The organism is Microbacterium excoecariae, assembly GCF_011326725.1.
Lineage (GTDB): Bacteria > Actinomycetota > Actinomycetes > Actinomycetales > Microbacteriaceae > Microbacterium > Microbacterium excoecariae.
Genome location: NZ_JAANCO010000001.1, coordinates 1414615 through 1465807, shown reverse-complemented (window position 1 = coordinate 1465807; position 51193 = coordinate 1414615). Strand labels below are relative to the sequence as shown.

General features: G+C 69.6%; 77 protein-coding genes and 1 pseudogene (2 of these 78 running past the window's edge). 10 read left to right on the top strand and 68 right to left on the bottom strand.

Features of this window, described 5'->3' with window-relative positions:
• The 3 genes in view from G8E01_RS06810 to hxlB are tightly spaced (at most 48 nt apart) and all read right to left on the bottom strand, a layout consistent with a single transcriptional unit that may run on beyond the window.
• Positions 1-329: the beginning of a tyrosine recombinase XerC gene (locus G8E01_RS06810; RefSeq protein WP_166317639.1), read on the bottom strand. It extends 574 nt beyond the left edge of the window; 329 of the gene's 903 nt are visible here — the first part of the coding sequence; the start codon lies at positions 327-329; its stop codon lies beyond the left edge, outside the window.
• Positions 330-377: 48 nt separating this feature from the next.
• Positions 378-1001, bottom strand: coding sequence for a 3-hexulose-6-phosphate synthase (gene hxlA, locus G8E01_RS06805; RefSeq protein ID WP_166317636.1), 624 nt, complete (start codon positions 999-1001; stop codon positions 378-380).
• A 41-nt stretch (positions 1002-1042) separates the two neighbouring features.
• Positions 1043-1621: a 6-phospho-3-hexuloisomerase gene (gene hxlB, locus G8E01_RS06800; protein ID WP_166317633.1), complete on the bottom strand. Its 579-nt coding sequence runs from the start codon at positions 1619-1621 to the stop codon at positions 1043-1045.
• A 102-nt stretch (positions 1622-1723) separates the two neighbouring features.
• On the opposite strand from hxlB, the gene G8E01_RS13035 reads away from it, so the two are divergent.
• Positions 1724-2521, top strand: a complete 798-nt coding sequence (locus G8E01_RS13035) for a LuxR C-terminal-related transcriptional regulator (RefSeq protein WP_166317630.1) — start codon at positions 1724-1726, stop codon at positions 2519-2521.
• A gap of 1 nt (position 2522) precedes the next feature.
• On the opposite strand, the gene dprA is transcribed toward G8E01_RS13035, so the two are convergent.
• The gene (gene dprA, locus G8E01_RS06790) at positions 2523-3656 is read right to left on the bottom strand and encodes a DNA-processing protein DprA (RefSeq protein WP_166317627.1); all 1134 of its coding nucleotides are present in this window, start codon (positions 3654-3656) and stop codon (positions 2523-2525) included.
• Positions 3653-4126: a magnesium chelatase subunit ChlI family protein gene (locus G8E01_RS06785; protein ID WP_338100808.1), complete on the bottom strand. Its 474-nt coding sequence runs from the start codon at positions 4124-4126 to the stop codon at positions 3653-3655. Before G8E01_RS06785 ends, dprA begins: the two co-directional genes overlap by 4 nt.
• 41 nt (positions 4127-4167) lie before the next feature.
• On the opposite strand from G8E01_RS06785, the gene G8E01_RS06780 reads away from it, so the two are divergent.
• From G8E01_RS06780 to G8E01_RS06770, 3 genes are all read left to right on the top strand, one after another.
• Positions 4168-5451, top strand: a complete 1284-nt coding sequence (locus tag G8E01_RS06780) for an HIRAN domain-containing protein (RefSeq protein ID WP_166317624.1) — start codon at positions 4168-4170, stop codon at positions 5449-5451.
• A 28-nt stretch (positions 5452-5479) separates the two neighbouring features.
• Positions 5480-5632, top strand: coding sequence for a hypothetical protein (locus G8E01_RS06775; RefSeq protein ID WP_166317621.1), 153 nt, complete (start codon positions 5480-5482; stop codon positions 5630-5632).
• Between the two features lie 240 nt (positions 5633-5872).
• Complete coding sequence (locus G8E01_RS06770; RefSeq protein WP_338100762.1) at positions 5873-6532, top strand: GntR family transcriptional regulator; 660 nt, start codon at positions 5873-5875, stop codon at positions 6530-6532.
• Between the two features lie 327 nt (positions 6533-6859).
• Here G8E01_RS06770 and G8E01_RS06765 read toward each other — a convergent pair whose 3' ends face one another.
• Together G8E01_RS06765 and G8E01_RS06760 are read right to left on the bottom strand one after the other, a co-directional pair.
• Positions 6860-7036 (bottom strand): helix-turn-helix transcriptional regulator, encoded by a 177-nt coding sequence (locus G8E01_RS06765; protein ID WP_166317613.1) that lies wholly within the window; start codon positions 7034-7036, stop codon positions 6860-6862.
• Positions 7033-7191, bottom strand: a complete 159-nt coding sequence (locus G8E01_RS06760) for a hypothetical protein (protein WP_166317608.1) — start codon at positions 7189-7191, stop codon at positions 7033-7035. The genes G8E01_RS06765 and G8E01_RS06760 overlap by 4 nt, the downstream gene beginning before the upstream one ends.
• A 305-nt stretch (positions 7192-7496) precedes the next feature.
• On the opposite strand from G8E01_RS06760, the gene G8E01_RS06755 reads away from it, so the two are divergent.
• Entirely contained in the window at positions 7497-7808 is a 312-nt protein-coding gene (locus G8E01_RS06755; RefSeq protein WP_166317603.1) for a hypothetical protein, read from the top strand.
• A gap of 95 nt (positions 7809-7903) precedes the next feature.
• On the opposite strand, the gene G8E01_RS06750 is transcribed toward G8E01_RS06755, so the two are convergent.
• The 41 genes from G8E01_RS06750 to G8E01_RS06550 all read right to left on the bottom strand — a co-directional run bounded on the left by G8E01_RS06750 (position 7904) and on the right by G8E01_RS06550 (position 38733).
• Positions 7904-8410 carry a hypothetical protein gene (locus tag G8E01_RS06750; RefSeq protein WP_166317600.1) on the bottom strand — a complete coding sequence of 169 codons (507 nt, stop codon included), beginning with the start codon at positions 8408-8410 and terminating at the stop codon, positions 7904-7906.
• A gap of 930 nt (positions 8411-9340) precedes the next feature.
• A complete protein-coding gene (locus G8E01_RS06745; RefSeq protein WP_166317597.1) occupies positions 9341-9745 on the bottom strand; it encodes a hypothetical protein in 405 nt (134 codons plus the stop codon).
• Between the two features lie 117 nt (positions 9746-9862).
• Positions 9863-10351, bottom strand: coding sequence for a hypothetical protein (locus G8E01_RS06740; RefSeq protein WP_166317594.1), 489 nt, complete (start codon positions 10349-10351; stop codon positions 9863-9865).
• Between the two features lie 117 nt (positions 10352-10468).
• On the bottom strand, positions 10469-10663 hold the full coding sequence (locus tag G8E01_RS06735) for a hypothetical protein (RefSeq protein ID WP_166317591.1): 195 nt from the start codon (positions 10661-10663) through the stop codon (positions 10469-10471).
• Positions 10664-10835: 172 nt separating this feature from the next.
• Entirely contained in the window at positions 10836-11270 is a 435-nt protein-coding gene (locus G8E01_RS06730; protein WP_166317588.1) for a holin, read from the bottom strand.
• Positions 11267-11986 carry a collagen-like domain-containing protein gene (locus G8E01_RS06725; protein WP_166317586.1) on the bottom strand — a complete coding sequence of 240 codons (720 nt, stop codon included), beginning with the start codon at positions 11984-11986 and terminating at the stop codon, positions 11267-11269. Before G8E01_RS06725 ends, G8E01_RS06730 begins: the two co-directional genes overlap by 4 nt.
• On the bottom strand, positions 11983-12279 hold the full coding sequence (locus G8E01_RS06720; RefSeq protein ID WP_166317583.1) for a hypothetical protein: 297 nt from the start codon (positions 12277-12279) through the stop codon (positions 11983-11985). Before G8E01_RS06720 ends, G8E01_RS06725 begins: the two co-directional genes overlap by 4 nt.
• A gap of 37 nt (positions 12280-12316) precedes the next feature.
• A complete protein-coding gene (locus G8E01_RS06715; RefSeq protein ID WP_166317580.1) occupies positions 12317-13162 on the bottom strand; it encodes a M23 family metallopeptidase in 846 nt (281 codons plus the stop codon).
• A 73-nt stretch (positions 13163-13235) separates the two neighbouring features.
• On the bottom strand, positions 13236-13406 hold the full coding sequence (locus tag G8E01_RS06710; protein WP_166317577.1) for a hypothetical protein: 171 nt from the start codon (positions 13404-13406) through the stop codon (positions 13236-13238).
• Positions 13403-15643 (bottom strand): hypothetical protein, encoded by a 2241-nt coding sequence (locus G8E01_RS06705; protein WP_166317574.1) that lies wholly within the window; start codon positions 15641-15643, stop codon positions 13403-13405. The genes G8E01_RS06710 and G8E01_RS06705 overlap by 4 nt, the downstream gene beginning before the upstream one ends.
• 3 nt (positions 15644-15646) lie before the next feature.
• Positions 15647-16690 (bottom strand): hypothetical protein, encoded by a 1044-nt coding sequence (locus tag G8E01_RS06700; protein WP_166317571.1) that lies wholly within the window; start codon positions 16688-16690, stop codon positions 15647-15649.
• A gap of 13 nt (positions 16691-16703) precedes the next feature.
• Positions 16704-17534 (bottom strand): hypothetical protein, encoded by an 831-nt coding sequence (locus tag G8E01_RS06695; RefSeq protein ID WP_166317568.1) that lies wholly within the window; start codon positions 17532-17534, stop codon positions 16704-16706.
• A 4-nt stretch (positions 17535-17538) separates the two neighbouring features.
• The gene (locus G8E01_RS06690) at positions 17539-18627 is read right to left on the bottom strand and encodes a hypothetical protein (RefSeq protein WP_166317565.1); all 1089 of its coding nucleotides are present in this window, start codon (positions 18625-18627) and stop codon (positions 17539-17541) included.
• Entirely contained in the window at positions 18624-19622 is a 999-nt protein-coding gene (locus G8E01_RS06685) for a hypothetical protein (RefSeq protein ID WP_166317562.1), read from the bottom strand. The genes G8E01_RS06690 and G8E01_RS06685 overlap by 4 nt, the downstream gene beginning before the upstream one ends.
• A 10-nt stretch (positions 19623-19632) precedes the next feature.
• Positions 19633-20496, bottom strand: a complete 864-nt coding sequence (locus G8E01_RS06680; RefSeq protein WP_166317559.1) for a hypothetical protein — start codon at positions 20494-20496, stop codon at positions 19633-19635.
• An 18-nt stretch (positions 20497-20514) separates the two neighbouring features.
• Positions 20515-20949, bottom strand: a complete 435-nt coding sequence (locus G8E01_RS06675; protein ID WP_166317556.1) for a hypothetical protein — start codon at positions 20947-20949, stop codon at positions 20515-20517.
• A complete protein-coding gene (locus G8E01_RS06670; RefSeq protein ID WP_166317553.1) occupies positions 20942-23776 on the bottom strand; it encodes a phage tail tape measure protein in 2835 nt (944 codons plus the stop codon). The genes G8E01_RS06675 and G8E01_RS06670 overlap by 8 nt, the downstream gene beginning before the upstream one ends.
• A gap of 3 nt (positions 23777-23779) precedes the next feature.
• On the bottom strand, positions 23780-24034 hold the full coding sequence (locus G8E01_RS06665; RefSeq protein WP_166317550.1) for a hypothetical protein: 255 nt from the start codon (positions 24032-24034) through the stop codon (positions 23780-23782).
• A 53-nt stretch (positions 24035-24087) separates the two neighbouring features.
• Positions 24088-24525: a DUF7426 family protein gene (locus G8E01_RS06660; RefSeq protein ID WP_166317547.1), complete on the bottom strand. Its 438-nt coding sequence runs from the start codon at positions 24523-24525 to the stop codon at positions 24088-24090.
• A 1-nt stretch (position 24526) separates the two neighbouring features.
• Positions 24527-25291 carry a phage tail tube protein gene (locus tag G8E01_RS06655; RefSeq protein WP_166317544.1) on the bottom strand — a complete coding sequence of 255 codons (765 nt, stop codon included), beginning with the start codon at positions 25289-25291 and terminating at the stop codon, positions 24527-24529.
• Positions 25288-25704, bottom strand: a complete 417-nt coding sequence (locus G8E01_RS06650) for a phage tail terminator protein (protein ID WP_166317541.1) — start codon at positions 25702-25704, stop codon at positions 25288-25290. The genes G8E01_RS06655 and G8E01_RS06650 overlap by 4 nt, the downstream gene beginning before the upstream one ends.
• A complete protein-coding gene (locus G8E01_RS06645) occupies positions 25697-26014 on the bottom strand; it encodes an HK97 gp10 family phage protein (protein WP_166317538.1) in 318 nt (105 codons plus the stop codon). Before G8E01_RS06645 ends, G8E01_RS06650 begins: the two co-directional genes overlap by 8 nt.
• Positions 26015-26023: 9 nt before the next feature.
• Positions 26024-26353, bottom strand: a complete 330-nt coding sequence (locus G8E01_RS06640) for a hypothetical protein (protein WP_166317535.1) — start codon at positions 26351-26353, stop codon at positions 26024-26026.
• Positions 26350-26721: a hypothetical protein gene (locus tag G8E01_RS06635; RefSeq protein ID WP_166317532.1), complete on the bottom strand. Its 372-nt coding sequence runs from the start codon at positions 26719-26721 to the stop codon at positions 26350-26352. The genes G8E01_RS06640 and G8E01_RS06635 overlap by 4 nt, the downstream gene beginning before the upstream one ends.
• A gap of 20 nt (positions 26722-26741) precedes the next feature.
• A complete protein-coding gene (locus G8E01_RS06630) occupies positions 26742-27176 on the bottom strand; it encodes a hypothetical protein (protein ID WP_166317529.1) in 435 nt (144 codons plus the stop codon).
• Positions 27177-27178: 2 nt separating this feature from the next.
• Positions 27179-28108 carry a phage major capsid protein gene (locus tag G8E01_RS06625; protein ID WP_166317526.1) on the bottom strand — a complete coding sequence of 310 codons (930 nt, stop codon included), beginning with the start codon at positions 28106-28108 and terminating at the stop codon, positions 27179-27181.
• 17 nt (positions 28109-28125) lie between these two features.
• Positions 28126-28497 carry a DUF2190 family protein gene (locus G8E01_RS06620; protein WP_166317523.1) on the bottom strand — a complete coding sequence of 124 codons (372 nt, stop codon included), beginning with the start codon at positions 28495-28497 and terminating at the stop codon, positions 28126-28128.
• A gap of 2 nt (positions 28498-28499) precedes the next feature.
• Entirely contained in the window at positions 28500-29777 is a 1278-nt protein-coding gene (locus tag G8E01_RS06615) for a head maturation protease, ClpP-related (protein ID WP_166317520.1), read from the bottom strand.
• Entirely contained in the window at positions 29774-31129 is a 1356-nt protein-coding gene (locus tag G8E01_RS06610) for a phage portal protein family protein (protein ID WP_166317517.1), read from the bottom strand. The genes G8E01_RS06615 and G8E01_RS06610 overlap by 4 nt, the downstream gene beginning before the upstream one ends.
• A 16-nt stretch (positions 31130-31145) precedes the next feature.
• On the bottom strand, positions 31146-33011 hold the full coding sequence (locus tag G8E01_RS06605) for a terminase (RefSeq protein ID WP_166317514.1): 1866 nt from the start codon (positions 33009-33011) through the stop codon (positions 31146-31148).
• A complete protein-coding gene (locus G8E01_RS06600; RefSeq protein ID WP_166317511.1) occupies positions 32941-33570 on the bottom strand; it encodes a P27 family phage terminase small subunit in 630 nt (209 codons plus the stop codon). Before G8E01_RS06600 ends, G8E01_RS06605 begins: the two co-directional genes overlap by 71 nt.
• Positions 33536-33964, bottom strand: a complete 429-nt coding sequence (locus G8E01_RS06595) for a hypothetical protein (RefSeq protein ID WP_166317508.1) — start codon at positions 33962-33964, stop codon at positions 33536-33538. The genes G8E01_RS06600 and G8E01_RS06595 overlap by 35 nt, the downstream gene beginning before the upstream one ends.
• A gap of 171 nt (positions 33965-34135) precedes the next feature.
• Positions 34136-34576: a hypothetical protein gene (locus tag G8E01_RS06590; RefSeq protein ID WP_166317505.1), complete on the bottom strand. Its 441-nt coding sequence runs from the start codon at positions 34574-34576 to the stop codon at positions 34136-34138.
• Positions 34577-35052: 476 nt separating this feature from the next.
• The gene (locus tag G8E01_RS06585; RefSeq protein WP_166317502.1) at positions 35053-35271 is read right to left on the bottom strand and encodes a hypothetical protein; all 219 of its coding nucleotides are present in this window, start codon (positions 35269-35271) and stop codon (positions 35053-35055) included.
• Positions 35268-35927 carry a hypothetical protein gene (locus G8E01_RS06580; protein WP_166317499.1) on the bottom strand — a complete coding sequence of 220 codons (660 nt, stop codon included), beginning with the start codon at positions 35925-35927 and terminating at the stop codon, positions 35268-35270. The genes G8E01_RS06585 and G8E01_RS06580 overlap by 4 nt, the downstream gene beginning before the upstream one ends.
• A complete protein-coding gene (locus G8E01_RS06575; protein ID WP_166317496.1) occupies positions 35920-36531 on the bottom strand; it encodes a hypothetical protein in 612 nt (203 codons plus the stop codon). Before G8E01_RS06575 ends, G8E01_RS06580 begins: the two co-directional genes overlap by 8 nt.
• Before the next feature lie 380 nt (positions 36532-36911).
• Positions 36912-37364, bottom strand: coding sequence for a hypothetical protein (locus G8E01_RS06570; protein WP_166317493.1), 453 nt, complete (start codon positions 37362-37364; stop codon positions 36912-36914).
• On the bottom strand, positions 37361-37507 hold the full coding sequence (locus G8E01_RS06565; protein ID WP_166317490.1) for a hypothetical protein: 147 nt from the start codon (positions 37505-37507) through the stop codon (positions 37361-37363). The genes G8E01_RS06570 and G8E01_RS06565 overlap by 4 nt, the downstream gene beginning before the upstream one ends.
• 8 nt (positions 37508-37515) lie before the next feature.
• Positions 37516-37980: a hypothetical protein gene (locus G8E01_RS06560; protein WP_166317487.1), complete on the bottom strand. Its 465-nt coding sequence runs from the start codon at positions 37978-37980 to the stop codon at positions 37516-37518.
• Entirely contained in the window at positions 37977-38279 is a 303-nt protein-coding gene (locus G8E01_RS06555) for a hypothetical protein (protein WP_166317484.1), read from the bottom strand. The genes G8E01_RS06560 and G8E01_RS06555 overlap by 4 nt, the downstream gene beginning before the upstream one ends.
• Positions 38272-38733 (bottom strand): hypothetical protein, encoded by a 462-nt coding sequence (locus G8E01_RS06550; RefSeq protein WP_166317481.1) that lies wholly within the window; start codon positions 38731-38733, stop codon positions 38272-38274. The genes G8E01_RS06555 and G8E01_RS06550 overlap by 8 nt, the downstream gene beginning before the upstream one ends.
• Before the next feature lie 54 nt (positions 38734-38787).
• Here G8E01_RS06550 and G8E01_RS06545 point away from each other — a divergent pair, with 54 nt between their 5' ends.
• Complete coding sequence (locus G8E01_RS06545; RefSeq protein WP_166317478.1) at positions 38788-39000, top strand: glycine zipper domain-containing protein; 213 nt, start codon at positions 38788-38790, stop codon at positions 38998-39000.
• 25 nt (positions 39001-39025) lie between these two features.
• Here the strand turns inward: G8E01_RS06545 and G8E01_RS06540 are convergent, their stop codons facing one another.
• From G8E01_RS06540 to G8E01_RS06485, 14 genes are read right to left on the bottom strand one after another with little or no spacing between them, the layout of a single operon-like run.
• Entirely contained in the window at positions 39026-39442 is a 417-nt protein-coding gene (locus G8E01_RS06540; protein ID WP_166317475.1) for a hypothetical protein, read from the bottom strand.
• Positions 39439-39567: a hypothetical protein gene (locus G8E01_RS12955; RefSeq protein WP_277343620.1), complete on the bottom strand. Its 129-nt coding sequence runs from the start codon at positions 39565-39567 to the stop codon at positions 39439-39441. Before G8E01_RS12955 ends, G8E01_RS06540 begins: the two co-directional genes overlap by 4 nt.
• Positions 39564-40232, bottom strand: coding sequence for a hypothetical protein (locus tag G8E01_RS06535; protein ID WP_166317472.1), 669 nt, complete (start codon positions 40230-40232; stop codon positions 39564-39566). The genes G8E01_RS12955 and G8E01_RS06535 overlap by 4 nt, the downstream gene beginning before the upstream one ends.
• Positions 40229-40465: a hypothetical protein gene (locus tag G8E01_RS06530; RefSeq protein ID WP_166317469.1), complete on the bottom strand. Its 237-nt coding sequence runs from the start codon at positions 40463-40465 to the stop codon at positions 40229-40231. The genes G8E01_RS06535 and G8E01_RS06530 overlap by 4 nt, the downstream gene beginning before the upstream one ends.
• A complete protein-coding gene (locus tag G8E01_RS06525; RefSeq protein WP_166317466.1) occupies positions 40462-40614 on the bottom strand; it encodes a hypothetical protein in 153 nt (50 codons plus the stop codon). Before G8E01_RS06525 ends, G8E01_RS06530 begins: the two co-directional genes overlap by 4 nt.
• Positions 40611-41081 (bottom strand): hypothetical protein, encoded by a 471-nt coding sequence (locus tag G8E01_RS06520; protein ID WP_166317463.1) that lies wholly within the window; start codon positions 41079-41081, stop codon positions 40611-40613. The genes G8E01_RS06525 and G8E01_RS06520 overlap by 4 nt, the downstream gene beginning before the upstream one ends.
• Positions 41082-41111: 30 nt before the next feature.
• Positions 41112-41462, bottom strand: a complete 351-nt coding sequence (locus G8E01_RS06515) for a DUF3263 domain-containing protein (RefSeq protein WP_166317460.1) — start codon at positions 41460-41462, stop codon at positions 41112-41114.
• Complete coding sequence (locus G8E01_RS06510; protein WP_166317457.1) at positions 41459-41914, bottom strand: RusA family crossover junction endodeoxyribonuclease; 456 nt, start codon at positions 41912-41914, stop codon at positions 41459-41461. Before G8E01_RS06510 ends, G8E01_RS06515 begins: the two co-directional genes overlap by 4 nt.
• Positions 41911-42357, bottom strand: coding sequence for a hypothetical protein (locus G8E01_RS06505; protein ID WP_166317454.1), 447 nt, complete (start codon positions 42355-42357; stop codon positions 41911-41913). Before G8E01_RS06505 ends, G8E01_RS06510 begins: the two co-directional genes overlap by 4 nt.
• Positions 42354-43058, bottom strand: coding sequence for a hypothetical protein (locus G8E01_RS06500; RefSeq protein ID WP_166317451.1), 705 nt, complete (start codon positions 43056-43058; stop codon positions 42354-42356). The genes G8E01_RS06505 and G8E01_RS06500 overlap by 4 nt, the downstream gene beginning before the upstream one ends.
• A gap of 15 nt (positions 43059-43073) precedes the next feature.
• A complete protein-coding gene (locus G8E01_RS06495) occupies positions 43074-43739 on the bottom strand; it encodes a phage antirepressor KilAC domain-containing protein (protein ID WP_166317448.1) in 666 nt (221 codons plus the stop codon).
• Positions 43740-43779: 40 nt separating this feature from the next.
• A complete protein-coding gene (locus tag G8E01_RS06490; protein WP_166317445.1) occupies positions 43780-43965 on the bottom strand; it encodes a hypothetical protein in 186 nt (61 codons plus the stop codon).
• Positions 43962-44090, bottom strand: coding sequence for a hypothetical protein (locus tag G8E01_RS12950; protein ID WP_277343619.1), 129 nt, complete (start codon positions 44088-44090; stop codon positions 43962-43964). The genes G8E01_RS06490 and G8E01_RS12950 overlap by 4 nt, the downstream gene beginning before the upstream one ends.
• Entirely contained in the window at positions 44087-44326 is a 240-nt protein-coding gene (locus G8E01_RS06485) for a helix-turn-helix domain-containing protein (protein ID WP_166317442.1), read from the bottom strand. Before G8E01_RS06485 ends, G8E01_RS12950 begins: the two co-directional genes overlap by 4 nt.
• A gap of 88 nt (positions 44327-44414) precedes the next feature.
• Between G8E01_RS06485 and G8E01_RS06480 the strand changes: the two genes are divergently transcribed.
• Genes G8E01_RS06480 through G8E01_RS06470 form a run of 3 tightly spaced genes read left to right on the top strand, consistent with a single transcriptional unit; the run spans position 44415 to position 46608 of the window.
• Complete coding sequence (locus G8E01_RS06480; protein ID WP_166317439.1) at positions 44415-44705, top strand: helix-turn-helix domain-containing protein; 291 nt, start codon at positions 44415-44417, stop codon at positions 44703-44705.
• A 2-nt stretch (positions 44706-44707) separates the two neighbouring features.
• Positions 44708-45160 (top strand): ImmA/IrrE family metallo-endopeptidase, encoded by a 453-nt coding sequence (locus tag G8E01_RS06475; protein ID WP_166317436.1) that lies wholly within the window; start codon positions 44708-44710, stop codon positions 45158-45160.
• The gene (locus tag G8E01_RS06470; protein WP_166317433.1) at positions 45157-46608 is read left to right on the top strand and encodes a recombinase family protein; all 1452 of its coding nucleotides are present in this window, start codon (positions 45157-45159) and stop codon (positions 46606-46608) included. The genes G8E01_RS06475 and G8E01_RS06470 overlap by 4 nt, the downstream gene beginning before the upstream one ends.
• 2 nt (positions 46609-46610) lie before the next feature.
• Here the strand turns inward: G8E01_RS06470 and G8E01_RS12720 are convergent.
• From G8E01_RS12720 to rplS, 6 genes and pseudogenes are all read right to left on the bottom strand, one after another.
• Positions 46611-47693: pseudogene (locus G8E01_RS12720) on the bottom strand (YifB family Mg chelatase-like AAA ATPase); the annotation flags it as partial.
• On the bottom strand, positions 47690-48052 hold the full coding sequence (locus tag G8E01_RS06460) for a YraN family protein (RefSeq protein ID WP_166317430.1): 363 nt from the start codon (positions 48050-48052) through the stop codon (positions 47690-47692). The pseudogene G8E01_RS12720 and the gene G8E01_RS06460, both read right to left, overlap by 4 nt.
• 112 nt (positions 48053-48164) lie before the next feature.
• Positions 48165-48491 (bottom strand): DUF2469 family protein, encoded by a 327-nt coding sequence (locus tag G8E01_RS06455; RefSeq protein ID WP_155048334.1) that lies wholly within the window; start codon positions 48489-48491, stop codon positions 48165-48167.
• A gap of 34 nt (positions 48492-48525) precedes the next feature.
• Positions 48526-49188: a ribonuclease HII gene (locus tag G8E01_RS06450; protein WP_166317427.1), complete on the bottom strand. Its 663-nt coding sequence runs from the start codon at positions 49186-49188 to the stop codon at positions 48526-48528.
• Positions 49185-49919, bottom strand: a complete 735-nt coding sequence (lepB, locus tag G8E01_RS06445) for a signal peptidase I (RefSeq protein ID WP_166317424.1) — start codon at positions 49917-49919, stop codon at positions 49185-49187. The genes G8E01_RS06450 and lepB overlap by 4 nt, the downstream gene beginning before the upstream one ends.
• Positions 49920-49997: 78 nt before the next feature.
• Complete coding sequence (rplS, locus tag G8E01_RS06440; RefSeq protein ID WP_166317421.1) at positions 49998-50345, bottom strand: 50S ribosomal protein L19; 348 nt, start codon at positions 50343-50345, stop codon at positions 49998-50000.
• Positions 50346-50593: 248 nt separating this feature from the next.
• On the opposite strand from rplS, the gene map reads away from it, so the two are divergent.
• Positions 50594-51193, top strand: the 5' portion of a protein-coding gene (gene map / locus G8E01_RS06435) for a type I methionyl aminopeptidase (RefSeq protein WP_166317418.1). The gene runs 177 nt beyond the window's last position; 600 of the gene's 777 nt are visible here — the first part of the coding sequence; the start codon lies at positions 50594-50596; its stop codon lies beyond the right edge, outside the window.

The window sequence follows — 51193 nt, the reverse complement described above, 5'->3', positions numbered from 1 at the left end:
GCGACGCGCGGGAGCGGGCGGCCCTTCTTGGGCGTGACGAGCCGAGCGGTGGGATCGACGGGGATCCTGCCTTCGTCGAGGAGCCACCGGAACAGGCCCCGGGCGCTCGAGGTGCGGCGGGCAAGCGTGGAGCGCGCATCGCCGCGCGTCGCCGCACGCCAGAGCCACTCGCGGAGGTCCTCGACGTCGACCTCCGCCACGGGAGTGTCGCCCACGGCCTCGCACAGGTCGCGCAGGTCCGCGCGGTACGCCCGGGCGGTCGCGGATGACAGCCGCCTGACGCCCGTGAGGTGCGAGACGAAGGCCTCGATCGCCGCGGAGAGGAGCATGCGCTTATTCTCCCCGCGGCGATCGCTCTCGCGTGCGGGGCGCGCGGATCAGGCCAGCGCGGCGCGGAGCTCCGCGGCGGCCGCGGCGACGTCCGGGGCGCCGTAAATCGCCCCGCCCGCCACCGCCGTGTGCGCTCCGGAGGCGGCGACGTCGGCGATCGAGGAGGCATTCACGCCTCCGGCTACCGAGAACGGCACGCCCGCGGCGCGGCCGGCGGCGAGCAGGTCCTCGAGCGCGTAACCATCCTGGGCCTGTTCGTCGAGGCCCGCGTGCATCTCGACCGAGGTCGCGCCGAGCGCGACGACCTCGGCCGCCCGCGCGGCCTTGTCGGCGACTCCGATGAGGTCCACCACGACGCCCTTGCCGTGCGAACGAGCGGCCTCGACGGCGCCCGCGATCGTCGAGTCGTCGGCCGAGCCGAGCACCGTCACGAGGTCGGCGCCGGCCTGGAAGGCGATGTCCGCCTCGAGGGCGCCCGCATCCATCGTCTTGAGGTCTGCGAAGATCACCTTGTCGGGGTGCGCCTCCCGCATCGCGGTGACGGCGCGGAGGCCCTCGCTCTTGATCAGGGGCGTGCCGAGCTCGAGGACGTCGACGTGCGGCGCGGCCGCGGCGGCGAGCTCGAGCGCCTGAGCGGTCGTCAGCGTGTCGATGGCGAACTGAATCTTCATGGGGGTCCTTTGTCGTATCGGAAGGGGGATCGGAGGGAGGGTTACTCGAGGTTTGCGTGGCGGGGCCACAGCTCGTCGGCGCTCTGCCCGCCCGCGCGCCAGAGCTCGTGAAACAGCGCGTCGCCCGCGAGGACCACCGCCTGCTCGAAGAGGCTCCCGGCGTATTGCGCGCTCGCGGCTTCCGACCGGTCCTGTTTCGCGGCGGCGGGAACGACGGCGACCACGTCGGCGAGGCGGCCGAGCGGGGAATCGGACGCGGTCGTCCAGACCGCCACGCGGGCGCCGGCCGCGCGCGCCGCCTCCGCCGCGCGGACGATGCCGCCCGTCGTGCCGGATCCGCTCGCGACGAGGAGCAGATCACCTCGGGCGATGGCGGGGGTCGTCGCGTCGCCGACGACGTGGACGCGCAGCCCGAGGTGCGCGAGCCGCATGGCGGTCATGCGCAGCGCGATGCCCGAGCGGCCCGCGCCGTGGACGAAGACGCGCTCCGCGGCCGCGACGGCGTCCGCGAGTTCGCCGAGCGGCGGCAGTCCGCGCAGCACGCGGTCCACCTCGCCCGCGATGAGCGCCCGCGCGTCGCGGGGGTCGGTTCCGGGCGCCGTCGGGGTCTGCGTGCTCATGTGGCCCATGCTCGCGCGGGCGCCGCCCGCGTGCGCCCGCCCGTTCGGCAGGGCGCCCTAACCGTTCGGGGAGGGCCCCGCCGTTCGGGTAGCGTGGGGCACGTGTTCCCTCCCCCGTCCGCCGGCGAGGCCGCGCGCGCCGCCCGCGACATCGCCGACCGTCACGCCCTGACGCTCGAGAGCCTGCTGGCTGTCCTGCGCTCGCGCACCGCCTCGGACCGCGGCGCGCGGCAGACGGCCATCGACATCGCCGCCGCCGCGCTTGTCGACCTCCGCGCCGCCTCCGACGAACGCGAGGCGGGGGTGCTCGAGCCCGTCGCGGGCGCGTTCGCGCGCCTGACGCGGGACCTCCGCCCGCTCATGACCTACGGCGACCTGGACGTGCAGTTCGTCGAGCCGCCGGAGAACGGGCGCGCCCTGCCCGGGGACGTGGCGCACGCGGCGCGGGCGATCGTCCGCAACGCGGTCCTCGCGACCGTCGATGCCTCGAGCGCGCGACGGATCCGGATCCAGTGGGACTGCGACGGCCGCAACCTCCTCATCGGCATCCGCGACGACGGCGCGGGAGATCGCGCCGCACACGACGACGGGCTCCGCCCCATCGCCGAACACGTCGCGGGCCTGGCCGGCGACATGACCGTGACGGCCACGCCCGGCTGGGGCACGGACGTGCGCATCACGATCCCGCTCGACCCGCCGCCCGCGATCGACGGCGACGCGCTGGGGGCCCTCACGCCCCGCGAGCGGGAGGTCGCCGCGCTCCTCGCGACGGGGGCGCGCAATGCTGACATCGCGCGCGAGGTCGGCATCAGCGAGCACACCGTGAAGTACCACGTGTCCCAGATCCTGCGGCGCACGGGCGCGCGCACCCGGGCCGAGGTCGTCGGCCTGCTGCGCTGACTCACGCCTCGAGCCATCCCTCGGCGGTGCGCCGCGCGGCTCCCTCGAGGGCGAGGAGCCCGAGCGCCGATTCGACTTCGTCCGGCGCCAACCCGCTCCGCGCCGCGATCTCGCCGACGCCCTGCGCCCGCCGCCGCGTGAGCGCGTCGGCCACGCGGACGACCTCGGGCGGCGGATCCGCCGCGGCGGGCGGGGCCGGATCGGCCTCGCCGAGGAGCTCGCGCACGTCGGCCGCGCGGGTGATGCAGATGGCCGCGTACTCCCTCAGCAGGCGATGACAGCCCGACGAGGTCGAGCTCGTCACGGGGCCGGGCACCGCTCCAAGGGGGCGCCCGAGCGCGGCCGCGTGCCCCGCCGTGTTGATGCTGCCGCTACGCGCGCCCGCCTCCACGATGACGGTCGCCGCCGCGTGCGCGGCGATGAGCCGGTTGCGCGCGAGGAACCGCCAGCGGGTGGGGGTCGTCCCCGGCGGGCATTCCGCGGCCACCGCGCCCGCTCGGGCGATCTGCTCCAGGAGCGCCGCGTGCCCCGCGGGGTAGACGCGATCCGCCCCGCCGGCGACGTACGCGATCGTCGGCCCCGCGCCCTGGAGCGCGGCGCGATGAGCGGCGCCGTCGATGCCGTACGCGGCCCCGGAGACGACCGTGACGCCCGACCGCGCGAGGTCGCCCGCGATCTCGGCGGTCACGTGCTCGCCGTACGCCGTGGCCGCGCGCGCCCCGACGAGCGCCGCCGATCGCGGCCGCGACAGGGCCGCGGGGTCGCCGCGCACCCAGAGACACGCCGGCGCGTGCGCGCCCAGATCCGCGAGTCCCTCCGGCCACGCCGGGTCGCCGGGGATCACGAGGGAGAGGCCGCGGCGCGCGCCGATCGCGACGGCCGCCTCCACGCGTGCCGAGTCCCACCGCGCCCGCCACCGCAGGATGCCCTCCCGCACGGCGCGCGGCGCGTCCGGGGCCGGATCGGCGACGCGCTCGAGCGCGCCCGCCGCGCCGTACGCCGCGCGCAGGGCGCCCGCGACGCCGTCGCCCGGTTCGGCGAGTACGGACCACACCACCCGCGCCAGGCGTTCGTCGTCGTCGCCCCACCAGGCACGCGCCGCGGCGCGCGCCCGCGCGCTCACGAGATCGCTCACGCCGCCACTCCCTTCTTGAGGAACAGCGCGCGCCCGACGTCGGCGACCTCGGGACGATCGCGGCCGGCGAGGTCGGCGAGCGTCCAGGACACCCGCGCGACGCGGTCGTATGCCCGGAGGGTCACCAGGCCCCTTTCGAGCGCGCCGTCGAGCGTCCGCCTTGCCTCACCGGCGAGCCGGTGCGGGCTCTCGCGTAGCCAGGTCCCCGGCACCTCCGCGTTCGTGCGCCAGGGGGTGTCGCGCCAGCGTTCGGCCGCCCGCTCGCGCGCCGCGCGCACCCGCCCGCGCGCCGCCGCGGTCGTCGTGCGGCCGCGCCCCGGCCCGCCGAGACGGGACACGCGCGCGAGGCGCAGGTCGATGTCGACGCGATCGAGGAGCGGGCCGGAGATCTTCGCGGCGTAGCGCCGGACCTCCGCGGGCGAGCAGGTGCACACGCCGCCCGCGACGCCGAACTCGCCGCACGGTGAGATCCCTTACTCATGGTCTCCGGGCTGTCGATATACTCCCGGCCATGAAGCGCTACCCCCTTGGAATGCCCGCGTGGGTCTACTGGGTCATCGTGACGCTGGCCGCGATTCTGATCGGCAGTATTCCTGCCGTCGGCCCATGGCTCGTGATCGCAGGTCTCATCGCCGCGTTTGTTTACTTTTACGCGAGCGTGAAGCCGGAGCCAAAGCGGTCTGGCGAGGAGCGGCGATCGCGATCCGAGCAGGTACCGCACAACGGCAACCAGGTGATCCCGCCCCGTCCCCCGGCACCCACACAGTCGGCGCCCGCGCCCTCGGCACGGGAGATCGTGACACCAGAGCGTGAGGAAGCATCTGCGGTTACGCCCGCGGCGCCTACCGCGCGCAGAGCGACTCGCGCAGGGCGCGGGCAGGTCAGCACATCGGCCACCAAGTACGCGCTCGTGGGATGGGATTCCTGGCCGTCTGTCGAAGTCGCAGGCGAATTCGCGCGGATCGACGCGCTGTGGCGCGCGATCGGTCAACGCCCCCGCATCGATGAAGAAATCGTGATCGACGCGATCGCAGCCGAGCTCCTCCCCGAACCGACCAACCCGCACGACAGCAACGCCGTCATGGTCATCATCAACGGCCAGCATGTCGGATACCTCGAGCGCGAACAGGCCGCCGAGTATCACGCGCCGCTCGCAGACCTCGTCGCGGCCGGCGTCTCACCCTCCACGCGCGCCCGGATCTGGACCACACAGCGCCGCGATTGGGACGGCTCCAAAGCCAAGGGCAGAGCGCGCATCACGCTCGCGCTCAACGCCCCCGGCATGCTCGCACCTACCAACAATCCGCCCGAAGCCCCGTACAGCCTGCTTCCGTGGGCAAGAGCGGTTCAGGTGAGCGGCGAGGAGAACCACCTCGACGTCATCGGAGAGCACCTCCAGAACGGGGAGAGCCTCGCCATCGGCACCATTGTCGAAGAACGCACTTCTCCCGCCCGCGCCGAGCCCAAGGCCTACATCGAAGTCCGCATCGACGGCGAGCGCGTCGGGCAGATGACGCCGAGCATGAGCGAAAACTTCCTCCCGGCCGTTCGACACCTCGCAGAACAGGGCCAGGTCGCCGCCGTATGGCTGAAGATCAAGGGGAGCATGATCGCGGCGCAGATAACGGTGCAGGCGCAGAAGGCCCACGAGCTCCCTGACAACTGGTTCGAGCGCCCCGCGACGATTCCGCCACTCCGCCCGCGACCTGCTCGGAGCGAGAACACGCCCGATGCCGCAGCGGACGTCGGGGAAATCCGTGCGCACGCGCGCAACGAGCCGATGTGGGACGAGTAAGCGCCGAGTTCCGTAGAAGGCCCGGGATATGCCCCGTCGTCTCGTCTGGTCTGAGGTCCGCGACCTCCTCGACATCGCCGCCTGCGGCAACGTCACCGAGCTGATCGAGGCGCTCGAGCAGTACCGCGCGGATCCGCCTCTCCCGGGCGAGGACGTCGACGAGGTGGACGAGCCCGAATAGTCCGCTCGACATGCGAAGCGCCCCGCTCCGTCACAGGTAGGAGCACTTCGCAAGCTGCCCCGGCCAGGTGCTGAGACGCATCTCCACGTCGCCCGGGGTCTCGTAGAGACCCTTGCTGGCGATCATCGAGGTGGTGGACCCGTCGAGACAATCATTCAGCCACCCGGCCGATTTGCGTTCTGTCGCTCTAGCCGTGAGACTCGCCGGACCACTGTTGACCGCGATCTCGTCTGAGCTCTCATGCGATCCCAAGCAGACGAGAGGGCGGTGGGCGCTATGGATCCCATCTATCTGCACAACGAGCGGCTCGCGGACGTCGCCTTCGCGCGCATCCTCGCAGCCATCACGTCGGGGGAGCTCGCCGTGGGTGACAAGATCCTCGACGGAGAACTCGCGGCGAAATGGGGGACATCGAAGACCCCCATCCGAGAAGCGGTGCAGCGTCTCGCACGTCTCGGGATCGTTCAGATCCGCTCCAGCCGCTCGCCACAGGTGAGAAGGGTCCCGGGGAAGGAAGTCTCCGACACGATCGAATATGCGACTCACTACGCCGCCATGACGCTGCGCATGGTCCTCCCGCAGATGAGCGCGACGAGACGCTCGGATCTCGCGGACTCCTTCACGGCCATCGCGTTCCGCCTCGACCGCGACGGCGACGTCTCGGCGGCACAACTCGCCGCCCTGCGACTCACCTTCCTGCTATCGCCGAACAGCATCGCGCGGATCTTCGCCACCAACATCGACATCGTCTCCGCCCACGCCCTCGCGGGCGTCACCATGGGTGGGCACGACCAGTCCAGCGTCGCGGAGATGCTCACCGCGCTGGCGACGGCCGTCACCGACAACGACAGCGCCGCCAGCGAAAGGCTCGTGCGACAGCACTTCTCCCCGGCGGCCTAGCACCACCGTCCGCGCATGCAGACGGACCGACCACGCCGTAGGCATCGAGACACGCATCGACGGCCACGTCCTGCGTGCCTGGGTATGGCGCGGAGCCGTCGACCCCTGGTGAACGTCGAAAGCCCCCGAGTACCGCTCGTGTAGAGCAGCACCCGGGGCGTCGTCATAGAGGTGGTGAGGCCGGTGAGTGGACCCACCCATCCGTCGCTGCCGGGCGCAGACGTCGACGAGGTGGACGACGGCGGGATCTGCGCGCCGTGACGACGCCGAGTCGCGAGGCGTCGCCGGCCACCCCGTCGGCGCGGCCGTGCGGGAGCGCGTCGCGGTTCAGCGCCACCGGCCGGAGCCGGGGCGCGATTCGTTCCAGGCGTCGATCGTGTCGGGCAACCATCCCCGCACGTCGCCGATCGTCGCGTCGGGCTCGGGGAGCTTGTACCGGCTGAGCGACGCCGGGGCGACACCGAGCCGCTCGGCGACCTGCTTCCGGGACAGGTAGGCCGTCATGCGCCGCCTGTCCGGTCGCGACCGAACACGACGGCGGCGAGGGCGAATACCCCGGCCGCGCCAGCGAACGTCCCGGCCAGCGCGCTCACGGGAAACGCGAGGACAGCGGCCACGAGCGCGAGGACCGCAGCGATCAAGGTGAGCAGTGTTCTCATGGTGATCTGGGATGATAGCCCTCGACGAGGGGATCGGAGCTACTGAGACTAGTTCCGATCCCCTCTCGCCTTACCGGTTCAGGTTCCCGATCAGGAGTGCGATCGCTGAGATCAGTGCGGCGACTGATGCGATGAGCTTCGTGATCCGGTCCCACCAGTTCGGCTTCTCGGGTTCTGTCATCCCTTCCTCCTCTCTGTTGTTGTAGCCCCAGTTTACATCGTGACGATGTATTATGCAACCGAGGGGCCACGCGATCACCTGCACACACGAGGGCACATCGAACAAATGTTCTAAACTCGCATGCATGGGCGGCAATCGGCGATACCCCGAGCACGGCGAGAAGCTCCGCGAGGAACGCGAGCTCCGCGACGCCGCCAAGGCCGGGCCGCTGCAGTCCCTCACCCCAGAGCAGCTCGCTCTCCACGCCCACCCGCTCACCGTCGCCCCCGAACGCCACCAGCCCATCACCCGCGCCTGGTTGAGGTTCGGCACGACCGACGTGCGCGTCACAGTGCGCGCGTGCAGGTGGACCGACCACGCCGTCGGCATCGAGACACGCATCCACAACCACGTCCTACGCGCCTGGGTATGGCGCGGAGCCGTCGACCCCTGGTGAACGACGCAAGCGCCCCTCCTACCGAAGCAAGAGGGGCGCTTTCGCTCTCGCTCACGGGTATTGGGTCTGCCCCCGTGAAGACGAGCTACTACTGACTAGTCAGATTCCGCATCTGCTCGAACGAAATTCAACGTCCAGGACTCGGCTATGTCGCCACCACCTGCATCAGCTGCGGCAAAGGCCTGGCCGCACGCAACCGAGCGCACAAGCCCGCGCTCCGTCCTGCTTGGCGAACCACGAAGCTTGAACCCTGCAGGCGGTTGAATCGTAGCGAGGGCCAGACCCTGAAACTTTGCAGGGCCTGCGGAACAACTTGTTGCCGCATTTGCCTTCAGCGAAATCACGTCCGTGTCTACCTTCGGCACGCCCACATAGCGAGCGTACGGCGAAATACGGTAAAGCTCCGCCGCAAGGCGCATCCGCGCTACCGGTACGTCGCACTTCGTTGTCACGACAACGTTGATCGTTCCGCTCACATGCGTCGAGCCATGAGGATATTGCGCTTGAACGTAACAATTGAAATCCACGCGCGCCGCAGAGATATCGGCTAGCCCAGTGGCTCGCCCTACCTCGTCAGGAGCGGGTATCACGTTGATCGTCACCGCATCACTCGAGAAAGTCTGAACCTGGTCGCGTGTTTGGTCAGATGCAGCGACCGCTGGCGCGACAGACGCGGCCACCAGCACCGTTGCCGCGAGAAGTCCAACATAAACCGCTCTGCGCGCGCGCGAAAATACACTCACATTTCCCCCCTCGAATATCTCATGTACGTATCCTGTCAGCATGCAAGCACACGCGGGAGGCCTCAGCAACGATGACTTTCGGACGGTCGCATCGACCTACAGAGTCGAGTTCTGGGAGCAGTCACACCCGGATTACGGATGGAACCTTGACGCCTGGATGCTAACCGGATGCGAGTCCGCTCGCGACGCGCTGTCGTGGGTCGAGGACCATGCGGGTGGGCGAGTTCACGCTGTCTATGCCGTCGTCACCGACCGTTCCGGGGCAACGGCCTACGTTCGTGTCGCTGGTGAAGATCCCAATGAGGGCCCAGCTGACGCCCAAGGCCGGATTGAGTTTACGAGGGTCACGGATTCCGACGCCTAGCCCAATGGATGCGCTCCTCGTGCTTAAGCAGGAGGAGCGCATTCGTTGACCTGAGAAGTTCGAGCCTCAAGCCCCCAACTGCGGGAGGATGACCTGAGCGATTGGGCGAAACGCAACCAGCGCAACACCGACAACGAGGGAAAGCACGGCTCCGACGAAATTGTGCACGGGCCAACTGGCCGGGTGCCCGTATCGGCACGGCTCGGGCGCACGATTCTTGGCTCGGCATGCACTCCCGCGGTGTGTCCTCGCGTTGCAAGTCGCTCGAGAAGCGCGCCCCTTCGTCACTGCGCGCAGCGCCGCGTAGAGCCCGATGAGGGCGAAGACCGCCGCGACCAGCAGGTCGAAGCTCTGTGTCATTGCCTCACTGTTCACGGCATCACTCTATGCATTCGGCAGGGAGACTCAGGCGCGCCGCTCGCGGCTCAACCGTCGTGCGGGTCATCGAAGCTCGCGATCACGGGCGCCGCGGTCTGCAGGAGCTGGACCTGTACCTGCCGCACGCAGTCAGCGACCCGCCGCATTCGCACGATGCGCTCCGCGTCGTCGAAGTCCCCGTCTTCGCCGAGGTCCATCAGAGCTTCGACAGCGAGCTCCGTCGCGACCTCGATCAACGCGTCGCGGTAGTCCTTGTCGCGATTCCGCAGCGTCGCGAAGTCGTCGCCACGTGACGCCTCGGCCGCCATCTGCGCCCGCGACAGCGTCGTGACGATCTCATCGTTCACAATCACGTCGAACACGGTTCGCGGCTGGAGCGCAACGCGCAGCCCGGAGCCGAGCTGCTTCACGACCTCATCCGCGGCGGCTTCCTTCACTCGCAAGCTGACCATGCCCGAATCATGCCAGACACGACGAAGGCCCCTCCTGCCAAAGCAGGAGGGGCGCCATGCCAGTGCACCGTCCTCCCGGAGGCTGAGGAGGGGAGGACGGTGCACGAATGCTTCGGGCTAGGAAGCGGTGAGGGTGGCCGACGGGCGGCCGGGGCGGGTGTTGCGAGTATCAAGCCACTTCACGACAGCGGCCTTCTCCCTGAGGGGGCCCTGCTCGGTCTCGATCACGGGGTCCGGGAATGAGGGGTTGGCGGCCCACTGGCGTGCACGCTGGCGCGACACGCCTCCCAACTTCGCGATCTCGGCATAGCCGACAACCTCAGGGTAGATCGGCTGAGCAAGCTCAGCGTCGAATGCGTCCTCGCTCTGCACGGCGATGCCGACGACGGTGGCTCCATCGATACGGCCCGACACGAGAGAGACGGCACGTTCGGCGGCAGCCGTGGGAGTCTCTGCGTCCACGAACAGAGCAAAGCTACCGCCCTGCATGTCGCGATCGATGGTCGCAGCAGCGGAGTGATCAGCAAGGCTCTCGGCAACTTCAGTAACGAAGTCAAGGTCGAGCGGCGCAGGAGCCCTATAGGCGACGCTGGTGTGCCAGGTCATGGTGTGGGTCCTTTCAATTATATGTGGTGAGCGCAAACTGTTGCATGAAGGCATGGACCCGAGCTACGGTGAGGGCAGATCACCTGCCAGAGTGTCTACCCTCACCGCTCCTTAGCCCTACTCCTTGAAGCCGGAGCGCTTGAGCTGAGCCATCATGTTCTTCCATGCTCGCCGGTCGGACGGCGTGAGATGGATGAGAACCATCGGCTTGCTCGGATCCGGGGGGACCGCGTAGAGACCTTTCTTGGTCCTGCGCTCCTCCCAGCTCTGCGCTGCGAGCTTCTGGAGAAGGATCTTCAGATCCTTGTCCATAAGCCTCCTTATTGAGTTAGCGGCGACAAGACTGGATGCCTTGTCGTTGACAAGTATACCACGCATCCCTTCCCGGCGGGAAGGAATGGCTACGACGAAATCGCCCCTCCCGGGGAGCCCGCCACCTGCAGGTGTCGGCAGCTCACCCAGGAGGGGCGAAGACGGTTCAGGATCAGGCGTCGCCCGCGTGATCGGTGCTGACCACCGCGAGCGGCGCTGTCGGGTCGTTCGGGAGCGTGGCGAGGATCAGCCGCAGGAACGACAGGAGCGACGAGAGCGCGGCCGCCTGCAGCACTGTGGGCCAGGCGACGTCGGTGATCAGGATGGGGCCGGCGAGCCCGGCGGCGAGGGACTGCGCGAAGGTCTTCACGACGCGCTCGACGGCCGCGAGCCACCACGCCAGGTCGACGCCAGCGACCTCGGGGAGGTCGGCGAGCGACGTCGCGAGCGACAGGACGGCCGCGAGCGCGGCGGCGAGGCCCATCGCGGTCCAGGGGACGTCGGCGACGACCGTGGCGCCCATGTACGGGAGGGCGACGGCGATCGCGGTGTAGAGGGCGCGGAGCGCGGCGGCGCGCCACCAGGCGGCGCTGGTCAGGTTCGTCATTCGGGGTCCTCCGTGATTGTTGTGATGCAGGTGCCTGCGGGTTCGGTGGTGCCGTCGGTGTAGGTGACCTGCCACGTGCCGGTGTCGTCGCAGGTGAGGGCGGTGATTCCGCGGCCGTCAGCGCCCTGGGGACCCGCGGGGCCGCGGTCGCCTTGAGCGCCGGCTGGTCCGGTCGCGCCGGTGGAGCCGGTCGCGCCCGTGGCTCCGGTGAGCCCGGTGGGGCCCGTCTCGCCAGGCTCGCCCTGGGCGCCCTGTAGGCCGGGGAGCCCCGGTGCGCCGGCCTCACCGTCGGCCCCTGGGGACCCGGTCTCGCCGTCGTCGCCGTCCTCCCCGTCGTCACCCGGGAACCCGCGAAAGCCACGCTCCCCCTGGGGGCCGGCGGGGCCAGCGGGGCCGGCCGGACCGCGTTCGCCCGTGACGCTCGGGGCCGCCGCTTGAGCGTTGCTCGTGTCGGTCGCGTCCGAGGGTGTGTCGGCGCCCGGGAGATGCCCGGTGGCGCGCACGTACTCGTCGTAGAGCTCGGAGTACGTCTCCGACAACGTCTGGTGCGCGATCCACGCGGCATCCGCGTCGGCGCGCCACCGGTCGCGGGACTGGGAGATGTCGGCGATCCACACGCCGGCGCCCGCGATGACGAGCAGCAGAGCGACGATCATGCCGATCACCGCTCGCCTGACGTCGCGACGTTTGGCGTCGAGAAGCTCGGTCGTGGTCATAGCAGTCCTTCCGGCCAGGGCGGCGGGGGTGGTTCGTGACGGTTATCGATCGCGTGGCGGAGGACGAGGATGTAGTCGTCCCGGATACGGATCTCGACGCGGAGAGCGTCGACCTTCGACTCGAGACGCTCGTGTCGGGACTCTTGCTCCTCGATGCGTTCTTGGAGCTGGTCGATGAGGCGGTGCTCGAGGTCGCCCTTCTTCGGGCGCAACGCGAGGAGCCCGGCGATCACGATGCCGATGATGGGGAACACCCAACCGCCGAGGAGGGTGAAGATGTCCGCGGCTGTCATTCAGGCCCTCCCCGGCGGTGTGCTCACGAAGCGCTGGTCAGCGCTTCTGGGCGAGGTAGGCGAGGCGCTGCGTCTTCTGCGCCGTCGACCACGTCCCCCCACGGACGAACTTCCCCTGACCGTTCAGGTCGTCGAGGATCCCGCCGCCGCGGGAGATCACGTGCGAGGGGATGCCGTGGATGCCCAGAATCGCGGTGAGGGTCTTCTGCGACACGGGCCGCTCGGTCGTCTTGAACGCGTCCTCGTAGAGCTTCACGCTGGTCTTCGACGTGATCTGCTTGATGTACTCCTGGCCGATCGCGTAATGCCGGCCCTCGTGGATGCCGTTGGTGATGCGCACGAGCTTCATGTCGTCCTCCTCCTCTTCGCCGCTGTCTGCGGCCGTGTCTGGCGAGTCATCGGGTGATGCCCCGCCCACGCCCGCAGGCGCCTCCGTGGTGTCCTCGCCGACGCGCTCCTCGAGGAACGCGCGCGGGTCGATCTGGCCCGTGTTCGCCGCATGCCACGCGCCCAGCGTGATCTCCAAGTGCAGGTGCACGGCCATCACCCCGGCGGCGTGCGGGGTGTGTCCCTCGACACCGATCGGGTCGCCGGGCTCGACCGTCTGCCCGACCGTGACGGTGGTGGAGGCGAGGTGCAGGGACCGGGAGAAGAACCCGTCGTGCTGGATCCACACCATCTGCCCGCCGCCGTACCAACCCGACCGGGTGCCGGAGTGCACGACCGTGCCCGCCGCGATCGCCCGGACAATCCCGAGGCCGTAGAAGTCCTGCCCCCGGTGGTAAGACGACGCGAACGACAGGTCCGCGTCACGCGGCCCGAACTGCCCCTGCCAGGAGAAGTTCGGCGGCGTCGTGCGCCCATTCGGCCACAGAACCGTCATGACGATCCCTCCCTATGAGAAACGCCCCACCGGTCGGCAGGGCGCGGAATTAATGAGCAGGTGACGGGGCCGGTCATTCGAACGGCACGATCGTGAGGAGCACGTTGCAGCCCCCGCCGCAGACGACGAGGTCTGACGGTGGCACCTCGATCGGCACGCCCTGGTTCTCGCACCCTGGCGTCGTGCAGGTGACAGTCCCTGCCGGATAGGCCGGGACGTGGTCGTCGATGAGGTCGGCCATCATCCGCTCGCATTCGTTTCGGTGAACTGCATCGCCGACCAGTAGACGTAATGCCCGCTGATCGTCGCTGTCGGGTGGTCGTTCCAGATGCGCAGCGTGCACCCGGTGGCCGTCCGGTCCGCGACGGCGACCTGCAGGCGCTGCTGGCTAACCGACGGGGTCACCACGGGCGCGACCGTGAATCGCCCGGTCGGGAACGTCACCGTCATGTCGGTGTTCGACCCCGGGGCAAGCGGCGGCAGCCCCAGGCCGCCGGAGGTCATTGCCCACGGCAGGCGCGATGCCTGTTCGTTGGTGCGCCGCCAGTCGCCGACGTCGCTCGGGGTGATGCCCTCTGTTTGCGTGTCGTAGGCGTCGAACCAGCGCACCTCGCCCGTGGACAGCTCGAGGCGTTCCCCCGACTCGGCGGTCGCGAACGTGCCGGCGAGGAAGTTGTCCTCGCCGTCGAGGCGCCCGGTCTGCGCGCCGAGCGAATCGAACAGTTCCAGGCCGTCCTCCGACGCGAGTCGGAACCCGCGCTCTGGCGACGCCTGGGCCAGGAGCGCCGAGGTGATGCGCCATTCGAGGCCGCCGTAGTCCCAGTAGCGCAGGGTCCGGTCGCCCTTGTTCCACGTGTACTCCGACGACGACGTGCCGGGGGCACGGTTCGGAGGGTACGACGTGCCGATCGGGGGTTCGTAGTTCGTGTCGAGCGCGCCGTCGATGAGCTGCCGGGCGAACGCCCCGGACTGGGTAGTGCGCTCGATCCCGCCGCCGCCTGCGACGTAGGTTGCCTTCACCCGCAACTGCACGTTCGCGGTGAAGTCCGCCGTGATCGAGCCGCGGACGCTCGTCGCTTTCGACAGTTCATCGGTGGTGAGCTGCCGGGACCAGCGGACGGTGCCCGCGGTGTCTACGAGCTCGAGCCATGCGGACAGATACGGCGCCCGCCGCTCGGTGACGCTCGTGAACGCCAACTGGTACTGCCACACGTCACCGGCGGTGATCGGTGTGACGGCACTGTTGGTGAGGTACGTCGTCCGGGCGACCGTGGAGGCGTTATTCGGCAGGTCATGCGCGAGGAACGTCGGATCGGACTTCCCACCGCCATGGGTGGGATACCAGCCCGTGTCGGTGAAGTTGAACGGATTCGTGACCGTGCGGTTTGCGGGCAGCCAGGCGTCGTTCTTGAACACGAGCGACCCCGTGCGGCGGGTGATCGGTTTCACCGCGGTGCGGGTGCGGACGCTGCCGCGGTTCCGGCGCGTCTGCGCCTCGCCCATGATCGAGGTGTACTGCCAGGACTGGTCCCAGGTGAGCACGTCGTCTTGGTAGTGCCCCTCGTCATCGCCGAGGAAGCCGGATGCCACCCACGCGGTGTCCGCGGTCGAGGACAGTCGCGGGTCGGTGAGGACGTTCGATCCGGTACCGAGGTTCGCAGACGACGCGATCAGCGGGCCCTCGATGTACGCGCCGTAGATTTCCTTGCCGTTGAGGGCGTCCACGTCGAGCAGGCGTGCGGTCACCGTCCCGTCGAACAGGGCGCTCTCACCGATGAACGCATCCGCGATAGCCGTCTGGGCGACGACGACGTCGGTGAACAGCTTCTGCACCGTGGCTTCGTCGAGGACAGCCTCGGAAGCGGTGAGCTGCGCGGCATCGATGGCGAGGAACTGAGCCGACGCCGCGGCGATCTCTTGCGCCACGATATCCGACAAAGTGGCGTTACCGGCGGTGAGTTTGCCCACATCGAGGTTTGCGATCGCCTCCGACGCGATCGCCGACCCGACCCAGGTCGACCCCGTCCCAGAGGCGGTCTGCGTCCACTGGGCGATGACCGGCCCCGATAGGTCCGTCGTGCTCGTCCCGACCTGCTGGTGCTGGAACCAGGTGGAGTTCTTCGGAGCGGACCCGGACGGGGAGGTCACCGAGTGGATGACCTTCGCGAGCCCGTTCGCGGCGGTGATCGCCGTCGAGGCACGGTTGTACGCCTGCTTCGCTGCCTCGTAGGAGGACGACACCTGCACGGGCCCGTACTCGAACGCCGCCTCCCCGTACGCGGTGAGCATCACCGTGTAGAGCGTGGTCGTCGACCCGGCAGAGTACGCGGGCTCGGTGATCGTCCACGGGGCCGCCGGCGGGTTCGTCGTCGGCACCGCTGGGGCGGCGAGCGTGGAGGACTGCAGCAGGTAGTACGTCCGCACGTAGGACGGTGCCGGCAGCACCACGAGGGTGACACGGTCGGAAGCGCGAACGGGCATGGGTCAGTTCTCCAGACGAGCTTCGAAGGTGGCGCGGTCGTCGACCTCCCCGGCGGAGATCGTGAGCGTCGAGCCCGTGTCGATGGGGGTACTGCCGCCGTCGACGTACCAGTTGATGGTGCCGAGGGCGGCGAGAGCCGCCCCGGTGACCTCGGTGCCGCCGACGTAGACGTGCGCGGTGAGCGTCGTCGCGATCGCGGTGTTCTTGAACACGAGACCGCCGGAGCTCGACACCTCAAGGGTGATCGCAGCGGCACCGTCGGCGCCCGTGTCTCCGGTGTCGCCCTTGTCGCCTGTGTCGCCCTTGGAACCGGTCGCGCCCTGCCGGGCCTTCGCCCACGAGAACAGCACCACCCGGGCGGTCCCGCCACAGGTGAGTGTGATCGCGACGGTGCCGGAGTTGTTGCCGCCGAGGGTCGCACCGTTGGCGACCTGCAACGTCAGGACACCGTCGGCGGAGGTCGTTCCGGCGGTGTTCGTGCCGACGGTCATGCCCGACGGGAGGGTGCCGACCGCGGCGGTCACGGGAGCACGGTTCGCGCCGACGTACCCGAAGAAATCCACCTGGATCGTCGTCGCCCCCGACACTGCGCCGGAGCTGGAGGTGACGATCGCGTGGGACTCGTTCTTCAGCCCCACGATCGTCGCGTCGGTGCCGGCATCACCGGTGTCGCCCTTCTGGCCCGTGGTGCCCTTGAACGCGATCGAGAAGCTGAAGCGCTTCTCGATCGTCAGCCCACCGACGGTCACCGGGATGACGACCTCCCCGCCGGTCGTCACCGACGCGGCCACCGCGATCGTGAGAGTCGGGGCGGTCGCGTGCCCGTCGCTGGTGACGGTGACGCCGGTCGGCTTCGTGACATCGCCGACCGCGACAGATGCGGCGACATACGCCCCGCCCTGCACGGCCTGGATCTTCGTGGTCGTCGAACCGGCGATCGCGTTCGTCACCGTCCCCGGGAACGCGTAGGACTCCGAGGACAGCATGACGGCGACGCCGTCGGTGAGGTCGGTGAGGGTGATCTGATCGGCAGCGCGCTGTGCCATGTGGGGCTCCTGGTCAGGTGTGAAGGATGCACTGGAAAACGGTCTGCTCGTCCACGTCGGACGGGCTGACGGTGAGCGCGAACCCGGCCTGTGACAGGCGCGGGTCCGCGGAAGAGATGACACCGAACGCGGCGTCATCGAGGCGACGCCACCACCACTCGAGGTACGCGCCCGACCCGAACGCCGCCCACAGGGCGTCGATGGTCGTGATCTGCTGCGCCCCGGCGAACACGGTCACCGTGAGTACCGTCGAGATGGCGTTGTTCTTGAACGACGTGCCCCGGGAGGAATCCACCCGCAGGGTGACGGCGTCCTCCCCGGGCGCCCCGTCGGCCCCGGTCATCACGGCCGGGGCGGAGTAGGTGATCGTCCCGTTGATGAGCGTGTTCTTCGTGCGCCGCCACACGAACTGCCCCGGCTCCCACACAGGCGTCGCCTCCGACCATGCCGCGCCCGCGCCGGGCGGGACGGTCGCAGAGCCGGTGACGACGTACTCATCGACGCTGGACGCGATCGCCACGCCGACGGCCTGGTCGGTGTCCTCGAGCTGCGTGAACGCGTCCGTGATGCGTTGCTCCGCATCGTCGAGACGTTCCTTCGCGGCGGTGAGGTCCGTCCCGGCATCGGTCAGACGCTCGTCGAGCTCGGCCTGCGCCTGGGTGAGAAGCTCGGTCGCCGCGGCCGCGGCGACGCCCTGCCCGAGCGCGTCCGGGACCTTCACGGGGGCGCCGTCGATCTGCACCGTCGACCGGGAGATCTGCGAACGCCGCTCGAGGATCCCGACCTTCTGCGTCAGGGTCGCGATGCGTGCGGCGAGGTCCTCGGCGTCACGGTTGCGGGTCATGTGCTCACCCTCCGTAGATGTAGGCGTCGCTCCTCTCGAGCGAGAGCAGCGCGGTCGTGTCGGTGACGAGCTCCCACGCGACAACCCGGTGCCACAGGTCGATGTCTCCCAGGTGCGGGAGGGTGACCTGCACGCGAATGTCGTCGCCGAGCGCCCACGAGCCGATCGGGGCGTTGGGATGCTCGCGGACGGTGATCTGCGGGACCGTGAGGAGCCCCTGCCGGGCGGTGAGCTCGTCGCGCGCGATCGCCCGAAGCCGGGCCGCCGAGGCGGTGTCCTTCGCGGTCACCACCTGCGCGCGCCGCAACCGCCCGTCCCGGACGGCCTTCGACGCGCGCGCGGACCCTTCGCCTTCACCGGCACCGATCACGAGGATCTCGTTGGCGTAGTCGTCGCCGGAACGCTCCGCGTCACCGACGGCGATGATGTTCGCGTCGTCCGTGAACGTCAGGTCCGCGCGGCGCCTGCCCAACCGTGGGTAGCCGATGCGGATCGTGTGGGCGACGTCGTCGCCGCCCCACGTGTGCTCCTCGACCCAATCGAACGGGGCCTCGGCGGCGAGGGCGTCGATCTCCTGCCCGATGTCCGGGGCCTCCCACCAGGCCAGCGCGTACGGTTCCGCCTCCTCGTCCCGGCGCGCAGGGGTCCCGAGACGCACCGGGGTGGTGTCGCCGGTGACGGTCACGCCGAGGTCGCTGTCGGGCTTGGACTGCACGTGCCCCCACAGGTGAGCGACGACCTTCGCCGGGTCGACGCCGATCTTGGAGTAGTCGCCGTCGTAGGGGATGCCGTGCGGGTAGGTCGACAGCCCCGCGGCCTCGATCTTCCACGTACTTCCCTCGAGGCGGGAGTACACGACGATCAGCGATCCACGGATCTTCCCCGCGACCTCGACGTGGAGCAGCGTCCCCCACTCCTCGAACAGGGGCCGCCCATCAGTGGCGACCGCTTGCCCGTCGGCGGGGAGGAGCGTCGCTTGAAATGACGGCACCCCGGACAGCTCGAACGACGGGCCCTCCCACGAGGAGAACGTCACGTCCATGTCGAGCCACAGCTTCGATGTGGCCCGTTGGGCGAGAAATCGCCACGTCACGCCGCGCGCTCCTCGAACTCGATCTGCACCACCACGCGCGTGTACGGCGTCGACCACGGTCCGCGTGAGGCGGGGATGCTCGTGCTGTCCAGGCGCCCCTGCAACCTCATCGGGGCCGTCACGCCCCGCAAACCGGCCGGCACCTGGCCCTTCTCGGCGGCTTGCATCACGAAGATCAGATCCCCCGCGCTCGGGGTGTTGAACGTGGCCTGCACGTTCAGCTGCGGGTCGTCACCGATCAGCAGTCGGGTCCGCCCCCACGTGTTCCCCTCCGCGAGGACGCCCGTGTAGGACACGACCGCCTGGAAGTGCGTCGCCCACTCGGGGATCTCGACCTGATCGAACAGGCCCATCGAGTCCGACCCCTGCAGCGGCCACCCATCCCACGCGGACGACCCGGCGTTGAAGTACCGCTCGTCCGGCGGGTTGAAGGTGAACATGCGCGTCTCACGCCGCGGGATCGCCACCTGCCGGAGATCGGTGATCATGCCCGCGGTGATCGTGCCCGTCGACGCGGGAACATCGACCCGCGCGAGAGTGATCGCCGACTGGCCGGCATACCCCGACACGTCCTGCAGGCGCGTCGTCCCCGCCGGGACGCCCGAGACCACCCGGAGGAACACGTACGGGCCGCTCGCGGGATCCGTCGGCGCCTGCCACGGCTCACCGGCCATGTTCGGATCCTCGACCCTCAGGACAATCAGGTCCGACCGGCCCGCGCCGCTGCCGGTCGCGGCCACATCGACCTGCGCCGATACGGGGTTGCGGGCGACGTACGTCTGCTGGTCGCCGCCGGCGGCACGGTTTCGGACCAGCGCCGCACCGGGGAGGACCTGCACGGCCGTCCCCGGTACCGCGAGCGGCTCGACCGTCAGGTCGCCGACGGAGACGATGCCCTCCGCGCCGGACGTGCCCGCATACGCGAGGAGCCGGGCGACCTCCGGGGAATGCTCGGCACCACCGCCGACGAACCAGGGAACAGGATCCAGAGCCACGATGACCCTCCTACGGGGTAGAGAAAGCGTCGCGCCCCGAGATGTCGAGACGCGCAGTACCAGTCGGGGACGTGCCCCGGAGGACGACCTCGTGCGTGCCGGGCGGGATCGCCGCGTCCCGCAACCGCGTCGACGACCGCGACAACGCCCCCGCTACCGACGCCGACCCGCGCATCACCGTCCGCGCGAACGGGCGGGTGTCCACGGTCAGGATCTCGTCGAACGCGAGCGACACGGCCAGCTCGAGGCGCAGCACGCCGACGACCTCGATCACCGGGTTCGTGATCGGCCCCGCCACGGTGAACACCGGCCACGTGGGCAGTTCCCCACCCACGACGATCCCGAGGGACCGATCCGACGAGGACGTCGTCGACAGCGGGGCAGCGAGCGGCGCGACCAGCCCACCGCCGGCCGCCGGCACGAACGGAATTCGCTCTGTCCAGGTGGGCCCGTACCAAGCGTCCTCCGCGGTGGCGAAATCGGCGGTGATTCGAACGACGCCTGACTGGATGTTGTCGTCGTTGCTCACAAAGTGTCGTGGACGTCCGAAGGCGAGCCGCCCTGACCCCGCGGCGAGCGCTGCGACTGCGCCGGGGGTTGTTCGGATGGTGTCGGCGCGCCACGCGTGTCTCGCCTGGCGCAGGAGGTCCCGTGCGGCTTCCTCTGTTGTTGCCATGATGTCGATCTCGAAGGTGACGTTGCCGCCATCGAGGTGGTCGCGCCCGAAGAATCTGCCATCGAGAGAGTCGCTCTGGGCGTCTTCGTCGCGGACGCTTTGTGCGCTGATCGCGGGTGCGGTATCGAACGAGAATCCGGACTCGCCAGTCCCGAACGCGAGTGTGGTTCCGGGGAAGCTGAGGTGCCAGTCGTGCATGGTGCCTCCGGGGCGGTGTTATTCGTCGGTGCGTCTCCGGTCGCCTTGGCCTGTGAGGCTGAAGACAAGGAACTCGGCGCCGGCGGGGCCGATGTTGCTTCGCGTCCATTCGACGAGCGCGGTTCCCGCGTAATCGATCGGTGCGATGAGGTGCCGATAGCGGTACTCGATGACGGTGCCTTGATCGGCCGCGTCGAGGAGTAGTGCGATAGCCGGCGGTAGGTCGCCGTTGTCCGTAGTCGTGAGTTGGAGGCGGAACCGCAGATACTCGTCGACGCCGAGGGACACACGACGGGGTGTGCCGCGATTTGCGTAGCGGCCGCCTTCGAAAATCTCGCCGCGCGGGTTGGGGTCGAAGTCGGTGCGCCGGGCGAGGGCGATCCATTCGCCCTCGCCCGGCGTTGGCCGCGCGTGAAGACCCCACTGGTATGAATACGCGCTGCGGTTATCCACGGGCTCTCCCTCGCCGTCTAGTCCCACGCTTCTCCGCACGGAGCGCGAACAGGATGCTCTGCAGCTCCCTGGCTCCCGCCTCGGTGAAGTAGGCGTTGCCGATGAGGGGTGCCGTCTGGCCCGATTCGATAGCGGCCGCGATCTCTTGAAGGAACGCGCGGTCAGGTCCCTGCGACCCTGTCTCGGCGCCTCGCCCCGGGGTGCCGGTGGTCGCAACACCACCGTCGGCCATGGGCAGGTAGCCGAACGACCGCATCGCCTGTTGCAGGATTTGGTGCGAACGCGCCGAGTCGTCGTCCGGGATGAAGAACTCGTCGTCCTTCATCCGGTCGCCGACGACCCGCCACGTGTTCGGCGGGACCTTCTGCGCGATCGGCGCCATCGGCGTCAGACCGAGCTGGCCTCCACCCGCCATCATCTGCAGGTGACTTCCTGCGGCCTGGTTGCTGAAGGTGTTGGTGGCGAGCGTGATTGCACGCGCGGCGTTATCGAGGATCAGCTGATTGATCGCGGCCTGCGCCGGCGACGTATCCGCTGTGACGACGACACTCCCATCGGGGAGTGCCGTGATCCGGGAGGCAAGGTCGTCGACCTTGCCCTGCGCATCGGCCGCGTTCGACGAGAACCGCGTCCGCTTGTCCTTCGGCGTCTTCATCACCGTGTCGATGAGCTTCTGCGCCTGACCACGAGTCAGGCCCATCTGCTGCATCTGACCAACGAGCGCCTCGCGCGAGGTGTTGTACCGATCCGTCAGGTTCTCCTGCGACTCCCCCGCGTCGGCCGCCATGTCGATCTCGTCCGCCATCGCGGCGAGCGCGTTGCGGATCTGACTGTCGAGGAGTTCGGAGGCGCGGGCGGATCCGTCGGTGGCGATGGTGTAGCCGTCGACGAGTGTTGCGCCGTCCTTCGCGTTGGCGCCGACGCGTTGGAGTGCGTCGGCGGTGCGCATGGTGGCGTCGTGGAGGTGACCCTGTTCGACGGCGCCCTCGAGGAAGCTGTTCATTTCCTCGCGGGCGCCCTCGATCGAGGGGATGAGAGTCTCGCGCATGTCGTCGGCGGCGTCGTCCGTGAACTGGCCGAAGTTCTGCATGTCGATGGACAGCTGTCCGAGCTCGGAGCCGTCCATGCCGGGCATGTAGTCGAGGAACGTGGCGAGCGCGGCGGTGGCTTGCGCGAGCGGGCCGGAGACGAACTCGCCGAACGCCTCGGTGCCGGCGGCGGTGCCTTCGACGACGGAGACGCCGAAGTCGAGGGCGCCGTTCGCGAGGTCGTAGAGGAACTGCATGATCTCGCCACGGTTGGCGGAGACCCAGTCGGCAAGGTCGCCGAGCGGTTCGGAGAACGCGACGGCAAGGGCGCCCTGAATGCCGGCGGCGGCGGTCTCGATGTTGCGCTTGGCGGACTCCATCTTCGTGGCGTCGTTGTCGGCGAGCGTGTCGAGCATGCGCTGCGCGGATCCGGTGACGCCGTCGAGCTCCTCGACCGCCGAGGAGAGGTCCATCGCGTATAGCGCCTCGCCGAGGTCCTCGGCCTGGGTGCCGAAGAGCGCGACTGCAGCGGCGTTGCGCTTCACGGGATCCTCGGTCTCGCGGAGTGCGGTCAGCACCTCCGCGAGCCCGTCGCGGGCGTCCTCCCCTCCGCGAGCGATCTTCGCCGTCATGTCCTCGGCGCTGAGGCCGAGCGCGGTGAAGCCCTCCGCTGACGTGTCGGAGGCGTCGGTGGCGCGGATCTGGAACTCTTTCAGGGCGTCGGCGGCGAGGTCGCTGTTGCGGGCGCCGGCCTGCATGCCCTGGTTGACGAGGCCGAGCGCTTCCTCACCGGACAGGCCGAGCTTGGAGAACAACGCCGGGTACTCGGTGAGGGTGTCGAGGAGGTCCTCGTTGCGGTTCACGCCCTCGCGGGCACCGGTGGCGAGGAGGTCGAATGCTTCCTCGGCCGAATCCGCGAGGCCCGAGCTGAGCATCGTGGTGACCGCGGCGGCGACCGGCCGCACGTCCTCCCCCAGCACGTCGGCGATGCCCGACAGGCTCTGGATGACTTTCTGCGAGTCGCGAGTGGTCGCCGTCTCGTCGAGGATGTTGAACTGCAGCGCGAGGCGCGCCGTGTCCATGTTCGACTCGATCGAGTCACCATAGGCGTTCGCGTACGCCTCACCGGAGGCGTGCGCGAGGCGGATCGCGCCGGCCTCATCGATGCCCGTCAGAGCCTGGACGCGGTCTCGCGTGACCTCCTGCTGCAGACCCTCCTGGAAGGCGGAGCTCACAGCTTCGCCGACAGAGCTCGCGATGCCGGCGATTGCCCCCGCGATCGGGATCGTTGCCAGGGCGGCAATGATGCCCTTGCCGAGGTTGTCGCCCGAGCGGCGGCCCGACGAGCTGGACTCGTCCTCGAGGTCGTCGAGAGCATCCTCAGCGGGAATCGTGTCCGCGTCGACCTCGATCTGCGCGCGCGACTTCGTCAGGGCGTCGCGCTGGCGCTCAAGCTTCTGCAGGCGCGCCTCGGCACGCTTCACGTCGGCGGAAACGTCGAGCTCGGTCTCGACCGAGCGCAGGTACTCGAGTCGCTTCTCCGTGCGCTCGATGCCCTTCTCGGCCCGCTCGATGTTGCTGTCGATCTGCACCGCGGTGTCGTGCGACACGAGGCGCTTCGCCGCGGCCTCGACACGATCCATGCCGTCGAGGGCGGGCTTCGTGTCCGCGTCGACCTTCTGCTCGATCGGCTTGCGCTCGATCTTCTCCCCGGTCTGCTTGACCTCGCGCTCTGCCTTCGCGATGTCGGCGGTGTTCGCCGTGAACAGCACCTCGAGGTCAGCGACGCGAAGAGCCATGGGTCACCTCCGGGTGAGGGCTCTCCGCAGACGCGTGTCCTGATCGAAGAGCGAGAAGATCATCGTGCGGATCCCCGGCCACGGGCGGGCGAGCACGGCCGGGTCGTACAGGTCGACGTGGAAGTGCAGCGCGAGATCCGCGACGACGAGGCGCCATGCGCCGAGGATCGCCAGCCACGACGTGTCGACCTCGATGGCTTCGACCGGCTTTCCGTCGGCGGTGGCCTTCTGCGGTGCGTCGTACGTCTCGGGGCGCACATCGGCCGGCGGCGTCCGGTAGTCCGGGTACCAGCCGTCCGCGTCCGGTTGCCCTATGCCGTACGGCGCCCAGTCCTCCGCCGTTTCGAGCCTTTTGGGGCGCGACCACCATCCTTCGGGGCGCCGTCCGCGATCGCGCGCGGGGCCCACAGGATCGCCGCGAGCTTGTCGGCATACTCGCGGCCGCGCGCCCAGTAGAAGACGGCGTAATAGCCCATCCGGTCGATCGTCGCCGAGTCGACGCCGTCGCGCACGAGCTCGTCGTACACGGATCCGAGCGCGGGGTGCGTGTCACCGATCGAGTTGAGAACCTGCTGCACCTCGTCGGGGATCTCGCCCTCGATGAGTCCAAGGTTGATCTCGCCGCGCACGGCGGCGGCGAGGACCTGCTTGGCGCCTTCGACGCTCGGGGGCCGCACATCGTAGGTGCGACCCCCGAAGGTCAGCGTGAGACCATCCGCGGCCCACTCACCAAAGTCGACCGCGGTCATCTCACGCCCCTCGCTCGTACGAGTACTCGTTCGACGTGCCCGCAGCCGAGGTGACGGTCACCGGGACAGTCCCCTCGACGCCAGCGGGCACCTGCAGCACGATCGAAGAACCGTTGACGATCATGTAGTCGTCGGCGGAGAGCGAAACGGAATCGAACGACACCTCGGTGGCGTCGAGGAAGCCGGACCCGTTGATCGTGATGAGCGTGCCCTCGTCCGCGGCCGGCGGACCGATGAACGAGATCTGCGGGACCGTAGCCCCCCAGCCCGCGAACGGGTTAACGATCGGCGTGTACTCGCCGCGGCCGGTGAGCGTGATCGCGAAGACCTCGGTCTCGGCGTTGCCGGTGTTCGGGCGGGACACCTCGACCCGGGTCGTGGCACGGCCAGCGTCGTTCGGGTTCGGGGCCCCGGTCTCGGGCTTGTGATAGAAGCGCATGTCGACCAGGGCCGCGTTGCCCTTCGCACGGCCCGCGGCGAGAAGCACCTCGACCTCGGGAAGGTAGAGGCCCGTGGTGAGGCTACGGTTCGCCTGAACGGTGAACGAGGCCGCGAAGCTGCGCCCCGTGACGTCCTCGCTCGGCGCCCCCAGGTCGTCGTACGTGGCGGTGTCGCCCGTCGTGGGCGGGAACGTCGGCGCGAATGCGGACATGCGCCGCAGCGGCTGCCACTGCGGCGAGCCCGCCGTGCCGAGATTGATGTCGATGCCGTACTCGAAGCTCTTGCCGAGCGTGCTGCCAGCGGGCAGCGGAACCCTGTTGCTCATGATGCGATTGCCTCCATGTTGTCGAGCGTGATCAGGTAGTTTTCTGTCCGCTCCTCGCGGCTGTTGCCGTCAGCCCCCAACGGCGACATCGAGATGCGGCGAGCGCTGAGGATGCCCGCGACGCGGGAGAGGCCGTCGAGGGCGGTGTGTGCGATGCCGGCGATGGTGTCGGCGTCGTCGAGGTGGTGGGCGCGGCCGCGGATGCGGATTTGTGCGCGGCGCTGGGCGAGGTACCGGTCGTCGTCGGTGGCGTAGACGCGGACGCCGATTGCACGATCGGGGGTGTCGCCGATCGGCCCGTAGAACAGGCCGGTCTCGTCGGTCGTGTATGCGGGGCCGGTCGGGCGCCATTCCCAGCCGGGGATGCCGGAGAGGTATACGAGGAGCCGGCAGGTGAGGGCGGCGTCATCCACCGAGGGCGCTCCGAACTCCCTTGGCGATGGCGCCTTCCACGTCGAACTCGAGTGCGGCGTTCTCGAGGAACTTCGCGCCGCCCTTCTGGTGGCGGTAGTCGAGGTTCTCGTGCTGCAGGGCCGCGTGGCGGGCCTTGTAGCTGATCTGCACGGTGAGGTCGTCGACGCGCACCTGGCCGGACTTGGCGAGTGCTCCGGTGCGGCGGGGCGCGTTCTCGTTGGACTGCTTGAGGACGTCACGGCCGGCCTTGCGGAGCTCGTCCTGCACGGCCTTTTCGACGGTCGTGAGGATCGGGTTGTGGATGTTCACGCTTGCCTCCTATTCGAGGAACAGCACGAGGTGTGATTCGAGCGGTGGGCGCTCGACGTGTCGGGCAACGGTGATGACGGTCGCTTCGCGTTCCACGCCCGCGCCCTCGCCCGGCCACACCGTGACCAGGGCGCCGGGCGTGACGCGGGCGTCGAGCGCGACCGTCACCTGCGTGGACGACACGACTTCGCGGGCGTCGCGGTCGCGGACGAGCGTCTGCTCGTCCTTCACCTCCGCCGCGAGTTCACGCGGCGCGGTGTAGGTGGTGCCCATGCCGCCCGAGGACGCGATGTCGCGGACGCGGACGGTGTGCGGGGAGAAGAACGCGGGCCATTTCACGAGTACCGCTCCCCCGGCCAGATCCCGACGCTGACGCCGTCGATGGGGAATGAGGCTCTCGGCATGCCGAGGAACGTGAAGCCGTCGCCGGCGCGGGCGCACAGGCCGCGCAGCGACACGACGTCGTCGTCCGAGAACGCCGAGGCGGCGTCGTCGTACGTGATCGCGGTGCCGTTGCGCGACAGTGAGCGTGCACGCCGCGCGCCCGCGTCAGGGAGCTCGGCGTAGACGCCCTTGAGGATCGCGAGAGCGTCCTTCTGCGGCTCGCCCGTGAGCGAGTCGAGGCAAGGGGCGAGGTCCCGCGCGCGAGCCAGCACGCGGCGGGCCGCCTGCTCATCGGGACCGATGTCCTCCGGGAGAATCGCCACGGATCCTCACCCCTTCCTCGTCACTTCTTCGGCGTGGCCGGCTTGCCGGCGCCCGGATCCTTGCCCGCCGCAGCGGTGTCAGCGCTCGAGTCGCTGTCCGTGTCGTCCGACTCGGACACCGACTCGGACGACTCGGACGACTCGGACGACTCGGACGAGTCGCTGTCCGAGTCGTTGGACTCGCCGTTCGGCGCGCTGTTGTCGCTGTCGGCCGTTCCCGAGCCGTCGGCACCCGTGGACGTCGAGGGCGCCGGCGCGCTGGTCTTTGCGACCATGCGCACCGAGACCGACTTGACCAGGCCGCCGTCGACGAGGCGCTTGACATCGGCCTTGTCGACAGCGGCGGGGAGCGCGTCGCCACGGTGGAAGTAGCGCTGCTCGATGCCCTCGTCGGTCTTGACGGGGCAAACGATCATCGTCGCGGTGACGACGTTCGCCTTCGCGGTGGCGGCCACGATCAGAGACCCGTGTTCGTGATCTTGATGCCCGCGGCCGCCTCGCGCACGACCGGCACCGTCACGCGGCGAGCGCGTAGCTTGTATCGGTCGTTGTCGTCGTCTCGGAGGGACTTCGTCTCGACGCCGACGCCTCGCTCCGAGATGTAGCCGGGCCCGCCGATCTGCTCGTCGGCCATGCCGCCGAGCTGGGTCGTGTCGAGGAGCATCGGGTCGGTGCTCGGTGTGTGGGGCGAGGTGAGCCAGGTCAGGCCGAGGGCCTGGGGCCACGTGCCGGACGTGAGCGGGTTGCCGCCCTCGCGTGGCAGGAGGCCGGCGGCGTTGAGCCGCGAGACGGCCTTGGCCCACTGGGTGCCGGTGAGGACGATGGCTGTGGGGTCGTAGCCCTCCTCGAGGTCGACGACCCGCTGCTTGGCGAGGAGCACGCTCTCGACGATCTCGTCGCCGCCGGTCCAGGCGCCGGGCCCGTCCGTCGTGACGTCGAAGGTGGCCGTCACGCGGGAGGCGATGACGCTGAGCGCGGCCGTGTCGATGAATCGCACGGTGCGGTTGACGAGCTTCGCGAATGCCCGGTCGACGGGGTCCATGAGGAGTCGCGCGATGGCCTCGTCGGTGACGATGACGTCGCGGCCCCACTTGGTCGTCTTCGCGACCTGCAGGGTGCCTTCGTTGGCCTTGGTCAGCGGGTATGCAGCGCCCGGGGCGATCGCCTCCGGGTCGTCGTTGGTCTCCATCGGCTCGCCGTCCTCGTAGAGGATCGCGCCGCCGTTGGCCTGGTACCGACCGGTGAGGAGCATGTCGGCGATGTAGCGCTTGTCGGCGAGCGTGCGGATCCGGCGGGCGAGGACGCTCGGCGTCTTGAGGAGGTGGTGGATCGACGCCGTGTCGCCGTCGGTGACGGTCGGCGCGGGTGCGGGGTAGGTGTACGTCATGAGTGTGCTCCCTGAGGTCAGCGGGTGATCCGCGCGGTGACGAGGTCGTCCGCGTTGTCCGCGGAGGTGAGGGCGTAGCCGACGATCTGGTCGGGCGTGCCGGCGCCGATCGGCGCGACCTTCCCGTCGGCGGCTGCGATGAGCGCATCGCCGGCGGTGATCGCGGCGCTGGCGACGAGCGGCTGGACGCCTCCGAGGAGGACCGCGACCTTGTCGCCGCTGGGCGTGTCGACGGCGGCTGCGCCGACCGTTGCGGTCGAGGCGGCGCCCGCGTGTGCGACGGTGCCGTCTCCGGTGACTTCGAGGAGTCGCCCCGCGGTGACGTCGGCGGAGGCCGAGAGCGTGATCGCGACGGCGGAGGGCTCGAACTTGTGCACGTGCTGGTCCATGATCAGGCACCCTTCGTGGTGTCGGTGGCCGGGGTCTCGCCGGGCCAGAACTTCATGTACATCTCGGTGTCGTCGTCCGGTGCCTCGTCGACGCCGCCGGTGATGCCCTTCGCCTCGAGCGGAACCGTGCCGGCGGCGAGGCTGTTGAGGGTCTCGGCGGCTCCGGGGTCCGCCTCGAGCTGCTGCAGCCAGTGCTCGCGACGTGCGGGCGGGATGCGACCGGTGTTGACCGCGGCGTCGACCGTCGCGACGCGCTCGGCGGTGCGCTGCGCCTCGCGGGCCTCCCGGCCATCGGCGGCGTCGCGACGGAGCGCGGCGAGCTGGTCCTCGTCGATCATCGTCACGCCCTCTGGCGTGGCGGCCGGCTCGCGGGCCGCGGGCTCGGCGTTGAGGCGCTCGTCGAGCGCGGTGAGCATCGCCTCGTCGTCGACCTCGGCGGTCAGGCCGAGTCGCTCGCGAAGCCCCTTGGTGATCTTCTCCGACATCGTCGGAACTCCCTTCGTTTCGGGGTGAGATGCCGACGGCGGATCCGCCGGCGAGGGTGCCGCGAGCGCCACGCGCTCGAGGCGCGCGAGATCGTCGGCTGTCACCCGCGACCGGCCTTCGGCCGCGGGAATGTACGGGGCGGACGACGCCGACCGGCCGGCGTGCTGCCATCCGAGGGCCTTCGCCGCACGCTCGATGGGCACGACGTTCTCGGGCTCCGCGTTCGGCGTGGGCAGCTCGAGGACGCGATCGACCAGCCCCGCGGCGAGCGCTTCCTTCGCCGTGTACCAGGTCTCGTCGAGCATCGCGGCGCGCCATTGTTCGGCGGTGCCGCCGGCGCGCTTGGCGTAGAGCTCGGCGATGGTCTGGGAGAGGCGGTCGAGGCTGTCGGCTTCCTTGCGGAGGTCCTTGGCCTGCCCGTAGACGATGGCGGAGGCGTCGTGGATCATGAGCTCGGCGCCGGCGCCCATTTCGATCTCGTCGGCGGCGAGCATGATGATCGTGGCGGCGGATGCGGCGATGCCGTCGATGGAGGCGACGACGCGGGCGCTGTTGCGCGCGAGGGCGTTCATGATCGCGGTGCCGCCGTAGACGCTCCCGCCTGGCGAGTTGATGCGCAGGTGGATGCGTTCGGCGTCGAGCTGGTCGAGGGCCTTGACGAGTTCGTTCGCCCCGACTTCGTCGTCCCACCATGCGGAGGAGACGATCACGCCGTAGATGTGGACCTGAGCGGTGCCGTTGTCGTCCGTGTCGATCCGGTACCAGGGCTCGTCGAGCCCGATGAGGCCGGTCATGTGTCCTCCGTCGTGGTGTCGGTTGTGGCCGGCGGTTGCTCTCCGTGGCCGCGCCCGGGTCCCTTGCGTTCGGGCAGCGAGAGCGCCTGGCGGGCGAACTTCTCGAGGTCCTCGTCGGGCGTGAGGATTCGCGCGTCGACGAGGATCTTGATCGCTTCGGCGGCGAGGCCCTTGCCGATTTCGTCGAAGACGATCCGCGGGGCGGGGGTGTCGGGGCCGAAGTTGATGTCGACGAGGTCCTCGACGATGTGCTTCGACGCGGTGTCGGCGATCTGCAGGCCGACCGTCTGGAGCGACATCGTGAAGAAATCGGCGAACGTGGATCCCAGGGCCCAGGACCCGGTCTCGGTGCCGAGGTTGAGGAAGTGCGCGAGCACGGCGCGCGCGATCTGCTCGTCGTAGTAGCGGATCGGTGGCATCGCGTCAGGCAGGGTGCCTTCCACGCCGAGGAGCTTCACCGATGCGCCGTGCGGGACCGCGGCGCCCGCGCTCTCGCCCGACCGGAAGCCGCGCGCGATCTTGAGCCCGCTGTCGAGCTCGGCGTCGGCGCGGCGCTTGTACTCCTCGGGGTCGGAGATCTGGGACGGCTGCTCCGACGCCTCGTACACGGGGACGCCCATGCCGTTGCGGTGGATCGTCTGCGACTGCACGCGCAGGAGCCGGTCCTTGAGGAGCCAGAACTTGTACGCGGGGCGGAGGAGGGACTGTCCGAGCCAGTTGCCGCCCTCGCGCTCGTTGACGTACACGACGAGGCGGTCTACCGTCATCCGATACGACCGCTGCTCGCCGATCGCGTATCCGTGCTGCTCGATGGCGACCAGGCCGCCGTCGGCGGCGACCTCGATGCGGCTGATCGTGCGTGGCGGCCGCCACCCGAGCTTGCGAAGCCACGCCCGCCCATCGGGGCCGATGCGATAGGTCTGCTCGAACACCGAGTGCCCAAACGGGAGCGACAGCAGGGCGTGGTGGAGATGCTCCGGCCACGAGAACCGGTCGCGGCGGCGGCCCGTCTGCGTGTCCTCGTCCTGCCCCTTGACCGGGAGACCCAGGTTGGCGGAGACGAACTTCACGACCTCCGGATCGGCGCCGGCCGGATCGATCTGCCACGGCGTGCGCTTGATCGGGAGGGAGACTGCTCGCAGCACCGAGATGACCTGCGCGTCCTGCCGGCGCATGCGGTCGTACACGGGAATGTTGAGCGGCCACCGGAGCTCCGGTGTCTCCTCGTCGTCGATGTCGGCCCAGAAGCCGTTGGCGGCGTCGCTGGTGTACCCGTGCTCACGAGTCGCCGAACGTGGGACGGCGGAGGCGACCGCCATGGGTCGGCGCAGCCAGTTCGTTACCCAGCCCATTGCGCCTCCTCAGGTGTCAGAAGCCGACCGAGGAGAGGTCTCCGGTCAGGCTGTCGTGGTCGTCGTCTTCCTCGTCGTCGTCCGTGGCGAGGGCCTTCGGTGGCGGCGGGGGCGGTGGCGGTTCTGCGTCGTGGTTGAGCAGCAGCCACAGCGCCGCGATCCACGCCTTGATGGGCGCGATGTCGACAGGGCTATTGATGTGGTCGAGCACCCAGGCGCCACCGGAGAGCGTCTTTCGCTCTGCGGTCTGCGCGGCGAGGTCGAGCACAGGCGACGGCATGTGCCAAGCGGCACGGCGCGCGAGCTCGTCGTAGGCGTTCGCGTGGGCGCCGATCAGGTCCATGTCGACGACGGGCATGTGGAAGGTGCGGGATGCCTTCAGCTGCTTGACCAGCGTCGACTCCGGTGCACCGTTCTTCTGACCGGTCACCGCCTTGATGCGGCCCTTCCGATCCGGTGACGCGAGCCAGTCTTCGACCCAGTCGACGCCGTACCGGCCAGCGACGAGCTCGATCTGTGCGTCACCGTCGGCTCGCCATCCGGCGAGCGCGATGTACGTGAGCGAGCGGTCACCGGACTGCCCGATGCCGGCCATGACGGGCCCGACGATCGCATCGGCGGCGTTGACGACGACCTCGCGGCCGTCCTCAAGCTTCCGCGTCTCGATCGTGGTCTCTTCCCACGAGCCGGGCTCCCACGGCCCAGAGGATGCGCCGTCGTTCCACTGGCACAGCACCTCGGTGCGGAAGATCCACTCGGGGTCGGTCTTGCAGGCTGCAGCGATCGTGCGAAGGGTGATCGTGTAGCCGAGCGAGGGGTTGGCCTGCCGCCAGCCCTCACGGTCACGACGGTCGCGGCCCGGAAGGGCGGACCACTCGAGCAGACAGAGGGTCTCCTCGTCTTGCTGCAGGTCGTCGACGTCGAGTCCGTCGAGGTCTGCGTCTTCCTCGTCGGCGTCCTTCGCGGTCGCGAAGGACTGCATCGTCTCGAGGTCGAACTGCGTCGGGCCGCCGCTCGAGTCCGCCTCGGCGGCGTTGATGCCGTCGGGGTCGCCGACGGCCTTGTGCGCCATGAGACGGAGGTACCGAAGGACGCGGGAGGTCGCGTCGCCCGCGTTGGAGAGCGCGAGGATCAGCGCCTCGGCGCGCGCCATCGTGGTCTTCGTGATCGCGCCCCAGGCGTCCCACGTCTGGTGCTCGCGAAGCTCATCGAGAAGGACGAGATTTCCCGAGAGACCGCGACCGGCGCGGCGGTTCGCGGCTTTGACCTTGTACTTCGCGCCGCTGGCGAGGTTGAGGCTTTTCTTGCCGTTGACGCGCGTGACGCCGCGCTTCTCGTCGACGAGCGGCGCGAGCTCGTCGTTGTCGAGGACGAGGTCGACGACCTCCTCCCAGAGCGCCTCGGCGACGTCGAGGTCCTGAGCCGTGCCGAGGATCAGCGGCCATCCCCACACGCACAGCAGCCAGATCGTCAGGACCTGCGCGAGCGTGGACTTGCCGTTCTGGCGCGCGACGAGGATGACGACGGTGCGGAACCGCATCGTTCCGTCCTCGAGCAGCTCGAGCATGCGGATCAGCGCGGCACGCTGCCACGGCAGAAGGTCGACGCCGAGAACTTCGTCGGCGAAGTCGATCACGTCGAAGCCGAGAGAGGTCTCGGGCGTCAGCTCGCGCAGAGGCGGTGTGGCGATGCGCGGCTCGGCGCTGCCGAACTTGGACGCCGTCTCCGGGGTCGCCTTGTCGTTCTCGTGGACCTTGTCGACGTACGCCTGTCCGCATCCGCCGACGACGGGCCAGTGCAGACGAGGGCGGCTAGCTCGCGGCCGAGGCTTGCTCTCGGCGGATCGCGGCCGCGGCGCGGAACTTGGTGATCTTGGCGTCACCGGTCACCTGCTTTCCGACCTCGGGCGGCAGCGACGCTGGCGTGATCTGCAGCTCAGCGCAGCCCTTCACGTACGACGGGATCAGCACGTACGCGGCCTTCTGCAGCTCCTCGAGGCCGGCGCGCTGCGCCTCGTCGATCAGCCACGCTTGCGTCGTGACGGCGAGGCATGCGCCCTCGAACTTGGGGTTGTCGGCGAGCCCTGCAGCGGCGATCGACGCCTTCGTCGCGTCGTACATCGGCCCCGACTTGCGACCAGGCTTCGTCGGCCGGTTGACCAACGGCGACCATTCCTTCAGCTGCGCACTGAGCTGGCGCTCCGCGGCGAGCGCCGGGTGGACGATGGCGCCTTTCTTCTCGCCGCCGTCGACGACGAGCCCCTCCTCCGCGATCTTCCCGGCGGCTTCGCGCCAGCGCACCACGAGGGTGCAGTACGCCTCGAGGAGTGCCGGGGAGACGTTCGGGGCGATGCGGCCGCGTGCGACGGTCTCGTCCCAGATCTCGGCGACCTCGTCGACGAGGTGGTCAGGCTTCGGGAAGTCCTGCTTTCTTGCGGCCACGGATCCTCCCGATTGCGAGTGCGCCTGCGGAGGCGCGGCCGACGCTCATGCGGCCGAGGTTGACGGTGCCGACCTGCGGGCGGGCGAGGTGCTCGGTTTCGCGCTCGAGCATGAGCGGCCGGATCCGGGCGACGAGCTTCGCAAGCGTGCGCCGGGCGCCGGGCCACTCGATGATCTCGGCGACCTGCGGGACTGTGAGCCGCGGGTGGTCGGCGAGCACGTCGCGGACTGCGGGCTCGTACTCGTCCGCCATCAACGGCCGGTGGTATCGGTCGCGGGCGCCGGGCGCGAGGGCCCGGCGGATCGTGTTGCGGTCGGCCCGTAGCTCGCGAGCGGTGCCCCGGATGGTGCCGGCGGTCTCGAACATGCGGCGGATCTGCTCGCGGTCGCGCATCGAACACCTCCGTCAGGTTTCCCCTGGTCGGGTGCACTTTCGGGGCCAGGCTCGGTGCTCGAGGGGTACCCCCCTCGCGGTGCCGGGGGGAGAGGGGATGCCCCGCGCGCCCTGTCCGGCCTCCCCGCGCCCAGATTTTCCTGGGACGCGGGGAGGCGAGGGTGCGAGCGGTCAGCCTGCTTGCTGGTCGGTGGCGGTGGTCACGGTGATGAGATGTGGCGGTTCGGGGAGCCCGAGTAGGCCGGTGAGGATGTCGAGGCTCTCGTCGATGCCGTATTGCACGGGCGCTCGACGATCATGCCGGGCGTTCTGCACTTCGCGATAGGACAGGATCCGCGGATCGGATAGCGCCAGGCCGGCCGCGTGCTTGAGCAGTCTCGCTTGCTCGCGGGTCCTCGTGATGAGGACACGAGGCGGGGCGTCGGGCTCGAGAAGCCACGTCAGCGCGAGGGTTGTCTTTCCGTGCTGGCGGTTGCCGGTGATGACGTGCACCGCGCCGTCGCGGTAGCCGGTAGGTTCGAGCCCCGCCCGCGATTCCTCGTTGGATGCAATGCGCTCGCGATGCGGGTTGTCCGGCGCAAGGTCGAGTGCTCGGCCAATCATGCGGTCCATGGGGTTACCAATCGTTCGACGTCGCGCCGAGCTCGAGCCGGTCACCGTCGGGGCCAGCGGAGTAGTTGCAGGATGCGTGACACGGGGCCCAGTTGCTGGGATCCCATGTGAGGTGAGGGAAGCGTTTGCGGGACTTCACGTGCTGCACTGTGCAGGCGTGCGGGTGTGGCTTCACGAGCGAGTAGTCGATCGGCTGGTCGCACTCGACGCAGGGTGTGCGCCGGCGGCGGCCGATGGCCTTCACCTGGCGCAGCGCTTCCTGGGCTCGGCGTCCTCCCCATTCGGGGACGATGGCTCCTGAGTCCACGGCGGCTCCTCCTCTGGGCGAGACACGCCCCGACGCGCTCGCGCGACGTCGGGGCGTTCCCCTGTCCCTCTGAGCCCATGCAAAAGCCCGGGCCTGCGTCAGGTCCCGGGCTTCCACAATTCGCGCTCACAATAAGGATGGGGTGTGACAACGGGGATCGCGCAAGCGCCTACGCAGACTCGGCGTGTCGCAAGCGTTGGCGGACGATCGGGTTCGCGCGAAGGTGCGCACGCTGGTGGCGTCGAAGCTCGTCCTCGCGGACGACGCGGCGGCCGCGATCGTCGAACGACGTCTCCATGCCAGCGACTCGCCAGCGATGGAGCGTGCGGACATCGCGGCGTACGAGCTTCGTTGCCTGACGGAACGTCACCATGCGTGCCTCGCTCATGCCTGCGCCACGTACGTCTGGCCGCACTCGGTGCAGCGCCCGACCCCGACGGCACGCGTCCGAGTGATGAGCTCGGCCCACTCGACGACCACGGCCACGTCCCCGCAGGTGGTGCATCGGCGGCGGTGTGCGCGTCGAGCTGAGGGCGCGTACTTCGCCCGCATCCGCCGGACGAGCTCGAACAGCAGCTCGGCGGCCGCTCGAAGCTCCCCGCGCATCTCGATCGCCTCGGCGTGCTCGAGCAGGTAGCCGGTGATCTCGAACCCCCGCAGCCGAACGGCCGCGCCGGTCATCGACGACGACAGCTCACCGCGTGGCGTGGACTCGGTGCGCTCCGCACGGATCGCCATGCGGAGCGCGAGTTCCTCGCCGTACCTGTCGGCACGCTCACCCTCAAGCCACCGCTCCACGACGTCCTGCAGCTCGAGCAACTCCCGCCACAGCGCGTCGGCGTCGTCGACGGCCTCGACCCGGAGCGGAGCCGGCGACCCCTCGGCACCCGAGCCCGAGACGAGCTCGCGGTCGTAGACGGCGGCACCGACCGGGTGCATGTGCTCGCGCATCGCCTCGAGGAGGCCAGGAACGAGATCAACGTGCCACCGCAGGCGTTCGACCCAGGAGCCCCAGTCCCCCGGCATCGGCTTCAGATCAGTCATCGCTATCCTCCTCGAAGCGCGGTGCGTTGCGGGCGGCCATCCAGCTGGTGCGGTTGTAGTTCCAAGCCATGAACTCCATCCGCGCGTCCCGGCATCGAACACACGGTTCCCCAGCGGATCCCCCAGTGGACGCGTGGTCCGGACAGAAGCGAGCCGGTGGCGGTCCTGGATCGTTCAGCTGAGCACGGGGCCGGCCCTCGCGTCGCTCGCCCTCTCGCTCGCGCGCACTCTCTCTCTTCTCTCTCCCTACCGACCCTATGAATGGGCCGTGCGACGCGGGCGGCGGGTCCTCCCCCGTGGCCGTCTCGCCCTCGACAGGCCGCGCGATCCGGTAGTACTCGAGCCCGTCGCCGCCGACGAACGTGCGCAGAAACCCGATCGATTCGAGCTCCATCACGTCGGTCGTGAGCGTGTCCGTCGTCACGTACGGGTCCACCGGGAAGAACATCCCCTTCAGCGCCGGCAGCATCAGCCGCGCCTCGCCCGACGGCATCGCCCGCCACCTCAGGACGATCGCCAGGAACCGAACCTGCGACGACATCATCAGCATGTCGTCGTCGGTCAGCTCGTCGGGCGAGAGCTGCAGGCGTTGGCCCTGGCGCATAGCGGTTAATCCCTTCGTGGATGATCATGTCGACGGCGATGTCCACCGCCTCGGGCGGGACCGTGAAGCACTCGGTCCACCCCTTGCCCTCGTGCGGCAGCACGTACGCGGCGTCGGCGCGCGAGCGGAAGCGCGGCTCGAACCACTCGTGCAGCACCGCGAGGGCGCCGGCCTCCCACGAGGCGGGCACGTCCTCCCAGTACCAGCGGATCTCCGCACCGTGCGCCTCGTGGTCGTTCAGCCGGTGCTCGCGCCAAGCGCGCCCGACCTTGAGAGTCCACGTCTCCGGGTAGTAGACGACGTAGAACTTCGCGAGCTCAGGGATGCGCAGCCCGCGGCGAGCGCGCGGGTAGGGCCGGCGGGGCGTAGTGATGGGGGCGTCAGGCATCGTGTCCCCCAGCCTCGTGACGCACGGCGTAGATGCGGCTATGCGGGTGGCGAGGCTGGTCGAACCCCGGCGGAGCCCAGCACGTCACCGTGGTCTTGTTGACTCGAATCACGCGATGCCACTCGGCATGCCCGCGCGTCACGACCATCACCGCGATCGCACCCTTCAACGCGGCCGGATCGACCGGTTCCGAAGGGATCTCGGCTACGCGCGCGGCACGCTTCGCCTTCTCGATCTCCCCCACGAGCAGAGCGCGTTCCGTGTTCTCCTGGCGCACCCGGTTGAGGTAGGTCGCTAGTTCCTTGTCTAGCCTCGCCTGCGGCACATGGAACCGCCTGGACTGCATGCCCGGGTCGATGGGGGTGAGCTGGTGGGCGTCATCCCAGGCGGCGAGCGCTTCCTCGGCCCGCTGCACACGGGCGCGTGCCTCCTCGATGCGGTTCATTGCTCACCCCCAACCTCGTCGCCCGCTGTCTCGAACATCGCGATGATGTCGATGACGTGCGAGGTGTCCGTGTCGCTCACCGGCTCCCAGGTCGTTTCCGCCCCGTTCGGCATGACGACCGTGATCCGAGTTCCTCGCTTCACGCGCAGGTTCACGGCTGGCTCCGGTTCTCGTGGTTGGTGGCCTCCCCGGCCGAGATGGAACGGAGGCCGGAATCGCGCATGACCTCGTACATCGTGCGCCCGCCGCCATCGAGCATCCAGGGCGTCATCACCTCGTCTAGAGACGCGAGCCCCGCCGCGACGAGTGCCAGTTGTGTATCCAGCCAATCCCTCGCGATCCTCCACGCCACGCGCGTCGCCTGCTCCGGGGTTTGCTTGCTCGCTGGGATAGAACGGTCGCGCTTCATCGCCGACATCACTCCCTCGACTCGGACGGGAAGCGCAAACTCCCTGTGTCCGTATTCGGTGCGCAGCGTGAACGAAAGACCCGCAAGCACACCGTCATCGGAGTAGGTCATGCTGATCTGACGCGCGGCGTGCTTACTGAGCATGCCCATCACCTCGCCAGCGGTCTTCTCAGGCGAGATCGTCGTCGTCCAGTTTTTGATGCTCACGGTTTGCTCCTGTCTTCGTTACTGGTGGACTCCCCGAGGGCGATGCGGAGGATTGTTCGCCAAGCGTCCTTGAGGCCCAGCGCGTACGGAGACGACGGCGGGCGGTTCTCCCACTTCTCGGCGTGCCCGATCACGTCGGCCAGGCGGTCGAGAGCGTCAGCGCCCACGCGCAGGTTCCCGACGAACGCGAGCATCTCAAGGTCGCCAACGGGGAGACCGCGCTCCTCGGCGTCCTGGGCGGCGTTGCGAAGCGAGTGCGCCCGGCCCCGCATCTCGGCGGGAGTCACCCGGTCAGCCACGGCGCACCTCCTGGGCGGCGAGGAGAGCGGCACGGGCGAGGTCACGAGCGCCCGACATGGAGAGCGAGTTCGTAAGCCGATACATGGCCCGTGCCGCGGCCATTACTTCTGCGTCGCTCGGCTCCCGCTCACCCCGCGCCCGCGCCGCTATCTCGGAGCACCGCTCCCACGCCATCTGCTGGTCCGGCTCATGCGGATAGTCGTCCGCAAGCTGATGTTCCATCTGGGCCCAGGTGAATGTGTCCCGGATCAGGCGGTCAAGCTGCTCGCCGAGGATCCGTGCGGCTCGCTTCGCCTTGCCCCGATCGCGCTCGGCGCCTTCCAGAGCTTCCGCGAGGCGACGGATCGTCACGACCGCCTTGTCCAGCTCCCGCCACGTGGAAACACCCAGCGTCGGCCGATTGGTCTGTGCTCGTGCCTCGGCGATCAGTTCGGCGTTCATCTGCGTGGTCATTTCTCCTCCTCATGGGGGATGTAGCGGGCGAGTCGTCCACGTACGCTCTCGGCTATGACCGAGAGCAACGACCCCGAGGGCGAGCCCGAGGGGAAGCCCGAGGGCAGGCCGAGCGTGGGGCTCGCGCTCGGCCTGTCGCTGGGCATCAGCCTCGGCATGATGTTCGGGCTGACGGTGTTCGACAACCTCGCTCTGGGCATGGGGATCGGCATCGCGGTGGGGATCCCGATCGGTATTGCCGTGGACGCGAGTCGCGACAAGGACTGACCGTGAACCTCGGCGGGGGTGGTGATCACGGCTTCTCCCCCTCCGGCACCAGGCGAACGAGGCCGCCCTTGTTGACGTGGGCGCTCATGGCGCGCGTTCGAGCAATCTCACCGCGGACCGGGACCATCCACTGAGACGCCGACCATTCGCCGCTGGACCCGAGGGTGTAGAAGTTGGCGTACCCGAGGTGATGCGCATCATCACCCGCGACGTACAGTCCCGGCTCCGTGGGGAGCGGCACTTCCCGGTACGCCTCCACGAGAGTCGCGGCGGGATCGTCGAGGAACAGGCCACGATCAGGCCCCCCGACAAAGTTGTGGCCGTACCTCCGGCGCACCTTCCCCTCGCAGGTCACCTTCCCGAGATCGTTCTCCACGATGAGCTTCGCCCAGTCGCCCTCGCGCAGGTCTTCCTTGCGCTCGATCTTCATACGGTTCGTCATGATTGCTCCTCCTGGTCCTCGTAGGTGCCGCCCCATTCCGAGGCGGTGCGCGCGGCCTTGTCTTCGTCGTTCGTGCGGATCCCGAGCTCGCCTCGGGAGGTGTAGACGACGTAGCGCTCGCTCACGATCGTCCGGTGAACATGGCTCGCCACCCGCCGCGGCGAGCGCGGGTGGTGGTGTTTTTGGTGCGGAGGGCGTCGGTGAGGGCACGGCATTCGGCGAGCAGGCGGGTGTTGCGCGTTTCGAGGCTGAGGACCAGCGCTCGGTGGGTGTCGAGCTGCTCGATGGCTCCCGCGTGGCGGTCGATGGCGATGATGAGGGCGCGGGCGTAGAGATCGCGGGCTTCCTCGGCGGCGATGAGCTCCTTGAGGAGCTGTTCGGGGTCGAGGGTGGCGGTGACGGTGGCCCACTCGGGACGGACCTGGGTGGGCGCCGGCTCGGTCGGCGTGGACGGCCGGGGCGGTGCGGCTTCGACCTCGACCTCGGGCTCGGCGACGTTGCGATCGCTCTCCGTGTCGGTGCTCGGCCCGACCGGTGCGGGCGCAGATGTCAGAGTCGGAGTCGGAGTCGAGGTGGTGCGGCCGATGGTGAGGGCTTCGGCCATGTCGGCCGGGGTGAGGCCCTGGCGGCGGAGGCGGGCGTAGCGGAAGTCGCCGACGCTCGCGGAGTATGCACGGGTGCAGGAGAATCCGTGCTCGCGGCCGGCGGGGCAGCCGGCGCCCTTGCATCCGGCGTAGTAGCCCTCTGGGGTGCCGTGCTCGATGCTGTCGTCGAGGATGACGGTGCTCATCGGGTGCTGCCCTTCTGCCCGAGACGGGCGATCGTGGTCGTCCAGTGGACGGACTCCGGGGCGGTGCTGTTGGTCTGCTCGAGCTCGACAGTGCCGTCGGGCAGGAGGTTCACGATCAGCCAGCGGGCACCGGACCGCGGGTCCTGCCACACGTCACCCGTCTCCCAGTTGCTCGTGCGCGGGCGGGGTGCGTTGTGGCCGCGGGTGGGCGGGGTGGTGATCAGGAACGTCATCGGTGGATCCCATCTGCTCGTGCGGCGGCCGTGCAGTCGGTGCACGTCACGCGCTTCCAGTTCGTGTCGAGGTCTGCCGGGCGGGCCGCGCGGCCGCAGTACGCGCGCCCCGGGTCGCGGGTCGGGGCGTGCACCTTCGCGACGCTCACGACGCCGCCCCATCCCCGCGCGCGGCCTCGTGCTCGGCGGCGCGGGCGGCGTCGAGGGCGCGCATGTAGTCGACGCGCTGCTCCGCGGCGACGCGGACGACGCCGATCAACGAGCCGAGGACCACGAAGCCATCCGTGCCGTGATCGACGATCGTGTGCAGGAGCGCGCGCCGCGTCTCGACGTCGTCGTTCAGCGTCGTCGTGACGAGCTGCGCGGCACGCGCGTCGCCGGCATCGGCATCGGGCCCCTGCGCGTCGAACGTGTAGACCGAGTTCTCCGGGACCGGCTCGACCGGGCGGATCAGCGTCGCCGCGAGACTCGCGAACGCGGCGAGCGCGAAGACGAGGTCGCCAGGTTCGTGGATGCGTTCATTGAGGAATGTGGCCACGGTGGTGGTGTCGCGGTCGACGATCGCCGGCATGAGCGCTTCGAACTCCTCGGCGGTGAACGGGGTGTGGTCAGTCATCAGGGGCAGTCCTTTCCAGCGGGCAGGAGGTCAGTTCGTGGGGTCGTCGCCGAGAGGGCCGGCGGTGAGGATGCGGGCACCGCGAGCGGCACGCTTCGCGTTCGCCCGGCGTCGCTCGTCGAGGAGCATCCGCGTGAGGATCGGGTCGACCTCCGCCGCGGCGGTGGTGTCGATGAGGCGGCCGAGGAGCATGTAGTAGCGCTCCGGTGCCATGCCGAGCTCGTCGCGGACGATCTCGTGCTTAACCTCGGGGCGTACCCGCTCGGCGCGCATCCGCGCCTCGAACGGGAGAAGTAGCTCCGCCCACTCCCGCGACGAGCGCGCCGGGCGCGGGCCGCCCTCGGCCGCCGGCGCGGCGGCCGGGGCCTCGTCGGCGGTCATGCGCCGGTCTCCGCCGAGGCGAGGCGGGTGACGGTGAGCGTAAAGCCCGGGTGGGTGAGCAGGGCGCCGGGCGTCGACGGGATGTGCCGGATCTCCGCGCGGGGCTTGTCCATCAGCTCGGGGCGGTCGTCGTCGACGACGTCGGCGCGGACGAGAGCGTCGAAGAGGCGCTTCTCGAGGCGGGCGAGGTTGTCCGGGTCGCGGACCGTGCGCGTCGCCACCCACCACGTCACCTGCGCCTTGCACCGGTCCAGGTGCGGGATCCGGGCGACCATCGCGAGGGTCTGCGCCATGGCGCGCACGTCTCGCTCCTCACGGGACGCCTTATGGCGGTTCCCGCGCGAGCCGTTCATCGGCAGCGGGTTCGTCGGCCACGCGAAATGCAGGATCCACGTGTTCTCGTCCGGGTGCGCGTGCCCGCGCACCTCGAGGTCGTTCCGCGGCGCGCTCATCGCAGGTTCTTCCGAGCCATCGACGCCGCGTACGCGACAGCGCGAGCATGCTGGCGCGGATCGAAGTCGCGAGCCCGCGACGCGATCGTGTGCGCCGCGACGCCTCGAGCACCGATCGGCTCCGCGCGCCACACGTACGACCAGGCGCGGTCGTCGCGCCAGACGAGGACCCGCCGGCGCACCCGCCAGCGCCCCGTCGTGAGGCCGGTGTCATCGTGCAGGCGTGTCACCCGGACGACGTCGTACGCCTCGAGGTCCGCGCGGAATGTGAAGCCGTCGTCCGTCTGCAGCACGAGACCGTCGCGAGATCCGATCGGGCGGAGAACGCGAGCGATGGTGCTCGCATTGATCAGACTGCGGAGGCCCGATACGGGGCGGACGCGGACGATGTCGTCAGCGCGGAGCTCGGCGAGCTCGGTGTACTTCTGCTTCATGGCGCTCATGCGGCGACCGCCGCGTTCATGGTCTCGATGGCCGGCTGGTCGTCGTCGTCGATGTCGTCCCACGCGAGCGGCGGCACCCATCCCTCTCGAGCCGCGATGCCACGAGCCCGCGTGCGATCGCGACGCTCGATCCGGCTGCGGGACCCCGGCAGCGTCATGGACATCGCCTCGAACACCTCGGCGATCTGGGTGGCGGTCCCGGCGCGGCATCGTGATGCGCGGGCGAGGCCGGACAGCACCGCCGACGCCATGCCGGACGCACGCGCGATGTCCGCGAACGTCCACCCGAGCGCGACCAGTCCCTGCAGCCGACGGCGCGTGCCACGGGCATCGATGACCGTCGTGCTCGCGACGTCGCGGAGCGATGGCCGGTACGCGAGGATCGCGGCCGCGCGGTCGGCGTCGATCCTCTTCTGCGGGCCGGGGCCGTACATGAGGGTCGTGAGCGAGGTGCCCGTCCCCCGTTGAATGGTTCGCAGAGTGACGCCCGCAGCGATCAGCGAACGCACATAGGCACGAACGGGCTCGGCGTCGACGCGGCGGTTGTACCTGCCGAAGGCGATGTCCTTGCGGCGGCGAAGCTCCCGCTGCCGCGCGGCGTCGCGACACTCGAAACAGGCGCAACGATGCGCGGTGTAACAGGTCGAGTTCGCGTCGTGAGCGTGGTCGGGAGGGCAAAGCTCCCGCGGCGTGGTCGTCATTTCCTAGCCTTGTCTTCAGTCGAACAGGGGGGCGTGTGGGGCGCGCGGGCCGTCCACCTCGGACGGCCGCGCCGAGGCCAGCTGGCGGCGAAGCTCCGTCATGCCTGCGGGCGTGATGTAGGTCTGGTCGTAGGCCGCGTGACGGCCCTTGCCGGGAGCCGGGTGCTTGATCCGCCGCACCGTCGCCCATCCCGCGGCGCGAGAAAGGTCCGTGAGCGACCAGTGATCGCCGGCGCGCTCGAGCCACCCGAGCTCGGCGAGATAGCGGAACAGGCCCGTCCGGCCGAGGCGGAGGCCCGCGGCCGTGAGCTCCCGCGCCGCGTGCGCCACCGTGATCGCTTCCGGCAGCGGCGCGTCGCGGCGGGCGGCCTTCACCGTCCGCGGATCGATGAGGTCGGGCATCGTCTCGTCGAGCCACGTCACGAACGCGGCCGCCGTGTCGACGTCGGCATGGCGCTGCACCTTCGCGAGCGCGGCATCGAGGCGGTAGTGCGGGGTGCCGTCGATGGTGTGCGGCCACTCGTCGGCGAGGATCGTGTCGCCGTCCTCCCACGCGGGGATACCGGCGAGGCGCTCGACGTCGGCGGCGTCGAGGTAGACGTATGGGCCGTCGACGAGCACGTGCAGGTCGCCGTGGCCGGGCCAACGCGGGATCAGCTTGATGGGCTGCAGCAGGTCCATGAGGACACTCCCTCGGGGAAGGGACGGGCAGGAGCAGGGGTCAGCGGCGAGCGCTGGGCGGGGCCTCGCGGGTCCACGTCTCGACGGCGAAGAGGCCGAGGGACTTGAGGAGTGCGATGGCGGCGATGAGGCCGATGAGCCAGAGGCCGTCGTAGCGGTGGGTGAACGCGGCGGCGATCAAAGCGATGGCCGCGGTCGTGACGAGTGCGGCTCGCCAGATCGTCATGCCGCTGCGGGGACGGATGGCTGGGGGTCTGCGAAGAGCGCCTCGGGGTGGGCGTCGAACCATGCGCGCACGTACACGGCGTAGGCCGCGTCGAGCGCCTGTTCGAAGGTCGGCGTGCTGCTCATGCTGCGGCCTGGTTTGGGCGGGCGGTGAGGTGCTCCGGCTCCATGCCGAGCCAGCGTGCGATGGCGGCGAGTTCGTCGAGGGTGAAGGACTTCTCGCCTCGGAGCCGGGAGTACACGGCGTTGCGGCTGAGGCCGAGGACGGGGACGAGGTCCAGGCCGTCGTGTCCGCGTCGGGCGAGTTCGGCTTTGATCGCGCCGATCGTGCGGGTGCTGAATGGGCTGATCGTTCGGGTCATGTTGGTGAAGGTACCAATTTTGGGAGTGATACGCAACCAATTTTGGTACTGCTTGCCCCGTAGTACCGTTTTTAGGTACTCTTCACACATGGCCCCTAGAGAGATCGACCCGTTCAGCTGGCGAGTGATCGACCGCGTCCAGAAGCTCATCGCGCTGCGTGAGACGACCGATGCGCAGGTGATCCGCGACTCGGGCATCCCGCGCAACACGTTCTACCGAAAGATGCGCGGCGAGACCCCGCTGGACACCGACGACATTGCGAAGCTCGCTTCCGCGCTGTCGGTTGAGCCAGAGGTGCTCTTCAGTAACCAGGACGATTTCGGGCTCGTCGCGAAAAAGCGGGGGCTGGACCGAGGCCAGGGCGACTACGAGGCCTGAACGTGCGCCAGCTCATCGACATGGTGCACCGGCTCGGCCTCACGCTTGAGTACGCGGACCTCGCGCACCTTGAGCATGACGGCGACTTTCAGCCCTCGACGGGGCGCCTCCGGCTTCAGGAGGGGCTGCCGCACAGGATCGAAAGATCGGTGCTTGCTCACGAGCTCGCGCACGTGATCTACGGCGACACCCCCACTCCGTTCGGCCCGGTCGCCTGGAAGCAAGAACGGCGGGCCGACGAGTGGGCTGCGCTCCGCCTCATCAGCAAAGAGGACTACAAGCTGGCCGAGCTCGTACGAGACGGTCACGCGCCGGCCATGGCCCACGACCTCGATGTCTCGCTCGACCTCGTGCGGGCCTACCAACGAGTCCTCCTCCGCACCGACGTCGCCGTCTACGTGCGACCAAGGATGGGCCTCGGTCAATGGGACGACCGCGATCGAGTCACGTCATGACCGCAGCACCGGTCCCGCTGCGCGGCGCGCGGCCCGGCAACCGCGCCGTGCTCTACCTGCGCCAGTCCAAAGAGCGCGAGGACAGCGAGTCTCTCGAAACGCAGGAGTACCTCGGCCGCGACTACTGCCGCGAGCGCGGATACGAAGTCATCGCGGTCAACGTGGACCAGATCTCCGGGCGGAAGTGGGACACGCGCCCAGGCGTCATCGACACGCTCCGGCTCATCGAAGAGGCCCGAGCAGACGTCATCGTGCTCTGGAAGTGGTCCCGCCTCTCACGCAACCGACTCCACTGGGCAGTGGCCGATGACCGCGTGAAGCTCGCCGGCGGGCGCATCGAATCGGTCACCGAGCCCATCGACACCTCGACCGCCTCAGGCCGGTTCGCACGCGGCGTCATGACCGAGTACGCCGCGTTCCAGTCCGAATCGATCGGAGAGGTCTGGGCAGAGACGCTCGACCGGCGCCGTCGAGCAGGGCTCCTCCCCTCCGGAGGCGAACGCTACGGCTACGTGCGCGACGGCGACACCTACACGCCCCACCCCGACGAGGCCGCAGCCCTCAAAGAGGCGTACGAGCGCTACGTTGCCGGCACCGGCATCGCGGCACTCTCGCGTTGGCTGAACCAGACCGGCCGGCGCACGAAGCGCGGCTCGCAGTGGTCGAACAACTCGATCCGTACGACCATGCGCACCGGGTTTGCCGCAGGGCTGATCCATGTTGGAGGCAAGTACTACCCGGGTGCACACGAGGCCATCATTCCCAACGACCTCTGGGAGGCGTACCTCGCGCGCATCGCCTCAAACGTCGCGCCACCTCGGGGACGGACCCGCCTCGCCACCGGGCTCCTCCGGTGCCAATGCGGCGAGCGCATGTACCTCGCGGCTATCGGCCGCGACGGCGTCGGCGACTATCGATGCGGGACCGCTCACCGCGGGCGCGAGAAATGCGCCCGCCCCCTGTCGGTGAAGCTGCATCTCGTCGAGCAGTACCTCTCGGACTGGGTCCACGAGCTACCAGAGAAGACGTCTCAGCTTCGCGCTGCAGCTCAAGCAGAGGCGGAGAACCGGCTACGCACGATCGAAGATCGTGCAGCGATCGAGCGCATGATCGCGGCCACCAAGAAACGGCTCGCCAGCCTGACCGTGCGCCTCATCGACGAGAAGATCAACCAGGACGCGTACGATGCCGCATCGGCGCAGCTCAACGACGAGCTCACATCCCTCCGCGCTCGGCACCTCCGCGCAGCCCCCGCGCCACGACGGGATCTCCTCGAGCTCATACCAATGCTCGTAGCAGGCTTCGACGGCCTGCAACCCGAGGCGCAGAACCGCGTGCTGAAGCAGCTGATCCGGCGGGTGGAAATCGGGCCCTCAACTGGGCGTAGCAAGGATGCTTGGCGAGCCCGGTTCACAGTGAAACCAACGTGGGAACCTGACCATGAATAAGTGAATTCGCCGCATGGGCACGGATTCATCGCGAGGACGAGCTGAAACCGCGCCGGGAACCGCGCCGTGAACCCGGCGCGATGAATCTCGATGGTGCCGCTCTCGAGCGGCTGCCGCAGGGCGTCGAGGACCGAGCGCGGCGCCTCCGCGACCTCGTCGAGGAAGAGCACCCCGCGCGACGCGCGGGCCACGGCCCCGGGCGAGGCGCGGCGCGATCCGCCGCCGACGAGCGCCGCGAGCGTCGCCGAGTGGTGGGGAGATTCGAAGGGCGGCGTGCGCCCGAGGCGCGTGACGGCCTCGCCCGACAACGACCGCACGCTCGCCACCTCGAGCGCCGCGGCGTCGTCGAGCGCGGGCAGGATCCCCGGCAGCCGCCGCGCGAGCATCGTCTTGCCCGCCCCCGGCGGGCCGGACATGAGCAGGTGGTGCCCGCCCGCCGCCGCGACGACGAGCGCCTCGACCGCGTCGTCCTGGCCGACGACCTCGGACAGGTCGGGCGGGGCCTCCTCCGCGGCCCGCGCCGGCGGCGCGGCCTCCGGGGCCTCGCCGCCCGCGAGCACGGGGTCGTCGACGTCGGCCCCGTGCAGCCGGGCGGCCTCGGCCAGCGTCCGTACGGCGATGACCTCCGCGCCGGTCACGAGCTCAGCCTCGGCGCGGTTCGACCAGGGCACGACCACCCGCGGCCGCCCGGCGCGCACCGCGGCCAGCACGGCGGGGAGGACCCCGGGCACCGCGCGCACGCGGCCGTCGAGACCGAGCTCGCCGATGTGCACCGTGCGGGCGAGCGAGTCGGGATCCGCGCGTCCGTCGGTCGCCACGGCCGCGAGCGCGACCGCGAGGTCGAACCCGGACCCCTGCTTCGGGAGGCTCGCGGGCGAGAGGTTGACGGTTAGCCGGCGGTCCGGCAGCGCCAGGCCGCTGTTCTCCGACGCGTTCGTCACGCGCCGGACCGCCTCGCCCAGCGCCTTGTCGGGCATGCCGATCAGCCGGAAGTCGGGGCGGTGCTGCGTGATGTCCGCCTCGACCTCGATGAGCGCGCCCGCCAGCCCTGTCAGCGCGACCGCCCACGTCCGCACGACGATCACGCGAGCCCCCGCAGGTGCTCGACGGTGGCGGTCGCGGCGTCCGGGCCCGTCACGGCGATGGCATCGACCCGCAGCTGTCGCCCCCGCGCGACGTCAGGATGCGCGCGCGCCCACGCGAGCGCAAGGCGCCACAGCCGGGCGAGCTTGTCGTCGTCGATCGCCTCGAACGGGTGCCCGTACCGCCTGCTCGTGCGCGTCTTCACCTCGACGATCGCGAGGCGGCCGCGCTCGAGCGCGACGATGTCGATCTCGCCGGCCGGGCAACGCCAGTTGCGGTCGACAACGCGCGCGCCGGCTTCCGCGAGGTAGGCAGCTGCGCGCTCTTCGCCCGCGCGCCCCAGGGTCGTGTTGTGAGCCATGGGGCCACTGTCGCGGGGCGCCGGCTCGCGCGCTCTCGATCACCCGCGAAACGGCGCGGATCCTGGGGACAACGTCGCGGATCCGCAGGCTCGGGACGGGCCCGGCCCTGCCCTACTGCTTGCCGATGGAGAGGTCGTCCGGCAGCTCGAAGCCCCGGCGCGACAGCTCCTCGATGTTGACGTCCTTGAAGGTCAGCACGCGCACCGAGGTGACGAATCGGTCGGCGCGGTAGATGTCCCAGACCCAGACGTCGCGCATCGTCAGCTCGAAATAGAAGTCGTTCTCGGTGTCGTGCCGCACCAGACCGACCTCGTTCGCGAGATAGAAGCGCCGTTCCGTCTCGATCACGTACTGGAACTGGCCGACAACGTCGCGGTACTCGCGATACAGCGCCAGCTCAAGCTCTCGGTCGAAATCGTCGAAGACATCGTCATCCATGGTCATCCCATTCTAGGAGCTCGTCGACCACCCGTCAGAACAGCCCGGGCCCGATCGCCCACGACCGCCGGTGATGATCCGTGAGCCCGTGCGCGTCGATCGCGGCGCGGTGCGCGGCGCTGGCGTACCCCTTGTTGCGCGCCCAGCCGTACGGCGCGTGGTCGGCGTCCAGCGCCACCATGAGCGCGTCGCGCTCGACTTTGGCCGCGATCGACGCCGCCGAGATGACGGCGCGGTCGCGGTCGCCCTTCACGACCGCGCGCACGTCCAGGCGGCCGAGGCGCGGTCGCGCGGCGAGCGTGACGTAGTCGCGATCGCCGTCCAGCAACACGATCCCCGAGGCGGGGTCGAAGCCGTCCTCCGCGAGGCGCTCGAGCGCGCGCGTCGCGGCGAGCGCGAGCGCCCCCATGATGCCGCGCTCGTCCACCTCGCCGGGGGTCGCCCACCCGAGCCGCGTCGCCACGGCCCACTCCCCCGCCGCGCGCGCGACGTCGGCGCGCCGGCGCTCCGCGACGAGCTTGGAATCGCGCAGTCCCGCCGGGACCCCGAGCGCCGCGCGGTCGCGGTCGAGAACGCTCGCGCCCACGGTGACGGGCCCGGCCAGCGCGCCGCGGCCCACCTCGTCGAGGCCGAACACGAGCGGAGCGTCCTCGAGCAGTCCCCGCTCGAGGTCGAGCGTGGGCTGAACGGGCGTCATTCGGCGGCGTCCGGCACGCCCATGAAGGCGTCCGAGGCCGAGGCCAGCGTTCCGAAGTGCGACAGCGGCCACGTGCGCAGCACAACCCGGCCCACGACGTTGTCGAGCGGGACGAACCCGCCGCCCGGCTGGTCCGCGTGATAGCGGGAGTCCTGCGAGCGGTTGCGGTTGTCCCCCATAACCCAGAGGGATCCCTCGGGCACCGTCACGTCGAAATCCGTCGTCGAGGCGAGGGAGGATCCGTCCGGAAGGTCGAGGTAGTCGAGCTCGTCGACGCCCACGCCGTTGACCTCGATCTGCCCGAGCGCGTTGCAGCAGGTGATGTGGTCGCCCGGGAGCCCGATGATCCGCTTGACGAGGTGGTCCTCCGAATCCGACGCCGAGATGCCGACCGCGGTCAGCGCCCAGTCGATCACGCCCGCGACGCCCCCGGGGCTCGGCGTGGCGGAGGTCGGGAGCCATCCGCCCGGGTCCTCGAACACGACGACGTCGCCGCGGTCGTAGCCGGTCCAGTCCACCGTCAGCTCGTCGACGAGGATCCGGTCCCCCGTCATGAGGGTCCGCTCCATCGACGCCGACGGGATGTAGAAGGACCGGACCACGAACGCCTTGATGACCACCGACGCGACAACGGCGATCACGACGATGAGCGCGACGTCGCGCAGGAAGATCAGCGCGCCGCGTCCGCGCGGACGCGCCCGCGCGGACGCGGGCTGTGGTTCGGTTGTCATCATCACCAGGTTCCCACACGCCGAACGCCCCGCGACAATCGTGTCGCGGGGCGTTCGCCGAGAATTCCGGCCGGGGGCTTAGGCGTCGCGCTTCTCGCGGATCTTCGCCTTCTTGCCGCGGAGCTCGCGCAGGTAGTACAGCTTCGCGCGACGCACGTCACCGCGCGAGAGCACCTCGATCTTGTCGATGATCGGCGAGTGCACGGGGAACACGCGCTCGACGCCGACCTGGAAGCTGATCTTGCGGACCGTGAAGGTCTCGCGCACGCCATCGCCCTGGCGGCCGAGCACCACGCCCTGGAAGACCTGGACGCGCGAGCGGTTGCCCTCGATGATGTTGACGTGCACCTTGACGGTGTCGCCGGGGCCGAACTCGGGGATGTCGCTACGCAGCGAGGCGCTGTCGACGGCATCGATGATGTTCATGATGAATCGCTTCCTGCGGTCGCCACAGGCCGCCCGCAACAGGTGAAAAAGGCGTGTGTGCGCGTGAGGATCCCCAAGACGCGGATCCCTCGACTCCCCTGCGGCAGAATCGAAACCGGCCTGCCAACGGGCACGCCGGTCACGGCACAAACGTCTATTCTGCCACATCCCCGCGCGCGACACGACCCGAGCGTCGAGCCGTCTCCCGGGCGCATGCGGAACAATGGATCCTCGGCGAAAGGACACCCATGATCGAGCTGCGCACCCCTGCCGAGATCGACGCGATGCGCCCCGCGGGGCGATTTGTCGCGGAAACGCTGCAGACCCTCCGCGACGAGGTGACGGTCGGGACGAACCTGCTGGCGATCGACCGCCGCGCGCACGAGCTGATCCGGCGCGCGGGCGCGGAGAGCTGCTACATCGACTACGCGCCCTCGTTCGGGTCTGGCCCGTTCGGCAAGGTGATCTGCACGTCGATCAACGACGCCGTGCTCCACGGCATGCCGCACGACTACGCCGTCCGGGACGGCGATCTCGTCACCCTGGACTTCGCGGTCTCCGTCGACGGATGGGTGGCCGACTCCGCCGTGTCGTTCGTCGTGGGCACGCCCCGCGACGAGGACCTCGCGCTGATCGAGACGACCGAGCGGGCGCTCGCGGCCGGCATCGCCGCCGCCCAGCCGGGCGGCAAGGTGGGCGACATCTCGGCCGCGATCGCCGAGGTCGCGCACGGCGCGGGGCTGTCGATCAACACCGACTTCGGCGGCCACGGGGTGGGGCGCACGATGCACGGCGACCCGCACATCCCCAACAACGGCCGGGCCGGCCGTGGTTTCCCCCTCAAGCCG

Coding starts and splice junctions, on each gene's coding strand:
- hxlA (WP_166317636.1), bottom strand. CDS start 1,001: ATGAAGATTCAGTTCGCCATCGACACGCTGACGACCGCTCAGGCGCTC.
- hxlB (WP_166317633.1), bottom strand. CDS start 1,621: ATGAGCACGCAGACCCCGACGGCGCCCGGAACCGACCCCCGCGACGCG.
- G8E01_RS06780 (WP_166317624.1), top strand. CDS start 4,168: ATGAAGCGCTACCCCCTTGGAATGCCCGCGTGGGTCTACTGGGTCATC.
- G8E01_RS06775 (WP_166317621.1), top strand. CDS start 5,480: ATGCCCCGTCGTCTCGTCTGGTCTGAGGTCCGCGACCTCCTCGACATC.
- G8E01_RS06770 (WP_338100762.1), top strand. CDS start 5,873: ATGCGATCCCAAGCAGACGAGAGGGCGGTGGGCGCTATGGATCCCATC.
- G8E01_RS06765 (WP_166317613.1), bottom strand. CDS start 7,036: ATGACGGCCTACCTGTCCCGGAAGCAGGTCGCCGAGCGGCTCGGTGTC.
- G8E01_RS06760 (WP_166317608.1), bottom strand. CDS start 7,191: ATGAGAACACTGCTCACCTTGATCGCTGCGGTCCTCGCGCTCGTGGCC.
- G8E01_RS06755 (WP_166317603.1), top strand. CDS start 7,497: ATGGGCGGCAATCGGCGATACCCCGAGCACGGCGAGAAGCTCCGCGAG.
- G8E01_RS06745 (WP_166317597.1), bottom strand. CDS start 9,745: ATGGTCAGCTTGCGAGTGAAGGAAGCCGCCGCGGATGAGGTCGTGAAG.
- G8E01_RS06740 (WP_166317594.1), bottom strand. CDS start 10,351: ATGACCTGGCACACCAGCGTCGCCTATAGGGCTCCTGCGCCGCTCGAC.
- G8E01_RS06735 (WP_166317591.1), bottom strand. CDS start 10,663: ATGGACAAGGATCTGAAGATCCTTCTCCAGAAGCTCGCAGCGCAGAGC.
- G8E01_RS06730 (WP_166317588.1), bottom strand. CDS start 11,270: ATGACGAACCTGACCAGCGCCGCCTGGTGGCGCGCCGCCGCGCTCCGC.
- G8E01_RS06725 (WP_166317586.1), bottom strand. CDS start 11,986: ATGACCACGACCGAGCTTCTCGACGCCAAACGTCGCGACGTCAGGCGA.
- G8E01_RS06720 (WP_166317583.1), bottom strand. CDS start 12,279: ATGACAGCCGCGGACATCTTCACCCTCCTCGGCGGTTGGGTGTTCCCC.
- G8E01_RS06715 (WP_166317580.1), bottom strand. CDS start 13,162: ATGACGGTTCTGTGGCCGAATGGGCGCACGACGCCGCCGAACTTCTCC.
- G8E01_RS06710 (WP_166317577.1), bottom strand. CDS start 13,406: ATGATGGCCGACCTCATCGACGACCACGTCCCGGCCTATCCGGCAGGG.
- G8E01_RS06705 (WP_166317574.1), bottom strand. CDS start 15,643: ATGCCCGTTCGCGCTTCCGACCGTGTCACCCTCGTGGTGCTGCCGGCA.
- G8E01_RS06700 (WP_166317571.1), bottom strand. CDS start 16,690: ATGGCACAGCGCGCTGCCGATCAGATCACCCTCACCGACCTCACCGAC.
- G8E01_RS06695 (WP_166317568.1), bottom strand. CDS start 17,534: ATGACCCGCAACCGTGACGCCGAGGACCTCGCCGCACGCATCGCGACC.
- G8E01_RS06680 (WP_166317559.1), bottom strand. CDS start 20,496: ATGCACGACTGGCACCTCAGCTTCCCCGGAACCACACTCGCGTTCGGG.
- G8E01_RS06670 (WP_166317553.1), bottom strand. CDS start 23,776: ATGGCTCTTCGCGTCGCTGACCTCGAGGTGCTGTTCACGGCGAACACC.
- G8E01_RS06660 (WP_166317547.1), bottom strand. CDS start 24,525: ATGACCGCGGTCGACTTTGGTGAGTGGGCCGCGGATGGTCTCACGCTG.
- G8E01_RS06655 (WP_166317544.1), bottom strand. CDS start 25,291: ATGAGCAACAGGGTTCCGCTGCCCGCTGGCAGCACGCTCGGCAAGAGC.
- G8E01_RS06625 (WP_166317526.1), bottom strand. CDS start 28,108: ATGACGTACACCTACCCCGCACCCGCGCCGACCGTCACCGACGGCGAC.
- G8E01_RS06620 (WP_166317523.1), bottom strand. CDS start 28,497: ATGGACCAGCACGTGCACAAGTTCGAGCCCTCCGCCGTCGCGATCACG.
- G8E01_RS06615 (WP_166317520.1), bottom strand. CDS start 29,777: ATGACCGGCCTCATCGGGCTCGACGAGCCCTGGTACCGGATCGACACG.
- G8E01_RS06610 (WP_166317517.1), bottom strand. CDS start 31,129: ATGGGCTGGGTAACGAACTGGCTGCGCCGACCCATGGCGGTCGCCTCC.
- G8E01_RS06595 (WP_166317508.1), bottom strand. CDS start 33,964: ATGCGCGACCGCGAGCAGATCCGCCGCATGTTCGAGACCGCCGGCACC.
- G8E01_RS06590 (WP_166317505.1), bottom strand. CDS start 34,576: ATGGACCGCATGATTGGCCGAGCACTCGACCTTGCGCCGGACAACCCG.
- G8E01_RS06585 (WP_166317502.1), bottom strand. CDS start 35,271: ATGAGCGAGGCACGCATGGTGACGTTCCGTCAGGCAACGAAGCTCGTA.
- G8E01_RS06580 (WP_166317499.1), bottom strand. CDS start 35,927: ATGACTGATCTGAAGCCGATGCCGGGGGACTGGGGCTCCTGGGTCGAA.
- G8E01_RS06575 (WP_166317496.1), bottom strand. CDS start 36,531: ATGCGCCAGGGCCAACGCCTGCAGCTCTCGCCCGACGAGCTGACCGAC.
- G8E01_RS06570 (WP_166317493.1), bottom strand. CDS start 37,364: ATGAACCGCATCGAGGAGGCACGCGCCCGTGTGCAGCGGGCCGAGGAA.
- G8E01_RS06550 (WP_166317481.1), bottom strand. CDS start 38,733: ATGACCACGCAGATGAACGCCGAACTGATCGCCGAGGCACGAGCACAG.
- G8E01_RS06545 (WP_166317478.1), top strand. CDS start 38,788: ATGACCGAGAGCAACGACCCCGAGGGCGAGCCCGAGGGGAAGCCCGAG.
- G8E01_RS06540 (WP_166317475.1), bottom strand. CDS start 39,442: ATGACGAACCGTATGAAGATCGAGCGCAAGGAAGACCTGCGCGAGGGC.
- G8E01_RS06535 (WP_166317472.1), bottom strand. CDS start 40,232: ATGAGCACCGTCATCCTCGACGACAGCATCGAGCACGGCACCCCAGAG.
- G8E01_RS06530 (WP_166317469.1), bottom strand. CDS start 40,465: ATGACGTTCCTGATCACCACCCCGCCCACCCGCGGCCACAACGCACCC.
- G8E01_RS06520 (WP_166317463.1), bottom strand. CDS start 41,081: ATGACTGACCACACCCCGTTCACCGCCGAGGAGTTCGAAGCGCTCATG.
- G8E01_RS06515 (WP_166317460.1), bottom strand. CDS start 41,462: ATGACCGCCGACGAGGCCCCGGCCGCCGCGCCGGCGGCCGAGGGCGGC.
- G8E01_RS06510 (WP_166317457.1), bottom strand. CDS start 41,914: ATGAGCGCGCCGCGGAACGACCTCGAGGTGCGCGGGCACGCGCACCCG.
- G8E01_RS06505 (WP_166317454.1), bottom strand. CDS start 42,357: ATGAGCGCCATGAAGCAGAAGTACACCGAGCTCGCCGAGCTCCGCGCT.
- G8E01_RS06500 (WP_166317451.1), bottom strand. CDS start 43,058: ATGACGACCACGCCGCGGGAGCTTTGCCCTCCCGACCACGCTCACGAC.
- G8E01_RS06495 (WP_166317448.1), bottom strand. CDS start 43,739: ATGGACCTGCTGCAGCCCATCAAGCTGATCCCGCGTTGGCCCGGCCAC.
- G8E01_RS06490 (WP_166317445.1), bottom strand. CDS start 43,965: ATGACGATCTGGCGAGCCGCACTCGTCACGACCGCGGCCATCGCTTTG.
- G8E01_RS12950 (WP_277343619.1), bottom strand. CDS start 44,090: ATGAGCAGCACGCCGACCTTCGAACAGGCGCTCGACGCGGCCTACGCC.
- G8E01_RS06485 (WP_166317442.1), bottom strand. CDS start 44,326: ATGACCCGAACGATCAGCCCATTCAGCACCCGCACGATCGGCGCGATC.
- G8E01_RS06480 (WP_166317439.1), top strand. CDS start 44,415: ATGGCCCCTAGAGAGATCGACCCGTTCAGCTGGCGAGTGATCGACCGC.
- G8E01_RS06470 (WP_166317433.1), top strand. CDS start 45,157: ATGACCGCAGCACCGGTCCCGCTGCGCGGCGCGCGGCCCGGCAACCGC.
- G8E01_RS06460 (WP_166317430.1), bottom strand. CDS start 48,052: ATGGCTCACAACACGACCCTGGGGCGCGCGGGCGAAGAGCGCGCAGCT.
- G8E01_RS06455 (WP_155048334.1), bottom strand. CDS start 48,491: ATGGATGACGATGTCTTCGACGATTTCGACCGAGAGCTTGAGCTGGCG.
- G8E01_RS06450 (WP_166317427.1), bottom strand. CDS start 49,188: ATGACGCCCGTTCAGCCCACGCTCGACCTCGAGCGGGGACTGCTCGAG.
- lepB (WP_166317424.1), bottom strand. CDS start 49,919: ATGACAACCGAACCACAGCCCGCGTCCGCGCGGGCGCGTCCGCGCGGA.
- rplS (WP_166317421.1), bottom strand. CDS start 50,345: ATGAACATCATCGATGCCGTCGACAGCGCCTCGCTGCGTAGCGACATC.